At 61.1% G+C, this 56554-nt stretch carries 50 protein-coding genes and 1 pseudogene (1 of these 51 cut by a window edge); 29 read left to right on the top strand and 22 right to left on the bottom strand.

Annotated elements, in window-relative coordinates:
- Positions 1–4543, top strand: partial view of an RHS repeat-associated core domain-containing protein gene (locus Q1V60_RS13140; protein WP_300630972.1) — the 3' portion only. It extends 230 nt beyond the left edge of the window; the window shows 4543 of its 4773 coding nt (coding positions 231–4773); its start codon lies beyond the left edge, outside the window; the stop codon is at positions 4541–4543.
- Between the two features lie 83 nt (positions 4544–4626).
- Here the strand turns inward: Q1V60_RS13140 and rhlB are convergent, their stop codons facing one another.
- Both rhlB and Q1V60_RS13130 read right to left on the bottom strand, forming a co-directional pair.
- The gene (rhlB, locus tag Q1V60_RS13135; RefSeq protein WP_300630970.1) at positions 4627–6093 is read right to left on the bottom strand and encodes an ATP-dependent RNA helicase RhlB; all 1467 of its coding nucleotides are present in this window, start codon (positions 6091–6093) and stop codon (positions 4627–4629) included.
- 95 nt (positions 6094–6188) lie between these two features.
- The gene (locus Q1V60_RS13130; RefSeq protein ID WP_300630968.1) at positions 6189–6845 is read right to left on the bottom strand and encodes an alpha/beta hydrolase; all 657 of its coding nucleotides are present in this window, start codon (positions 6843–6845) and stop codon (positions 6189–6191) included.
- Between the two features lie 345 nt (positions 6846–7190).
- Here Q1V60_RS13130 and Q1V60_RS13125 point away from each other — a divergent pair, with 345 nt between their 5' ends.
- From Q1V60_RS13125 to Q1V60_RS13110, 4 genes are all read left to right on the top strand, one after another.
- Positions 7191–8222: an amino acid ABC transporter substrate-binding protein gene (locus tag Q1V60_RS13125; protein WP_016978213.1), complete on the top strand. Its 1032-nt coding sequence runs from the start codon at positions 7191–7193 to the stop codon at positions 8220–8222.
- 72 nt (positions 8223–8294) lie between these two features.
- Positions 8295–9476 carry an amino acid ABC transporter permease gene (locus tag Q1V60_RS13120; RefSeq protein WP_300630965.1) on the top strand — a complete coding sequence of 394 codons (1182 nt, stop codon included), beginning with the start codon at positions 8295–8297 and terminating at the stop codon, positions 9474–9476.
- 10 nt (positions 9477–9486) lie between these two features.
- Positions 9487–10584, top strand: a complete 1098-nt coding sequence (locus Q1V60_RS13115) for an amino acid ABC transporter permease (RefSeq protein WP_016978216.1) — start codon at positions 9487–9489, stop codon at positions 10582–10584.
- Positions 10585–10595: 11 nt separating this feature from the next.
- Entirely contained in the window at positions 10596–11360 is a 765-nt protein-coding gene (locus Q1V60_RS13110; RefSeq protein ID WP_003171943.1) for an amino acid ABC transporter ATP-binding protein, read from the top strand.
- A 63-nt stretch (positions 11361–11423) separates the two neighbouring features.
- Here Q1V60_RS13110 and Q1V60_RS13105 read toward each other — a convergent pair whose 3' ends face one another.
- Positions 11424–11915: a type II toxin-antitoxin system MqsA family antitoxin gene (locus Q1V60_RS13105; protein ID WP_300630960.1), complete on the bottom strand. Its 492-nt coding sequence runs from the start codon at positions 11913–11915 to the stop codon at positions 11424–11426.
- Complete coding sequence (locus tag Q1V60_RS13100) at positions 11878–12216, bottom strand: type II toxin-antitoxin system MqsR family toxin (RefSeq protein ID WP_300630958.1); 339 nt, start codon at positions 12214–12216, stop codon at positions 11878–11880. Before Q1V60_RS13100 ends, Q1V60_RS13105 begins: the two co-directional genes overlap by 38 nt.
- Positions 12217–12391: 175 nt before the next feature.
- Between Q1V60_RS13100 and Q1V60_RS13095 the strand changes: the two genes are divergently transcribed.
- Complete coding sequence (locus Q1V60_RS13095; protein ID WP_300630956.1) at positions 12392–13645, top strand: CynX/NimT family MFS transporter; 1254 nt, start codon at positions 12392–12394, stop codon at positions 13643–13645.
- Positions 13646–13647: 2 nt separating this feature from the next.
- Here Q1V60_RS13095 and Q1V60_RS13090 read toward each other — a convergent pair whose 3' ends face one another.
- The 6 genes from Q1V60_RS13090 to Q1V60_RS13065 all read right to left on the bottom strand — a co-directional run bounded on the left by Q1V60_RS13090 (position 13648) and on the right by Q1V60_RS13065 (position 19964).
- A complete protein-coding gene (locus Q1V60_RS13090; protein ID WP_300630954.1) occupies positions 13648–14775 on the bottom strand; it encodes a DUF1120 domain-containing protein in 1128 nt (375 codons plus the stop codon).
- Positions 14776–14786: 11 nt separating this feature from the next.
- Entirely contained in the window at positions 14787–17219 is a 2433-nt protein-coding gene (locus Q1V60_RS13085; protein WP_300630952.1) for a fimbria/pilus outer membrane usher protein, read from the bottom strand.
- 54 nt (positions 17220–17273) lie between these two features.
- A complete protein-coding gene (locus Q1V60_RS13080) occupies positions 17274–17972 on the bottom strand; it encodes a fimbria/pilus chaperone family protein (protein ID WP_300630950.1) in 699 nt (232 codons plus the stop codon).
- Between the two features lie 2 nt (positions 17973–17974).
- Positions 17975–18601, bottom strand: a complete 627-nt coding sequence (locus Q1V60_RS13075) for a DUF1120 domain-containing protein (RefSeq protein WP_300630948.1) — start codon at positions 18599–18601, stop codon at positions 17975–17977.
- Between the two features lie 77 nt (positions 18602–18678).
- Positions 18679–19302, bottom strand: coding sequence for a DUF1120 domain-containing protein (locus Q1V60_RS13070; protein ID WP_300630947.1), 624 nt, complete (start codon positions 19300–19302; stop codon positions 18679–18681).
- Between the two features lie 38 nt (positions 19303–19340).
- A complete protein-coding gene (locus tag Q1V60_RS13065; RefSeq protein ID WP_300630945.1) occupies positions 19341–19964 on the bottom strand; it encodes a DUF1120 domain-containing protein in 624 nt (207 codons plus the stop codon).
- Between the two features lie 439 nt (positions 19965–20403).
- Between Q1V60_RS13065 and Q1V60_RS13060 the strand changes: the two genes are divergently transcribed.
- The 6 genes from Q1V60_RS13060 to dacB all read left to right on the top strand — a co-directional run bounded on the left by Q1V60_RS13060 (position 20404) and on the right by dacB (position 27321).
- Positions 20404–21213 carry a response regulator gene (locus Q1V60_RS13060; RefSeq protein WP_300630978.1) on the top strand — a complete coding sequence of 270 codons (810 nt, stop codon included), beginning with the start codon at positions 20404–20406 and terminating at the stop codon, positions 21211–21213.
- Positions 21214–21409: 196 nt separating this feature from the next.
- Complete coding sequence (locus Q1V60_RS13055; RefSeq protein ID WP_300630943.1) at positions 21410–22045, top strand: response regulator transcription factor; 636 nt, start codon at positions 21410–21412, stop codon at positions 22043–22045.
- 414 nt (positions 22046–22459) lie between these two features.
- Positions 22460–22930, top strand: coding sequence for a nuclear transport factor 2 family protein (locus tag Q1V60_RS13050; RefSeq protein WP_300630941.1), 471 nt, complete (start codon positions 22460–22462; stop codon positions 22928–22930).
- Between the two features lie 36 nt (positions 22931–22966).
- The gene (locus Q1V60_RS13045) at positions 22967–23239 is read left to right on the top strand and encodes a GIY-YIG nuclease family protein (protein ID WP_300630939.1); all 273 of its coding nucleotides are present in this window, start codon (positions 22967–22969) and stop codon (positions 23237–23239) included.
- Positions 23240–23362: 123 nt separating this feature from the next.
- Positions 23363–25777, top strand: a complete 2415-nt coding sequence (locus Q1V60_RS13040) for a TonB-dependent receptor (protein WP_300630937.1) — start codon at positions 23363–23365, stop codon at positions 25775–25777.
- A gap of 86 nt (positions 25778–25863) precedes the next feature.
- Entirely contained in the window at positions 25864–27321 is a 1458-nt protein-coding gene (gene dacB, locus Q1V60_RS13035; protein WP_300630935.1) for a D-alanyl-D-alanine carboxypeptidase/D-alanyl-D-alanine-endopeptidase, read from the top strand.
- Here dacB and Q1V60_RS13030 read toward each other — a convergent pair whose 3' ends face one another.
- The gene (locus tag Q1V60_RS13030; RefSeq protein ID WP_300630933.1) at positions 27322–28101 is read right to left on the bottom strand and encodes an IclR family transcriptional regulator; all 780 of its coding nucleotides are present in this window, start codon (positions 28099–28101) and stop codon (positions 27322–27324) included.
- Positions 28102–28219: 118 nt separating this feature from the next.
- Between Q1V60_RS13030 and hmgA the strand changes: the two genes are divergently transcribed.
- The 4 genes from hmgA to Q1V60_RS13010 are packed head-to-tail and all read left to right on the top strand — an operon-like array spanning position 28220 to position 32823.
- Positions 28220–29503 carry a homogentisate 1,2-dioxygenase gene (gene hmgA, locus Q1V60_RS13025; protein WP_300630931.1) on the top strand — a complete coding sequence of 428 codons (1284 nt, stop codon included), beginning with the start codon at positions 28220–28222 and terminating at the stop codon, positions 29501–29503.
- A 3-nt stretch (positions 29504–29506) separates the two neighbouring features.
- Positions 29507–30793, top strand: coding sequence for a fumarylacetoacetase (gene fahA / locus Q1V60_RS13020; protein WP_300630929.1), 1287 nt, complete (start codon positions 29507–29509; stop codon positions 30791–30793).
- Between the two features lie 12 nt (positions 30794–30805).
- On the top strand, positions 30806–31441 hold the full coding sequence (gene maiA / locus Q1V60_RS13015; RefSeq protein ID WP_300630927.1) for a maleylacetoacetate isomerase: 636 nt from the start codon (positions 30806–30808) through the stop codon (positions 31439–31441).
- A gap of 50 nt (positions 31442–31491) precedes the next feature.
- On the top strand, positions 31492–32823 hold the full coding sequence (locus tag Q1V60_RS13010) for an aromatic acid/H+ symport family MFS transporter (protein ID WP_300630925.1): 1332 nt from the start codon (positions 31492–31494) through the stop codon (positions 32821–32823).
- On the opposite strand, the gene Q1V60_RS13005 is transcribed toward Q1V60_RS13010, so the two are convergent.
- The gene (locus Q1V60_RS13005) at positions 32820–33623 is read right to left on the bottom strand and encodes a transglutaminase family protein (protein WP_300630923.1); all 804 of its coding nucleotides are present in this window, start codon (positions 33621–33623) and stop codon (positions 32820–32822) included. The two genes, Q1V60_RS13010 and Q1V60_RS13005, sit on opposite strands and share 4 nt — an antisense overlap.
- Before the next feature lie 187 nt (positions 33624–33810).
- Between Q1V60_RS13005 and Q1V60_RS13000 the strand changes: the two genes are divergently transcribed.
- Entirely contained in the window at positions 33811–34830 is a 1020-nt protein-coding gene (locus tag Q1V60_RS13000) for a Glu/Leu/Phe/Val dehydrogenase dimerization domain-containing protein (protein ID WP_300630921.1), read from the top strand.
- Positions 34831–34884: 54 nt separating this feature from the next.
- On the opposite strand, the gene Q1V60_RS12995 is transcribed toward Q1V60_RS13000, so the two are convergent.
- On the bottom strand, positions 34885–35145 hold the full coding sequence (locus Q1V60_RS12995) for a YebG family protein (RefSeq protein WP_300630919.1): 261 nt from the start codon (positions 35143–35145) through the stop codon (positions 34885–34887).
- Between the two features lie 463 nt (positions 35146–35608).
- Here Q1V60_RS12995 and Q1V60_RS24955 point away from each other — a divergent pair.
- Positions 35609–35710: pseudogene (locus Q1V60_RS24955) on the top strand (hypothetical protein); the annotation flags it as partial.
- Between the two features lie 119 nt (positions 35711–35829).
- The gene (locus tag Q1V60_RS12990) at positions 35830–36318 is read left to right on the top strand and encodes a phosphate-starvation-inducible PsiE family protein (RefSeq protein WP_300630917.1); all 489 of its coding nucleotides are present in this window, start codon (positions 35830–35832) and stop codon (positions 36316–36318) included.
- On the opposite strand, the gene Q1V60_RS12985 is transcribed toward Q1V60_RS12990, so the two are convergent.
- The 3 genes from Q1V60_RS12985 to Q1V60_RS12975 all read right to left on the bottom strand — a co-directional run bounded on the left by Q1V60_RS12985 (position 36315) and on the right by Q1V60_RS12975 (position 39624).
- A complete protein-coding gene (locus tag Q1V60_RS12985) occupies positions 36315–36632 on the bottom strand; it encodes a DUF3509 domain-containing protein (RefSeq protein ID WP_300630915.1) in 318 nt (105 codons plus the stop codon). The two genes, Q1V60_RS12990 and Q1V60_RS12985, sit on opposite strands and share 4 nt — an antisense overlap.
- A gap of 267 nt (positions 36633–36899) precedes the next feature.
- Positions 36900–38186 carry a serine/threonine transporter gene (locus tag Q1V60_RS12980; protein ID WP_300630913.1) on the bottom strand — a complete coding sequence of 429 codons (1287 nt, stop codon included), beginning with the start codon at positions 38184–38186 and terminating at the stop codon, positions 36900–36902.
- 61 nt (positions 38187–38247) lie between these two features.
- Positions 38248–39624 carry an L-serine ammonia-lyase gene (locus tag Q1V60_RS12975; protein ID WP_300630911.1) on the bottom strand — a complete coding sequence of 459 codons (1377 nt, stop codon included), beginning with the start codon at positions 39622–39624 and terminating at the stop codon, positions 38248–38250.
- A 137-nt stretch (positions 39625–39761) separates the two neighbouring features.
- On the opposite strand from Q1V60_RS12975, the gene Q1V60_RS12970 reads away from it, so the two are divergent.
- Positions 39762–40709 carry a LysR substrate-binding domain-containing protein gene (locus Q1V60_RS12970; protein WP_300630909.1) on the top strand — a complete coding sequence of 316 codons (948 nt, stop codon included), beginning with the start codon at positions 39762–39764 and terminating at the stop codon, positions 40707–40709.
- Positions 40710–40922: 213 nt separating this feature from the next.
- Entirely contained in the window at positions 40923–41333 is a 411-nt protein-coding gene (locus tag Q1V60_RS12965) for an HPF/RaiA family ribosome-associated protein (protein ID WP_124403172.1), read from the top strand.
- A gap of 54 nt (positions 41334–41387) precedes the next feature.
- Here the strand turns inward: Q1V60_RS12965 and Q1V60_RS12960 are convergent, their stop codons facing one another.
- Complete coding sequence (locus Q1V60_RS12960; protein ID WP_300630903.1) at positions 41388–42899, bottom strand: MFS transporter; 1512 nt, start codon at positions 42897–42899, stop codon at positions 41388–41390.
- Positions 42900–43003: 104 nt separating this feature from the next.
- Between Q1V60_RS12960 and Q1V60_RS12955 the strand changes: the two genes are divergently transcribed.
- Positions 43004–43876 carry a LysR family transcriptional regulator gene (locus tag Q1V60_RS12955; protein ID WP_300630900.1) on the top strand — a complete coding sequence of 291 codons (873 nt, stop codon included), beginning with the start codon at positions 43004–43006 and terminating at the stop codon, positions 43874–43876.
- 24 nt (positions 43877–43900) lie between these two features.
- Here Q1V60_RS12955 and fecA read toward each other — a convergent pair whose 3' ends face one another.
- From fecA to Q1V60_RS12940, 3 genes are all read right to left on the bottom strand, one after another.
- Complete coding sequence (fecA, locus tag Q1V60_RS12950) at positions 43901–46237, bottom strand: TonB-dependent Fe(3+) dicitrate receptor FecA (protein WP_300630898.1); 2337 nt, start codon at positions 46235–46237, stop codon at positions 43901–43903.
- Positions 46238–46327: 90 nt separating this feature from the next.
- Entirely contained in the window at positions 46328–47269 is a 942-nt protein-coding gene (locus Q1V60_RS12945) for a FecR family protein (RefSeq protein ID WP_300630895.1), read from the bottom strand.
- Complete coding sequence (locus tag Q1V60_RS12940) at positions 47266–47754, bottom strand: sigma-70 family RNA polymerase sigma factor (protein ID WP_300630893.1); 489 nt, start codon at positions 47752–47754, stop codon at positions 47266–47268. Before Q1V60_RS12940 ends, Q1V60_RS12945 begins: the two co-directional genes overlap by 4 nt.
- A gap of 170 nt (positions 47755–47924) precedes the next feature.
- Between Q1V60_RS12940 and Q1V60_RS12935 the strand changes: the two genes are divergently transcribed.
- From Q1V60_RS12935 to Q1V60_RS12910, 6 genes are all read left to right on the top strand, one after another.
- On the top strand, positions 47925–48227 hold the full coding sequence (locus tag Q1V60_RS12935; protein ID WP_300630890.1) for a DUF3649 domain-containing protein: 303 nt from the start codon (positions 47925–47927) through the stop codon (positions 48225–48227).
- Complete coding sequence (locus Q1V60_RS12930; RefSeq protein WP_300630887.1) at positions 48224–49798, top strand: PepSY-associated TM helix domain-containing protein; 1575 nt, start codon at positions 48224–48226, stop codon at positions 49796–49798. Before Q1V60_RS12935 ends, Q1V60_RS12930 begins: the two co-directional genes overlap by 4 nt.
- Positions 49799–50131, top strand: a complete 333-nt coding sequence (locus Q1V60_RS12925) for a DUF3325 domain-containing protein (RefSeq protein ID WP_300630885.1) — start codon at positions 49799–49801, stop codon at positions 50129–50131. It abuts the gene before it with no gap.
- A gap of 2 nt (positions 50132–50133) precedes the next feature.
- Positions 50134–50712 (top strand): RNA polymerase sigma factor, encoded by a 579-nt coding sequence (locus tag Q1V60_RS12920; protein WP_300630883.1) that lies wholly within the window; start codon positions 50134–50136, stop codon positions 50710–50712.
- Positions 50709–51686 carry a FecR family protein gene (locus Q1V60_RS12915; RefSeq protein WP_300630880.1) on the top strand — a complete coding sequence of 326 codons (978 nt, stop codon included), beginning with the start codon at positions 50709–50711 and terminating at the stop codon, positions 51684–51686. The genes Q1V60_RS12920 and Q1V60_RS12915 overlap by 4 nt, the downstream gene beginning before the upstream one ends.
- A 158-nt stretch (positions 51687–51844) precedes the next feature.
- Positions 51845–54085, top strand: a complete 2241-nt coding sequence (locus Q1V60_RS12910; RefSeq protein ID WP_300630877.1) for a TonB-dependent receptor — start codon at positions 51845–51847, stop codon at positions 54083–54085.
- A 248-nt stretch (positions 54086–54333) separates the two neighbouring features.
- Here Q1V60_RS12910 and Q1V60_RS12905 read toward each other — a convergent pair whose 3' ends face one another.
- Together Q1V60_RS12905 and yejK are read right to left on the bottom strand one after the other, a co-directional pair.
- Positions 54334–54684: a glutaredoxin family protein gene (locus Q1V60_RS12905; protein ID WP_300630874.1), complete on the bottom strand. Its 351-nt coding sequence runs from the start codon at positions 54682–54684 to the stop codon at positions 54334–54336.
- Complete coding sequence (gene yejK, locus Q1V60_RS12900) at positions 54684–55688, bottom strand: nucleoid-associated protein YejK (protein ID WP_300630873.1); 1005 nt, start codon at positions 55686–55688, stop codon at positions 54684–54686. Before yejK ends, Q1V60_RS12905 begins: the two co-directional genes overlap by 1 nt.
- Before the next feature lie 395 nt (positions 55689–56083).
- On the opposite strand from yejK, the gene Q1V60_RS12895 reads away from it, so the two are divergent.
- Positions 56084–56365 (top strand): HU family DNA-binding protein, encoded by a 282-nt coding sequence (locus Q1V60_RS12895; RefSeq protein ID WP_005785131.1) that lies wholly within the window; start codon positions 56084–56086, stop codon positions 56363–56365.
- The last annotated feature ends 189 nt before the right edge of the window (positions 56366–56554 follow it).

Raw genomic sequence — 56554 nt, 5'->3', positions numbered from 1 at the left:
AAGGCTGACACTGCTGACCGGCGAACAGTTTCAGACCCAGGGCTTGCCGCCGGTGGGTGGCACGCTGGTGATCAAGGATCGCAAGCTCAAGGATGTCGTGGTCAAGCGCGTGGGGGAATCTACGTTCCATATTATTTACAGTGACGGCACCGTTGAAATACTAGGCCGCTCCCGTACCTCCGGGCCCTATAGAATCACCGCCATCCTATTTGAGAACGGTGAACGGTTGAGTTTTTCATATCTCAGTGGTGGCCCGTTGGAGCGTATTCTGGACAACAACGGGGACGCGTTGCTGTTGTTGGGTTACGTGGATGGCTTACTTGTAACGGCCGATGTGCGCACTGACGGCGGACGTTATGCGCGCACGCGAATCGCCTATGGTAATACCAACAATCAGTTGATCAGCGTCACCGTTCCCTATGACCGCACGCAAACACCGCCAGGCACTGCAGCCTATACCTTCGTGTATGGTCAGCCGTTCAAAAATGGCCTGATCGCCATTACCGAGGTCAAGTCGCCGATGGGGGGCAGCGAGCGGATCAGCTATGAAGAAAATGGCCACGAATATATAAGCGGGCAATTTATTCCACGCGTTGTGGGATGGCGGCAAACGCCAGCCGCTGGTCAACTTACGTTAGCCAAGTCCTATGACTACAGTGCAGGGCTGAATTTTACCGGTTATCCATTTAGCGATGGTTTTAATCAAAATGAAGATAATTTGTACTTGGTGGGTGGGGAGTACAACTATTGGGCCGAGGAAAAAGTCATTGATGTCGCTGCTAATAATGCTGTGTTGAGCGCTGTTCGCACGACTTACAATAAATTTCATCTGTTGACCGAAGAGCAAATCCTGCGTGAGGGCACCCGCACTACCAGGACGGTTGCTTATAACGTGGTGCCCGGGCTCTTTCCTGCACAGCCTGCCAACCTCCATCTCCCCAGGCTCATCACCACATGCTATTCGTTGGTGGCTGGCGGTATGAAGCGCGAAACCACTGTGGCGATCGAGACCGACGATTATGGCAAAGAACTAAGCTGCACCGAACCTTCCGGCGTACGCACCGAATACAGCTACTACCCAATCGCAGGCGAACCCGGAAAATGCCCCGCCGACCCGCATGGGTTGTTCCCGCGCTATCTCAAGCAAGAGCGTCTCATCCCGGCCGGGGGCACGCCGGCAGCCCGACTCACCGAGTACACCCACACGCCTGTACCCGCGTCGGGCGGCAGTTATTTTGTGCTTCAGCAATCGAGTAGCCAGGCCGGCATCGTCAACTTGCAGCAAACGTATTACGAAACGCCTGTCGGACTGGCCGGCCGGTTGAAGAGCACCACCAGCATCATTGACGGGCTGTCGTTGGTGAGCAATTTCAGTTACACCGTCAACGGCGATAGGTTGAGCGAAACCCGACGTTTAGAGGGAAGGGAGGGGCAATGGCTGGAGTCGGTGCGCACCCTCTCTCTGGTCAACCGTCGCCCGTTGTCGATGACGCGAGACGGAGACAGCACCCTGGCGCTGGCATACGACGTCAATGGCAGGTTGATTGCGGAAACGGCGTCGCCCGGCGAACCGCAGCAAGCAGTGCGTCGATATGCATATCACTTTGCAACGCAAGGTCGACGTGCTCATTTGATCACTACCGATGCGCAGGGCAACCGGGCGATTACTTATTATGATGGCTTGGGACGCCGGGTTTCCGAAGCTCAGCTTATGAGCGATGACTCAGAGCGTGCCACGGGAACCTGGCTTTATGATGCACAGGGGCGGACGCTGGAGAAGGTCAATAACGACTACTTGCCCGACGGTATCCGTTCGCTGAAGAGCACCCACACCTACAGTCGTTGGGGCAACGCCAGTCGTGTGACCCGCGCCGATGGCAGTGTGGAGATCGATGAGTATGACCCGCTGCTCAATATGAAAATAGAGGGCGTCGAAGGCGGCGAGCGGCTAATTACCTATTTTAACGATCACAATCATCCGATAAAGATCGAACGTCTCGACACTGCCGGTAACAGCGTTGAAATGGAGTCGCGCACCTACGATGGCTTGGGTCGCTGCCTGTCTGTGCTGGATATCGATAAAAACTTTACCGAATTCACCCATGATTCGCATAGCCGGCTGCTGTCGAGCCTTCAAAAGCCGGCAGACGGCACCCCGCAACGGCTGCGTCAGAACGAATATGCGCCAGGCACTAGCAGTGAAAAGGTCAGCGCGCTTATCGTCGATGGCAAGCGGTTGGGGGCTCGTACCTACGATAGCCTTGGCCGGATGACCAGCCAGATTCGCGGAACGGGACAGGCTACGAGCTGGGAGTATGAGGCGGGCTGGATTGAGCCTGTCACCATGGTTTCCCCGCAGGGCGCGCGTCAGAAGCTGACTTACGATATGGAGTTGGACGCGCCTATGCGTAGTGAAATGGCAGGGCTTCCAGTCAGCACCTATCGACATGATCCAACGTCCGGCGCATTGACCCGCTCCGAGACCGATGGCTTGATTCATGAGGTGTTTCGCGACGCAAACGGCTATCCCGAGAAGGATGTTCAAACAGCGGGTGGTACGTCCGCTACCACAATCTATGGCTATTCACCCGGCGGGCGCTTGTTGCATCAAACCGCTGCCGACGGCCAACGCAGCCTGCTTGACTATGATACCCACGGGCGCTTCCAGCGCATGACCACCGGCGCCATGGTGATCGAGCAGGGCTACGACACGTTTGGCCGGCCCCAGACACTGACCACCGCCTATGAAAATATGCAGATTGTCACCAGGGTTTCCTATGACTCACTGGGGCGAGAAGCCGAGCGTCGCTTCGAGCAAAACGGTGCGTTGTTGCAGGTGATGACCAGCACGTACTACCCCAACAGTATGCTGGCGACGCGGTTTCTTCGTGATGCGAATGCAAGGCTGGTGATCGGCGAGACTTTTACCTACGACGCCTACCGGCGGCTGACGACCTATCGCTGTGAAGGTCTTGAAAACCCCAAGGACCACCAGGGGCGTGGCATTGTCGGGCAGGATTTCAGCTTTGACAGCCTCGATAACATCACCCAGGTGGTGACTTCCTTCGCCGACGGCGCGAAAGACACCAGTTCGCGCTATTTCACCGGTACTGATCCGACTCAGCTCACCCGTGTGACCCACACCCACCCGGTGCAGGATTTCACCCTGGCCTATGATGCGGCGGGTAACGTGCTGACAGGATCTTCAGGCCAGGTCTACAAATTCAACGCTTTGGAGCAGCTGGTTGAGGTGCAGGCCGGTCCCTTCACTTACAGCTACCAATACGATGCGGACGCGAGGCAGGTGCTCGCCTCTCGAGGTAGTGAGCCTCCAGTGATGTTGGTGTATTCCAGCGACCGTCTTGAGACCTTGATTGAAGGGGGCAAGAAAATCCGTTATTTCGATGGCGGCGATCAGGTACTGGCGCGCAATGGGGGAGTGGATGGACCGCAACTGCATGTCAACGATGCCAGCGCCAGTGTGCGCGGTATATCGGCAGCGGGGCAGGCACATGTTCGGCGGCATTACACACCTTACGGCGACACTCACGTTGACCTGGATGACGGCAAGGCTCGAACCATGGCCGACTTGCAACTACCGGCGTTCAACGGTCAGCGACTGGATGCGGCGGTTCACCTCTACTTCCTGGGCAACGGTGAGCGCGCGTACGATGCGGACCTGAAGATTTTTTTGCAGGTCGATCCGCTGTGCCCTTTTGAGGAGGGGGGGCTCAACGGTTATGCCTATTGTGCGGGTAACCCAGTCAATATGCAGGACCCTAGCGGGTTGTTCCCGACCTGGTTCAAATGGGCCTTGTCGGGAACCGCATTGGCGCTGTCAATTGTTTCGCTGGGCAGTAGCTTGGCGGGCGTTGCGGCTATTGGTTTGGCTGCAGCTACCACGCTACAACTAGTGGGAGCCGTCGGTGCCGCATTGGGTGTCATTGGCGGCGCTTTAGGTGTCGCCGGTCTGGGGGTGGAGGCGGTGGACCAGGCAAATGGATGGGACCGCTCCCACCACGTTCGTGATTTGGGGTGGGCGTCTTTCGCCTTTTCATTAGTTTCGTGGGGGCCGAGCGGTTACAGCGCCTGGAATGCGGCAACCAATACGTATAGCGCGGCGAAAGTAGCGTCGAGGGCTGGCACACTTGCCGTACCCCCGATGACTTTCGGGTCTGCCGTCGAGAGTGCGGTCTTCAGAAGTGTACTCAGAGTGGTTATGGGCCGAACCTTTAAATTTGTTAATGCTCCCCCAACTGCTTTCAGCAAAGCAATTGGTACTACTCGAGCTGTTCTCAGGCTGTTTAATTTTGTGCGTTCAGGGGTAGAGCGTGCTAAGGCCGTGGAGGCATATTTCAATGAGCCTGATGACAGCTCATCGCCAAAAGGGCGTCAGGAACAGCCGCAACCAGAGCCGGTGTTGGCAACACTGACCGACATGCCGGGCAGTGTCAGCAATTATTACCAGTCGTCCAGGCAGTGCGGTAAGCGAGTCCGTCAGCCAATTTCGAGTGAGATATACCGAGGGGCATCGCTACGCTAGACCCTTTAAGCACTCGATTGGCCGAACCAAACAGAAATGTGGGAGGGAGCAGGCTTCACTCCACATTTTTACCGCATCCCAGCCTACGGGCGCTTGCGCTCCACCGCTCGCAACAAATGCGTCGATGGCGTCTCGCAACTGATCTTGCGCCCCAGCAGCGCTTCGATCGAAGGCAACTGATACGAGTCATCCTCACCTGCAAAGCTGATCGACACACCTGCAGCCCCGGCACGCCCGGTGCGGCCAATACGGTGCACGTAGTCGTCCGGCACTTCCGGCAAGGTGAAGTTGATCACGTGGCTGATGCCGTCGATGTGAATCCCGCGGCCGGCCACGTCGGTGGCCACCAGCACGCGGATCTTGCCTTCGCGAAAGCCTTCCAGGGTCTTGATGCGCTTGTGTTGCGGCACGTCGCCCGACAGTTGCGCGGCGTTGACGCCATCGCGCACCAGGCGTTCTTCGATGCGGCGCACTTCGTCCTTGCGGTTGGCGAACACCATCACACGCTCCCAACCGTTGTCGTTGATCAGGTTGTAGAGCAGCTTGTACTTGTCGGCACCGGCCACGGCGTAGATGTGCTGCTCAACGTTTTCGCTGGCGACGTTGAGTGCTTCGATCTCGACGATGGACGGGTCGGTGGTCCACTGCTTGGCGAGGTTCATTACGTCTTCGGTGAAGGTCGCGGAAAACAGCAGGGTCTGGCGCTCGGCTTTTGGTGGAGTCTGGCGAATGATCTGGCGCACTTGCGGGATAAAACCCATGTCGAGCATGCGGTCGGCTTCGTCCAGCACCATCACTTCGACCATGTCCAGGTGCACGTCGCCGCGCTGGTTGAAGTCGAGCAGGCGACCTGGGGTGGCCACCAGGATGTCGCAGTGACGGGCTTCGAGGTGTTTGAGCTGCTTGTCGAAATCCATGCCGCCGACGAACGTCATGACGTTGAGGCCGGTGTACTTGGTCAGGTCGGCGGCGTCCTTGGCGATCTGCACCACCAATTCACGGGTAGGCGCGATGATCAGCGCACGCGGCTCGCCCATATAGCGCTCTTTGGGCGGTGGGGTTTGCAGCAGCTGGGTGATGATCGAGATCAGGAACGCGGCGGTCTTGCCGGTGCCGGTCTGGGCACGACCAATGGCATCTTTGCCGGCCAGGGTGAAGCCCAGCACCTGCGCCTGGATCGGCGTGCAGTACGGGAAGCCCAGGTCCTGGATGGCATGCATCAGTTCCGGAGCCAGCTTGAAATCGTGGAAGCGGGTTTTGCCTTCCTGGGGTTCGACGACAAAGTCGTCGAGTGTCCACGGCGTCACGGGCGGCTTGGGCGCGCGTTCGCGGCGCGGTTTTGGAACAGACGGGGCGACGGTTGTCGCCGGCGCTGCCTGTTCAGGCGCTGTCACCGGCAGTGTTTTCGGTGAGGCGGCAGGTAGGGTCCGGTCGGGCTCAATACCGTCATTGCGGTTGCCGGGCTTGAGAGCGGGAGCACTGCGAACAGGCGCGAGCGGCTCAGCCTCGCTTTTGCCGAACATTTTCTTGAGTGCTTTGAGCACGGTCATCTCATTAATTGGTTAAGGAATGTACGCCGGCCAGTGTAATGCAAGAATCGGGCGCGGCGTAGTGCGTCTGTCATACAACTACATAAACACGCGGTTCAGCGCAGGCGTTCAGCCAGCCAAGTGCCGATATCGCGTATCTCTTGGGGTAACACTTCGTGGCCCATTGGGTATTCCTGCCATGTCACGGTGACACTACGGGTCTTCAAACGCTCATAGGCGCTGCGGCCCATGGCGTTTTGAACCACCTCGTCGTACTGACCATGCAGGCACAGGGCAGGGATGCGTTGCTGGCTGGCGGATAATTCCAGCTCGTCGTCGAAGGTCGGCGCGTAAGTGGAGAGGGCGATTACGCCACCCAGCGGGCCTTGCCATTTTTTAAACGCTGTGTGGAAAACCACCGCGCCACCCTGGGAAAAGCCCGCAAGAAAAACTCGCGAAGCGTCTATTCCGGTTCTCTTCTGCGCCTCGATCAAGTCCGTGACCATTTTGGCCGACGCTTCCAACTCTTCCAGGCTGATCGAACGGGCCGGGCTCATGGCCCTGATGTCGTACCAGCTCGGCATCTCGTAGCCACCATTGATCGTCACCGGACGGCTGGGCGCCTGGGGCAAAACGAAGCGGGTCGTCAGTAGCGCTTCCTGCAGCGCTTCGGCCACCGGCAAGAAGTCGTAGCGATCGGCGCCCAGGCCGTGCAGCCAGATAACGCAGGCGTCTGCGGGCTTGGCGGGCTCTAGAATCAGGGGTTCGGTCATGTCTGCTCCATAGATGTGCGTGCGCTCCGATTGGGTGCGTCGGAACGGTGCGCGACAGGTTGATCTGTTAAGAGAATGTCGCAAGGTTGAATCTTTTGCCATTGAACATGGCGGTCATCGACTCAGCCGGCACTCTGGTACGGGCCTTGCTATGTGTAGGTCGATGTCAGAACTCTCCTAGAACGGTAACACTATCAGTGACTGCCGCTCGTGGGAAAGCGCCTGGAATTACCGCAAAAATCTCATGCTGCTTGACCCCAAAAAAAGCCAACACGGGTCGATATCGCCTCATAAGGGTGCGCTGAGGTTGGAGCTCCGACACAACAAGAGCAACTGGAGGTTTGAATGAAGGTATTGAAATCCACCCTGGCCATCGTGACCGCGGCCGCTGTATTGGGTGTCAGTGGTTTTGCCCAGGCCGGTGCCACCCTGGACGCCGTGCAGAAGAAAGGTTTTGTGCAATGCGGCGTGAGTGACGGCCTGCCGGGTTTCTCGGTGCCGGATGCCAGCGGCAAGATCCTCGGGATCGACGCTGACGTATGCCGCGCCGTGGCCGCTGCCGTTTTCGGTGACGCGACCAAGGTCAAATTCAGCCAATTGAACGCCAAGGAGCGTTTCACCGCGCTGCAGTCCGGCGAAGTCGACATCCTGTCGCGCAACACCACCATGACCAGCTCCCGCGATGCGGGCATGGGCCTGAAATTCCCGGGCTTCATTACCTACTACGACGGCATCGGCTTCCTGGTTAACAACAAGCTGGGCGTCAAGAGCGCCAAGGAACTGGACGGTGCAACCATCTGCATCCAGGCCGGTACCACCACCGAGCTGAACGTTTCCGACTACTTCCGCGGCAACAACCTTAAATACACCCCGATCACCTTCGACACTTCCGACGAAAGCGCCAAGTCGCTGGAATCCGGGCGTTGCGACGTGCTGACCTCCGACAAGTCCCAACTGTTCGCCCAGCGCAGCAAGCTGGCCGCGCCGAAGGACTACGTGGTTCTGCCGGAAACCATTTCCAAGGAGCCCCTGGGCCCGGTCGTACGTAATGGCGACGACGAGTGGCTGGCCATCGTGCGCTGGGTAGGCTACGCCATGCTCAACGCTGAAGAAGCCGGTATCACCTCCAAGAACGTTGAAGCTGAAGCCAAGTCCACCAAGAACCCGGACGTCGCCCGTCTGCTCGGTGCTGACGGCGAATACGGCAAAGACCTGAAAGTGAAGAAAGATTGGGTGGTACAGATCGTCAAGCAGGTCGGTAACTACGGCGAAGTGTTCGAGCGCAACCTCGGCAAGAGCACCCCGCTGGAAATCGACCGTGGCCTGAACGCGCTGTGGAACAACGGCGGCATTCAATACGCACCGCCTGTGCGCTGATAACTGATGGTTCTGTCACCCGGTGGGCCAACCGCCGGGTGATGTTCTGTTCCATTCTTTGCGGGGCACTTCATGCAAAATCAAATCGGCGCACCCAAGCAGAAGCTCAGCTTCAGCGATCCCAAAGTGCGTGCGTGGCTCTTTCAGATCATCACGATTGTGGCGGTGGTCTCGCTGGGCTGGTACCTCTTCAACAATACCCAGACCAACCTGCAACACCGGGGCATTACCTCGGGTTTCGACTTTCTTGAGCGCAGTGCCGGTTTCGGCATCGCGCAGCATTTGATTGATTACACCGAATCGGACAGCTATGCCCGAGTGTTTGTGATCGGTCTGCTCAACACCTTGCTGGTGACCTTTATCGGCGTGATCCTGGCAACACTGCTCGGGTTCGTGATTGGCGTGGCGCGGTTGTCGCCGAACTGGATGATCAACAAGCTGGCGACCGTGTATGTGGAAGTGTTCCGCAACATTCCGCCGCTGCTGCAAATCCTGTTCTGGTACTTCGCGGTGTTCCTGACGATGCCGGGGCCGCGTAACAGTCACAACTTCGGCGATACGTTCTTTGTCAGCAGCCGTGGCCTGAACATGCCGGCGGCGCTGGCCGCCGATGGGTTCTGGCCGTTCGTGGGCAGCGTCGTGGTGGCGACTGTCGCCATTGTGCTGATGACCCGCTGGGCCAATAAGCGCTTTGAAGCCACCGGCGTACCGTTCCATAAATTCTGGGCGGGCCTTGGCTTGCTCGTGGTGATCCCGACGTTGTGCGCATTGATCTTCGGCGCGCCGTTGCATTGGGAAATGCCCGAGCTCAAAGGTTTCAACTTTGTCGGCGGCTGGGTATTGATCCCTGAACTGCTGGCACTGACCCTGGCACTGACCGTCTACACGGCAGCGTTTATCGCCGAGATCGTGCGTTCGGGCATCAAGTCGGTCAGCCACGGCCAGACCGAAGCCGCGCGTTCCCTGGGCCTTCGCCCTGGGCCGACGCTGCGCAAGGTCATCATCCCGCAGGCCTTGCGAGTGATCATTCCACCGCTGACCAGCCAATACCTGAACCTGGCGAAAAACTCGTCGCTGGCCGCCGGTATCGGTTATCCGGAGATGGTTTCGCTGTTTGCCGGCACGGTGCTGAACCAGACCGGCCAGGCCATCGAGGTCATTGCCATCACCATGAGCGTGTACCTGGCGATCAGCATCAGCATTTCGTTGCTGATGAACTGGTACAACAAGCGCATTGCGCTGATCGAGCGGTGAGGAAACGCCCATGAGTTCACATACGTTCAAACCTGATATGCCGCCGCCGAACAAAGTCTTCGGGCCGATGGCATGGATGCGCGCCAACCTGTTTTCCAGCTGGCTCAACACGCTGCTGACGTTGCTGGCGTTCTACCTGATCTACCTGGTGGTGCCGCCGATCCTCAGCTGGGCGATCATCGACGCCAACTGGGTCGGCACCACGCGCGCCGATTGCACCAAAGAGGGCGCCTGCTGGGTATTTATCCAACAGCGCTTCGGACAGTTCATGTACGGCTATTACCCCGGCGACCTGCGCTGGCGTGTGGACCTGACCGTGTGGCTGGCGATTGTCGGCGTGGCACCGTTGTTCATCTCGCGCTTTCAACGCAAGGCGGTCTACGGCCTGAGCTTTCTGGTGCTGTACCCGATCATCGCGTTCTTCCTGCTGCACGGCGGCGCGTTCGGGCTGACCAACGTGGCCACCAGCCAATGGGGCGGCCTGATGCTGACCCTGGTCATCGCCACCGTCGGCATTGCCGGCGCGTTGCCGCTGGGCATCATGCTGGCATTGGGGCGGCGTTCGAACATGCCGGCGATTCGAGTGGTCTGCGTGACCTTCATCGAATTCTGGCGTGGCGTGCCGTTGATCACTGTGCTGTTCATGTCTTCGGTGATGCTGCCGCTGTTTCTGCCTGAAGGCATGGGCATCGACAAGCTGCTGCGCGCATTGATCGGCGTGATCCTGTTCCAGTCGGCCTATGTGGCCGAAGTGGTGCGCGGCGGTTTGCAGGCGATTCCCAAGGGCCAGTACGAAGCGGCCGCAGCGATGGGCCTGGGTTACTGGCGCAGCATGGGCCTGGTGATCTTGCCGCAAGCCCTGAAGATGGTGATCCCCGGCATCGTCAACACGTTTATCGCGTTGTTCAAGGATACGAGCCTTGTGATCATCATCGGCCTGTTCGACCTGCTCAACAGCGTCAAACAAGCCGCCGCCGACCCCAAATGGTTGGGCATGGCAACTGAAGGCTACGTGTTCGCCGCCCTGGTGTTCTGGATTTTCTGTTTTGGTATGTCGCGCTATTCCATTCATTTGGAACACAAGCTCGACACAGGCCACAAGCGTTAGGAGTTGATGTGATGAGCGAAGCGATCAAACAGCCTGTGAGCCCTGAAGGCATTATCCAGATGCAGGGCGTGAACAAGTGGTATGGCCAGTTCCACGTGTTGAAGGACATCAACCTAAACGTCAAACAGGGCGAGCGAATCGTGCTGTGCGGCCCGTCGGGTTCGGGCAAGTCCACCACTATCCGCTGCCTCAACCGTCTGGAAGAGCACCAGCAGGGCCGCATCGTGGTCGATGGGGTGGAACTGACCAACGACCTCAAGCAGATCGAAGCGATCCGCCGTGAAGTCGGCATGGTGTTCCAGCACTTCAACCTGTTCCCGCACCTGACCATCCTGCAGAACTGCACGCTGGCGCCGATGTGGGTGCGCAAGATGCCCAAGCGCAAGGCCGAGGAAATTGCCATGCATTACCTGGAGCGTGTGCGCATTCCGGAGCAGGCCCACAAGTTTCCGGGGCAACTGTCCGGCGGCCAGCAACAGCGCGTGGCGATTGCCCGCGCGCTGTGCATGAAGCCGAAAATCATGCTGTTCGACGAACCGACCTCGGCCCTCGACCCGGAAATGGTCAAGGAGGTGCTGGACACCATGATCGGCCTGGCCGAAGACGGCATGACCATGTTGTGCGTGACCCACGAGATGGGTTTTGCGCGCACCGTGGCCAACCGCGTGATCTTCATGGACAAGGGCGAAATCGTCGAGCAGGCGGCGCCGAATGACTTTTTCGATAATCCGCAGAATGACCGGACCAAGCTGTTCTTGAGCCAGATTTTGCATTGATCGATGAGTGACGCTTGAAGAATAAACCCGGCCCTGGTGCCGGGTTTTTTTTGCCTGTCGGTTCTACGCGCAGGGTTGAGCCGCATGTTGTTGTGAGTCTTTGGCCATGAGCAGCCGATTCAGGTCCTCTCCCGCATTGAGGGTGTGTATCTCGGCCACTAAATGCGGGTGTTTATCAAGCAGGCGCATCAGTGTGAATAGCGGCTGCGGTGGGAAAGTTTCCGCCCGTTCGTACCGAGAGAATGCGTTATGACCACGGCCCGTCAGTATTTTTACCGCGTCCTTCTGAGCCAGGTGCAGTTTGCGACGGATTCTCTTCATTTCTGCGGCGATGATCGCCTTGGCATCAACCAGCAATTGATCGCAGGTATTGGAGTAACGTTCTGCGCTGTCGTCGTCGTAATCAAACTCCACCTCCATGCATAGCTGGCATTCCCAGCCTGCAATATCAGGGACTTTGCGGATCATTGCGCAGGCGTCGATGGTGAAAGTGCGTCCCTTGAAATGCTGCATTCCATCATGGGCTCCGCAGCTCATACATGGTTGGGTTCTCATGAGGCTTGAAGGAGATTACGGGCGGCCCACCGTTTGGGCGGCAGGTCACTTTGATGTAAATCTCCGCGTTATAAATCGCGATTAAATACACGTCGTGCCATACCCGATGGCTTGGGCAGGTCGTCATTGACTTGTACAACATGTGTTTCTCAAGGGCGCAGACCACGCTTTGCATTTGACTCGTGCTCAGCTTGAGTCGCCGAGCACCCTCCCTTGCGCTTGCAGTGAATGCCCTGTAACCCAGCCTGATGACATCTGCCTTTATCACCTGTAGATCGTAATCAGGTGTGTACTTTTCCATAAGACACCTGAGTCCACTAATTAGCCTCTGAGGCTAATTTTACCAATCGAAAATACTGCTCCTTTTGCCGCTTAAAAAACCTGGTGCGTTGCTGTTGTAGGCGCGTCCGAATAGGCTGTGGGACTTTTCATCCATCGATTAGGGCAAACGCCCGTCCTTCTGCCGGCAGTGAGCAATGACTCCCGAAACCAAACTTGAAGAACTGTTAATTGACGCCGAAGCCGACGAAGAAGGGGTGCAACACAGCCACCCGCAGGTGCTTCGCCCGTGGTTGTTGCTGCTGGGCCTGGTGTTGGTGGCGCTGAACCTGCGCCCGGCGCTGTCGAGCTTGTCGCCGCTGCTTGGCGAGGTGTCCACCAGCCTCGGACTGTCGGCCGCCAAGGCCGGTTTGCTGACCACCCTGCCGGTGTTATGCCTGGGCCTGTTCGCGCCCACCGCGCCGCTCCTGGCGCGGCGCTTTGGTGCCGAGCGCGTGGTACTCGGCATCCTGCTGACGTTGGCCGCCGGGATCATCCTGCGCAGTTCGTTCGGTGAAGCCGGACTGTTTGCCGGCAGCCTGATCGCCGGCGCCAGCATTGGCATTATCGGCGTGTTGTTGCCGGGGATCGTCAAGCGTGACTTCGCCCGGCAGGCCGGCGCCATGACCGGTGTGTACACCATGGCGCTGTGCCTGGGCGCGGCATTGGCGGCCGGGGCTACGGTGCCGCTCAGCCATTACTTTGGCGACAGCTGGGCCTTGGGCCTGGGCTTCTGGATTCTGCCGGCCTTGTTGGCTGCGTTGTTCTGGTTGCCGCAAGTGGGGCACAAGCATGGGGCTCATCGGGCCGCCTACCGAGTGAAGGGCTTGCTGCGCGATCCGTTGGCTTGGCAGGTCACCTTGTACATGGGCCTGCAATCTTCCCTGGCGTATATCGTGTTCGGCTGGTTGCCGTCGATCCTGATCGGCCGTGGCCTGAGCGCCACCGAAGCCGGGTTGGCGCTGTCGGGTTCGATCATTGTGCAATTGCTCAGTTCTCTCGCCGCGCCGTGGCTTGCCACCCGAGGCAAGGACCAGCGCCTGGCCATTGTGGTGGTGATGCTGATGACCCTCGGTGGCCTGTTCGGTTGCCTTTACGCACCGTTGGATGGCCTGTGGGGCTGGGCGATTCTGTTGGGCCTGGGCCAGGGTGGCACGTTCAGCCTGGCGTTGACCCTGATAGTATTGCGCTCACGGGATTCCCACGTGGCGGCCAATCTGTCGAGCATGGCCCAGGGCATCGGTTACACCCTGGCCTCGGCGGGGCCGTTCGCGGTCGGCCTGGTGCATGACTGGACCGGAGGCTGGAACGCGGTCGGCTGGATTTTCGCGGTACTCGGCGCGGGTGCAATCCTCGCCGGACTCGGTGCCGGGCGTGCTCTCTATGTGAACGTGCGCAGCGAACAAACCTGAGCCTACAGGTACACCACCTCCAGGGTGGCAGACCCGTCCATGTGCACCTCGTTTGCCACTTCCAGCGTATCGAGCGGGGCGATGACCACCTCAAGGCTGGCGGTGGCACTGAGGTTTTGCATGGGGGCGGGGCCGTGAGTGCTGCCGGCGCTGGCGTTGAAGCCGAGGTAGCGCTGGGCGTCGATGGCGATCCGGCCGGTGGTTGCGCTGCTCCATGGCCCGGCGCTGGTGGCTGAGTCGGTGCGGTACACCTGGGTCAATGCATCGGCGGTGGTGCGCGCGGGGTCGAACGTCAACTGATAGCGGCCGATTTTCTGCCCTCGTGCATCCAGGCCAACGCCAAAGTGGGTGCTGTCGGCAGGCCCTGTGGCCGAGCCCTGGCGGTTGTCCAGCAGGCGCAGGGCAAAGGCGGTGGGGGCATCGCAACTGACGTTGACCACCAATGGGCGGGCGGGCAGATGGGTTTCCTGGCGATGATGCACATCCATCGCCGACAACTTGCCGAACGCAACGGTGCCACCGTTGGACAGGCTTGGCGTACAGGCGGCCGGAGCGAAGCGCGCTTGCAGGCGCAGCTCGCGGGAACGGCCGCTGGCAGGGGCGTCGAACACACCGCTGGCGTCCCAGGTGACTGCATCGGTTACCCGCACTGCGGCCTCACGCGCCCAGGCACTGGCCAGCAGTTGCAATGACAGGCTGCGCCCGGTCATGGGCACTCCGTTGCGCATTGGCGTCACGAGGTGTCCAGGGCGCCAGTCCAGAACAGTGCTGACCGTCACGGGAGGTTGGCCGCTGCCGGCCAGCAAGCCCAGTTCGACGGCCTGGCCGTCCACCGTCGCATCGCTCGCCTGCAGGCGATAACTGCCGCGCTCGGTCAGTTGAAAGCGCTGCGCGTTTGCCGCCAAGGCGCGGTAAAACAGGCTCAGGTCGGAGGGCTGCGCGCAATTGAACGTCAGGCTCAAACGTCGCTCGCCCAGCAGCCTTTCCGGCATGGGCAATCGGGCGACGGTGCGGTTCATCTGGCCAAAATCGAGCAGCGACTCACTCAGGTTGAGTTGGCATTCCTCGGTGCCCCAGGCGTCGGCGCCCAGCAGCAGGGTCAGGCACAGCATTGCGGGTGTGTAACCCATGGCGATCGTCCTCATGGCAGGCACCGGGCGGGTGCGGTTTCGTAATACACCTCGGGGTCGCCCCGTTCCGGCAGCGAATACTCCAGGCGGCATGCTGCATCGCCGGGGGCTTTGATCCACAGGCCGCGCTGCTCGAGGACATCAGGCAGGAACACCTGGCTGCCTTCCTGTACCAGGGTCACGAATTCACCGTCGGCGGTGCTGACGGTCGCCCCGCGTGGCAGTGGCCGGCCGTTGTCGGCGGTTACAGTCAGCAGTGCGCGGCGGGTGAGGACTACGCCGAATTGCACCTTGTCCACCGCGCCCCGACCGGCCGAGACCACGGCCAGGCCGTTGCTGATATCGGCATTGCGCGGCAACGAACGGGTGTGCACTTGCACCGGGCTGCGTCCGTACGCACTGAGCTGCGGCACCACGGCCTGGCCTTGCCAGTCGGTCCATACCGGGCCGCTCGGGGTGTTGACTTTGATACCGGCCATGCCGCCCACCGACATCAGCGCAAAGGTGTCGCGCACCGTGTACGGCGAGAAGGTAACGCCGTCGCCATGCACCACCACGCCGCCGCGTGCGCCGCCTTGGTAACTGCTGCGATGGCTGTCGGAGCGTGTGTAGTTGAGGTCCAGCTGGGTGTAGTAGGGCAGGGCCGAAACGCCGATGGTCGATTCCGTGACGCGGTCGCGGCCGTCGCGCTCCACGTCGACGCGGTAACTGAGCTGGTCGTTGAGCGGCTCGCTCACGCCGACCCCCATGCGGTAGTCACTGCCGGAGCGTCGCGCCCAGGCTCGGCCGCGCCGGCTCTCGCCCAAGGGCAGGCTGAGGTTCAGGTACAGGCTGTTGTCGCCCTGGTCACGCCCGCCCATCTGCCATTGGGCACTGGCGGAAATCGACACACCGCCGACGCTCTTGCCCCAGGACGCCAATGCGCGGCTACCGCTGTAGCCGTCATACGAAGACGAACGCGAGAACCCGGCACTGAACGCTCCGAGCCAGGGGTGTGCCCAAGAGGTGCTCACGCTTTGCTGGTCGCGATAATGCGAGCGCTGCTGTTCGCTGGTTCGAGGGGGGTAGGTCGACTCCTCCAGGTTGCGGTAGCCCAGCGAGCGCCAGGAGCCCGCGGTGGTGATCGACCAACGCTCGGTCAGGCGCTGGGACCATGACAGGTCGGTCTGCACACCCTGCTCGGCGCCGTCTCGGTTGGCCTGGGCGGCCTGTACGCCGAACTGCAGTTGGCTGTCTTGCCTGGGCAGCCAGCTCAGGTTCAGGCCCGTCGAGCGGTAATCCTCGGCCATCAGCGCGCCCACGGCCACGCTTACCTGAGGGTGCAGGGCGCCGCTCCAGCCGCCGCTGACCACCCAGGGTTCGGCGCCTTCGCTGGCGCCGACCTGGCGCAGGCGCCCGGCGGCCAGCGAATAACCCGGTGCGGGCAAGCCCAGGCCGAGCATGGCGGCCGGCACGCTGAAGCGGCGCTCTTCGCCGTTGGTTTCGCGCACCGTGACGTCGACGTCCGAGCGGCTGTTCAGGCGGCGCACATCGGTCAGCGAAAACGGCCCGGCCGGCACCACGGTGGAGTGGATCAGCGTGCCGTTCTGGCGCACCTCCACCTGGGCAGGGCTATTGGCGATACCGCTGATGGTCGCGCCCTGGCGCTGGTCCTGCAGGGCAGTTTCGGTCAGCACTTGGGCACCGGTGATTTGCGATCCCGCCAGCACCGGGTTGTAGAGGTTGATTTGCCCGGCTTGCAGCACCGCCTGTTGGGCTGCAAAGGTGCGCTGAGCGTAGGCGTCCAGGTGGGTGGTGCTGGAGCGCCCGCCCTGCCAGGTTTTCACCTGGCGGCTGCGCACGATCCAATCACCGGCATTGAAGCCGACTTCGGTATTGGCCGAGCCGAAGCGATTGCTGCTGCCTTCGTACTGGTTGTGCAAACCGGTCAGGTCGTAGTTGAGCAGGCCGGCCACGCCTCCGGTCTGGTAGCCGGACATGTCCTTGGCCGTCGGCCGCAACGCGTCGGTCGGCACCACCAGTGCCAGGCTCAGGCTGGCGGGGTCTTGCTCGATCACGGTTTGCGGGTACGCCTCGACAAAGGGCTGGCAGTCAGCGCTTGCGGCGGACATCACCAGGTTGCCCGCGTCCAGCAGCGTGCGGTCGAAGCACAGCTCGCCGCGCTGATCGAACAGCACCTGCACCCGACCGCGCCGCTGGCCGTTGACGCTCAGGCTGACCGCATGCCGGCCGGCCGTAAAACGCGGGGCTTGCAGCAACAGGAGGGCCAGCTCCGGGTCGATACCGCGACGTGACAGGGTCTGCGGGTCAAAGGTGCCGCCCGGCAAGCCGTCGTCCGCGATGGCCGGCAAGGTATTCCCCAAGGTCAATGCCAGCCCGGCCAGGAATGTGCGGGAACGGTGAGATGAAATGCCGGGCAGGGCGGCGCCGTCGCGATCAGTCATTGCTGTGCTCACAGGATCGAACTCAGTGCCCGGACGCGTGCGCGCCCCGGCTTCTTACAGGGTGATGGGCGCGTCGTAGGGCGCCACGGCAAAGCCGTAGACTGTGGCGGGCTGCAGGCGCACGGTGGTGCCTGTTGCAGTGGTGGCGGTGACCGTCAGGGTTTCACCCGGCAACACATAGGTGCGCGGCAGTAAGGCCGAGCCCGTGCCAGGTAACAGCTGCAGCTCCTGCGCCAGGCGCACCACATACGGCGTGGGGTTATGCACACTTAGCTGGTTGTTCTTCAGGCGCCAGGCCAGCCCGGTCCAGGGCGTGCGGTTCATCGCCAGGCCCTTGGGATGCACAATCACCGGCAGGTTCTGGCGCACCGTGACGCCCACCTGGGCGTGCCCGGCCTGGCTGCTCGGGCGGCGTTGGGGCAGGCCTTCGAAGACCACGCGTTTCAAGCGCTGGGTGACCAGGGGCTTGGGCGATTGCAGGATAAAGCGGATCAACTGGCTTTTGGACGGCTCGACCCTGGCCAAGGGCGGAGTGACGAACAGCAGAGGCTCGGTGTCTTCAGGGATGTCCTGGAGAGTGACATGCAGCAGCGCCAGTTTGCCGTCGGTGTTGGTGACGGACACCGAGGCTTCGCCTTCGGCCTCGTGGACGATCACCACCGACGTGTCCGGCACCATGCCATCGGCCACGGCCTGTGCGCCGAGCAACCAAGCCAGTGCGCCGATGGCAAGGGGGGTGGGAAACGTCGGCATGGTTACAGGTACCTCAGGTCGATCACGATGGAGCCGTCCAACGGCACGTTCTGGTTGAGGGTCAGGTAAGTGGCGGCGTTGATCGACGTATTGATTTGCAAGGATGCTTTCAATTCACTGTGGGCCTCGGGCACCAGCGTGCCGGGTTTGGCGAAGCCCATGTAAGTGTCGGGGTACGCATTGGTTTCCGGGAACCAGGTCTGGCCCTGGTTGCTGGAGGCCAGGACCAGCATGCGCTCACCGTCGGACGTAACGTTGCGGTAGGCCAGGGCCACCGTGCCCAGGCGTTCGGTGGGGTTATGCACGTTATGGCCCAGGCCGTAATAAAAGCCGGGGCCCAGGGAAGAGTCCGCGCGGTTATCGATCCCCACCAGCACAAACAGCACCGCTTCGTTGCAGTCCACGTTCAGCTCCAGGGTTTGGCTGGGCAGCGCGGTGTATTCGTATTGGTTGAGGGTTCGCGCCGGGATCTCGCCGTGGTTGACGATGCCACTTTCGGACAGTGTCAGCGTGCAGGCGCTGGGGGTAATGGTGCCGGTTACCGTGACGTCAGCCGTGGACGCGCAAAGGGCGGGGGTTGCCGTCAAGCAGAGACCGAATGTCATCAAGCGGCGTGTGAGCATGTTCATGGGAGGGCGGGGGGACCGTAGTGGACAGGTTGAGGGCAACGCACGAGCCGATGGGCCGTGCGCTGCCTGGCTGGGCGTTACAGGTACTTGACGGTGAGCGTGACGGAGCCGTCGATGCTGACTTCGTTGGTCAGGGTCAGCTGGTTGGCGGGGGCTATCTGCGGTTCGACATAGAGGTCCGCGCTGAACGCTTGCACGGGGATCGGCGCGATCGTGCTGGCGTTGGCCACCGAGAGAATGTTGTCGCGCATCAGGAAGCGCTCCAGAAACCAGGTCGAGCCGCCATCGTAAGAGCCGATTGTCCTGGCTTGCACGGTGTCGGCTATCGGTGCGAGCAGCCGCAGCGTCATGTTGCCCAGCTTTTCGCTGCCGTTGATCAGGCCCAGGCCGAATTCCATGGTGTCGTTGTTGTTGTCCGAACCTTCGCGATTGTCCTTGGCTTCAATCGCCATCAGGGTCGCCGCGTCGCAGGTGACGGTGAGTTGCAACGTCTTGGCGGGCAGTGAAGTAGGGGTGTCGACATTCAGATCCTTGGCGGAGATCTTTTCGTAATCGACCTTGCCGCCACTGGACAGTTGCGGCGTGCAGGAACTGGGCGTGATCACACCTGTCACGGTCAAGGTGGTGCTGGACGCGGCGAAAGCCTGGCCGGCAGTGGCCAGCAAGGTAGTGGCGAGCAGGGTGTTGAGGGTCTTGTTCATGGGGGCTCCGGAAGTGGAATGGCTAGGAAAAAGGCGGTTTACCAGTACTTGATCTGCAAGGTGGCTTGCCCGTCGATAGGCACCTCGTCCATCAGCGGCAGTTGGTCGGTCGGCACGATGACGGTGACGGCGAGCAAGATGGCGTTCAGGTGCTTCAGGACGATCGGGATATTGGGCATGCCCGGCGCCGCAAAGGCTGTCAGCGCGGCGTGCCCCAGGTAGTCGGAGGTCTCCCAACTGGCGCCGCCGTCGCGGGACACAATGGTGGTCACGGCCACCTCGTCTGCCACGGGTTCGAACACACCGAAGGCCACGCTGCCGAGCATCTGCTCGTCGTCGATCGTGCCCAGGCCGTGCAATGCCGGATCGATCGCTGAGCTGCCGGCGCGGTTATCCAGCGCAATCAGGGTGAATAAAGTCGGTGCCTCGCAATGCACTTCCAGAGTCATCTGTGCCAATTGCAGGGTAGTGGGCGTGTCCTTGGAGAGTTCGTTGGCCGACAACCGGCCGTGGTCTACCACACCGCCCTTGGACAGCTCTGCGCTGCAGGCGCCAGGCGTGATAACCCCGGTGACACTCAGGTCGGTCGTGCTGGCGGCGAACACGCTGGGTGCACCAGCGGCCAGCACGAGCGCCAGGATGGCCGAGGAGAGTCTCTGCATGGTCACAAATCCTTGTGGGCCGTGTGAATAAAAGTTGCTGCCCTGACAAGTCCAATTGCACTTGCAAGTCAGGATTAATCCGCAGGGCAGGGCACGCGTGGTCCTGGAACCAGACATTGACGTGAGTTCAAAACGGGGTGGGGGTTTGCGCATCTGTCTGGAGCGATAACAAGGCTATCGGCGAGGCTGAACAGGCGGAATGCAACAATTACGATTATGGGAAGCTTCCAGAAACTTCCATGCCGGCCGATAAGAAAGAGCCTGGCCAGTAGGGAAAGAGCGAATGTCGTAGTTGTTGTATCGCCGGATATCACTCATTCGGATATTTTTTCAGCTCAATATTTATATCTTCTTTGTCAAAAGAGTGGGTATTAAGTCAGGAAGCCCAGGCGCGCGGGTGTATTTCTGGCGAGTCGATTGCTCTGCACGAGGTCACTGTGTGCCGGATTTCCCCTCAGACCGTGGGCATTCATCCCTGCCACGCGGCAAGGCCGTTTCCGCAAGTTGGCAACAAGCAAAGGTGCTGGTGGTTGATGACCACAATGCTTATCGACTATTGATGAGCGCGTTATTGGATAAGCTGGGCGTGGCCAGTGAGGCCGTGGGTAATGGTCAGTTAGCCCTTGAGGCATTGGCGGCGCAGCACTTTGATCTGGTAATCAGTGACTGCCGAATGCCGGTGCTGGACGGGTACGCCTTGACGCGCGAGTTGCGCCGCCGCAAAGCCGATATACCGGTGATTGCCCTGACCACGGGCCTGGGGCCCGAACAGATAACTCAATGCCTGGAAGCCGGCATGGATGGCTGGCTGCTCAAGCCCGTCGGCCTTGAACAGTTGCGCGACGTGCTGTCGCACTGGTTAGCGGGCCCGCAGGGGCGTCCACTTCAGCCCTGGTCATCGGCGAGGGGTGCTTTGCACCGCTCCCGGGGGCCGACTCGGGCGGATCTGATCACTCTCTTCGGTTCCTGGGAAGCTCTGGCACCGCTGCTGCACACCTTGCAGAGCGAGGCGCGGGAAGATCTGCAATGGCTGGAGCAGGCGCAAATCAGCCAGGACGTTCTCTTGGCGACCCAGCGTTTGCATCGCCTGGTGGGCAGCCTGGTGTTCCTGGGCGCTGGCGACCTGGAGCGCCAGGGCATGGCGCTGATCGAGAACATTCATAAGGCAGGCGTGGCACAAAACAGGCGGGCGCTGCTACGTTTTCGGCGAAGGATCGACAGTTACCTGATGCACCTCGCCAGCCTTTGATGGGCGTTTGAAGTGTTGGGATTGGTCATTTCCAAGTAATGAATTTCTGTAGGATTTTTCTGTTTATTTTGTAGGTGGTTGCCGTGTGCCGGTAAACACGGGCGATGCCTCCAAAGTGCATGTTAGTGGGCGGTTGTTACGAACTACTACCCGATGTATTTTGATTTGACTCAAATTGCCATCATGGAAGTAATCAATGCTTCGCATAATTATTGCTGACGACCACCCTATTGTCCGTGTAGGACAAAAAGTGGTGGTTGAGGCGAGTGGACGATGCAAGGTCGTGGGGGAGGCGAACGGTCCGGATGAGTTGCTGGCCCTGCTCAACGACCTCCCCTGTGATGTGATCGTCACCGACTTTGCCATGCCCGGCGATCAACAGGCCGATGGGTATGGGCTGTTGGGTTTATTGCAGCGTCAGTACCCCCATATACCGGTGATTCTGGTCACCATGTTTGCGAGTATCACCACCCTGCGTGAGGCGTTCGCTCACGGCGCGCGGGCGGTGGTGGCCAAGAGTGCCTCGGCGCGGGAGCTGCCGCAGGCGCTCACGACCGTCAGCGCCGGTCGCCAGTTCGTCAGTGAGGCCTTGCGTGCCCAATTGGACCTGGTCGGCCCGACGCAACTGACTCAGGTGCCGCAACTTTCCGGCAAGGAGCGCGAAGTGGTGCGCATGCTCGCAAGTGGCATGACCGTCAGCCAGATTGCCGCCCGGGTCAATCGCAGTATTTCCACCATCAGCAAACAGAAAAGTACGGCGATGAACCGGTTATGTATTTCCACCGATGTGGACCTGTTTGCGTATGCAAGGGAAAGCGGCATGGTGCCCTGACGTTACAGACTATTAGTTGGTTATATGCACTGTTGTGACGGCGCCTGCTTTTGTATTAGTTGCAGGGGCGGCAGTGCGCAGTGAAGTTAATCTTTGCACTTGCTTTCGGTGCCTGTAATAAGCCGAGTTGCGTAATAACTTCTGCTCACTGGTGCGTCGAATTGCTGCGTGTATTCAATACACAGATGAATCGCGTGCAGCCTACGAATTTAAACTAGCGAACTATTCACTCCCTGTGCGCACGCGTATTTCGCCGATTGACGAAGAGATCCTCATGCACGGCAACGCCAGCCTGGACGTCGTCTACCTATAACCTGAACGGGTATCGCCTGATTCCCTGGCCCGATAGCCATGGATTTCCCGCGTGGCGGGGACTATCGTTCAGCCTCTTTGACTATCGTGCGAAATCTGCCCATGCGTGACGCCCATAACGCCCTGATCACCGAGTTCTACAGCGCTTTCCAACGCCTGGACGCCGACGCCATGGCCGCGTGCTACACCGATGACGTGGTGTTCAGCGACCCGGCCTTCGGCGAACTGCGTGGCCGGGACGCCGGCGACATGTGGCGCATGCTTACCACCCGCGCCAAGGACTTCTCCCTGACCTTCGACAGCGTGCGCAGCGATGACACCCGCGGCAGTGCCCATTGGGTGGCAACCTACCTGTTCAGCGCGACCGGCAATACGGTGGTCAATGATATCCAGGCACGTTTTGTGTTCCGCGACGGCAAGATCTGCGAGCATCACGACAGCTTCGACCTGTGGCGCTGGTCGCGGCAGGCGTTGGGCACCAAGGGCCTGTTGCTGGGCTGGACGCCGCTGGTAAAAAACGCCGTGCGTGCCCAGGCGCGCAAAGGTTTGAAGGCATTCCAGGCCAGTCGTTGATAAGCTTGGCGTTTCTTTGCAGCGCTGAATCCGTCCGTGAACACGCCTGAACCCAAACCCTGGTTCGTCTACCTGGTACGCGCCGCCAATGGTTCGCTTTATTGCGGCATCAGCAATGACCCGGTGCGCCGGTTTGCCTCGCACCAAAGTGGCAAGGGCGCGCGGTTCTTCCTGTCGAGCCCGGCCGTTGCACTGGTCTACACCGAACAATGCGCGAGCAAAGGCGAGGCGCTGCGCCAGGAGCGCTTGATCAAGAAGCTGAAGAAGAGCGCCAAGGAATGCCTGGCGGCCAGTGGTTCATCGAGCTGACGGGCGTCACCCTAAACAAAATATTTGCATCGGCAGGTGAGGTAAACCCCCCGGCCATCCGTGTAGTGCATGAAACTGCGATCAGTTCGCATTAACAGCGTTTTCTACACGGGTGCTCACAGCATGAAATCGACGGCGGGCGGTTGGGTCAAACAGTGGCTGGGAGCCTCGGTATTAGCGGTGTCTGGGCTGGCGTTGCCGCCCCTTGCCGTGGCGCAGGCACAGGAGCAACCAAGCGCCCGGTTCAACTTTGCCCTGGCAGCCAAGTCGCTGCCCCAGGCCCTGAGCGATTTCAGCCGCGTTACCGGGATCAGCGTGATCTACACCGATGAAGCGCCCTACGGCTTCAATGCCCCGGCGGTCAGCGGCCAGATGAGCGCGACCCAGGCGCTGCAACGCCTGCTGGGGAATTCCGGGTTCACCTTTCGCCAGATCGATGCGCATACCCTGGCCCTGGAGCCCGTGCCCGGCGACGGCGCGCTCAACCTCGGCGCCACCACCATCAGCGCCGCGAACCTGATCCAGGACAACGCCAGCTACCAGCCGCCGCCGACCAGCTCGGTGATGCGCTCCCATGGCTTGCTGCTGGAAACCCCGCAGACCGTCAACGTGGTGCCAGCCCAAGTCATGCGCGATCAACAGCCGCGTAACCTGGACGACGCCCTGGGCAACGTCAGCGGCATTACCCAGGCCAACACCCTCGGCAGCACCCAGGACGCTGTGATGCTGCGCGGCTTCGGCGACAACCGTAACGGTTCGATCATGCGCGACGGCATGCCGGTGGTGCAGGGCCGTTCGCTGAACGCTACCGCCGAGCGTGTGGAAGTACTCAAGGGGCCGGCTTCGTTGTTGTACGGCATTCAGGACCCGGGCGGCGTGGTGAATATCGTCAGCAAAAAGCCTGAACTGGCCCAGTCAACCGCGCTGACCGCGCGGGCCTCGACCTTCGGCAGCGGCAAGAACGGCAGCGGCGGCAACCTCGACACCACCGGGCCCCTGGGTGATTCGGGCCTGGCCTATCGCTTGATTGTCGATCATGAGGACGAGGATTACTGGCGCAACTTCGGCACTCACCGCGAGACTCTGGTGGCGCCGTCCCTGGCCTGGTACGGCGACACCACCCAAGTGGTGGCCGCCTATGAACACCGCGAATTTCTCGCGCCGTTCGACCGAGGCACCGCCATCGACCCCAAAACCAACCACCCGTTGAATATCCCGGCCACCCGGCGCCTGGATGAACCGTTCAACAACATGCAAGGCCGCTCCGACCTCTACCGTCTGACCGTCGACCACGACCTGAGCGACGATTGGAAAGCGCACTTCGGCTATAGCTGGAACCGCGAAACCTACGATGCCAGCCAAGTGCGCGTGGTCAAGGTCAACACCAACGGCACCCTGACCCGCAGCATGGATGGCACCCAGGGCGCGCTGACTACCGACCGCTTCGCCACCGCCAGCCTTGAAGGCAAGGTCGATGTGGCGGGTATGCAGCACGACCTGGTGTTCGGCCTGGACGATGAGTACCGCAAGATCTATCGCGCCGACCTGATTCGCCAGGCGCCCCGTGGCACCTTCGACTACAACAACCCGGTGTACGGCAATGAAGTGGCGGGCTCCAAGGTGAGTGCGCCGGACAGCAACCAGACCGACCTGCTGCGCAGCGATTCGCTGTTCTTCCAGGACGCGATTCACCTTAACGATCAATGGATCCTGGTGGGCGGGGCGCGCTACCAAATGTACGACCAGTTCGCCGGCAAGGGTGTGCCATTCACGGCCAATACCGACGGCAATGGCCAGAAGTGGGTGCCGCGTGCCGGGCTGGTGTACCGCTACACCGATGAACTGTCGTTCTACGGCAGCTACACCGAGTCGTTCAAACCCAACTCCACCATCGCACCGCTGGCCAACAAGAGCGTACTCGAGGGCAGCCTGGACCCTGAAGAATCCAAGGCGTGGGAGCTGGGCACCAAGTTCGACATGCCGGGGCGCATCACTGCGAGCGCGGCGCTGTTCAACATCGATAAACGCAATGTGCTGGTGCAGGTCGGCGACGGTTTGACCTCGGTCTACAGCGTGGCGGGCAAAGTGCGTTCCCGTGGCCTGGAAGTCGACGCCACCGGCCAGTTGACCGATAAGTGGAGCCTGATCGGCAGCTACGCCTACACCGATGCCGAGGTCACCGAAGACCCGAGCCTCAAAGGCAACCGCCTGCAAAACGTGGCAAAAAATACCGGCTCATTGTCGGCGGTGTATGACTTTGGCAGCCTGCTCGGCGGCGACCAGTTGCGTGTCGGCGCCGGGGCACGCTATGTGGGCGAGCGGGCAGGGGATGCGGCCAACAGCTTTGAGCTGCCGAGCTACACCGTGGCGGATGTGTTCGCCACTTATGACACCAGGCTGGAGGGGCAGAAGGTTAAGTTTCAGCTTAATGTGAAGAACCTGTTTGACCGCACCTACTACACCTCTTCGGTGAACACACAGTTCGTGTCCATCGGCGATGCGCGGCAAGTGTCGGTGTCCAGTACGCTTGCGTTCTGATCTGCCATTGCCTATCGGAGCGAGCAAGCTCGCTCCCACAGTGGTAGCGTTGCGGCCATTGATGGCTTTGCAGGAACGGGACACCGATGCACTTAGGAAGATGGCTACACACCAGCACTCTGCTGGTCGGCTTGAGCTTTTTACTGGGCGGCTGCGCCAGCGTTTCGCAGACCTCCACCCCCGCGACCCTCGACACGCTGTTGGCCGACCCGGCGCTGCACGGTGCCACCGTCTCGCTGATGGTGCGCGACGCCCGCAGCGGCAGCACGCTTTACCAGCACAACCCGCGAACGCGGTTGGTGCCGGCTTCCAATCTCAAGCTGCTGACCACTGCGGCGGCGATGGATGTGCTGGGCCCGCAATACCGCTTCGCCACGCAACTGTTGAGCAATGGCATCCGCCAGGGCGATCGCCTTACCGGCAATCTCTACCTGCGCGGCCTGGGCGATCCCACCATTCAGTACGCCGACTATCAGGCGCTGGCGGCGCAACTGGCCAGCCAGGGCGTACGCCAGGTGCAGGGTGACCTGGTGTTTGACGACACCTGGTTTGACGCCGAACGCTTGGGCGTCGATTGGTCCCACGACGACGAAACCACCTACTACGGTGCGCAGATTTCGGCATTGACCGTGTCGCCCAATACCGATTTCGATGCGGGCAGTGTGCTGGTCACGGCCAAGGCCCCGGCGCGGGTCGGCCAGGCGGTGAGCGTCGATATCTATCCGCCCACCGACTACCTGCAACTGAGCAACCGCGCCGTCAGCGGGCCAGGCAACAGCTATGGAATCAACCGCCGCCATGGCACCAACCTGTTGCAGCTCAGCGGCGCCGTTGCGCCGGGCCGGCAAAGCCGGCAATTGGTCAGCGTGTGGGAGCCGACGCAACTGGTGGCCAACCTGTTTGAACAAGCCCTGGCGCAACAGGGCATCACGGTACTGGGCCGTCGGGTGATAGGCGGGGCGAGCCCGGCGGCGGTAACGGTGCTGGCCGAACACCAATCTGCACCGTTGCAAGCGTTGATCGTGCCGCTGCTCAAACTCTCCAACAACAACATGTCCGAAGCCTTGCTCAAGGCCATGGGCCGCCAGACCGCCAATAGCGGCACGGCGGCGGCGGGCGTGCTGGCCGTGGACGGTTTTCTCAAGCGCCAGGGGTTGGATACCGCAGCGTTGAGCCAGGTGGACGGCTCCGGGCTGTCGCGACGTAACCTGGTCTCGGCGCAAACCTTTACCGACCTGCTGCTGGCTGCGGGCAAGCAACCGTGGTTCGACGCCTGGTACAACGCGTTGCCGATTGCAGGCAACAGCGACCGCATGAGCGGTGGCAGCCTGCGCTACCGCCTGCGCGACACACCGGCGCAGAACAACCTGCACGCCAAGACCGGCTCGATGGGCGGCGTGTCGTCCCTGAGTGGTTATGTCACCGATGCCCACGGGCGCCGGCTGGCATTTTCCATGCTGACCAACAACTACGTAGTTGCCGGCGCGCAGGTCAAGGCGCTGGAAAACCGCGTGGCGGTGGCGCTGTCCGGCTGGGACGATTGATCAGGCCTGATAGCCCATGCGCCAACTCACCGCCTGGGTCGCCGCCAGCAAGCGCTTCGCCGCCGGGCCGTCTTCATCGGCGTGGAACAGCGAGGTGGGGCCTACCACGGTCATCACTGCGGCCACTTGCCCGGTGGCGTTGAACACCGGCGCTGATAAAGCGTCCACGCCGGGCATCAGCAAGCCATGCACAAAGTGCAGACCACGGCTGCGGATCTGTTCGCAGAGGGTGGCGTAGGCTGAGTCGTCCGCCAACGCGTGGGCGATGCCGGCCTGGATCTCACGCTCACGCAACTCCACGGTTTCCCGCGCCGGCAGGAAGGCGCTGAATACCAGCCCGGTGGACGAGCTCAATAACGGCAATACTGACCCCAGCTGTGTCACCACCGTGACGGCGCGCACCGCCGGCTCGATCTGCACGACGGTTGCGCCCTGGTTGCCCCACACCGCCAGAAAGCAGGTTTCATTCAGCTCATCGCGCAACTCCGCCAGCGGCATCGCGCCGACCTTCAATACATCCATGCTGCCCAGCGCCGCCAAGCCTACGCGCAATGCTTCGCGCCCCAGGCCGTAATGGTTGGTGGCGGTGTTCTGTTCGGCGAAGCCCGACGCGATCAGCGCCTGCAAATAGCGATGTACCTTGCTCGCGGGCATCTGCACATGTTCGGCCAGGCGCGACAGCGACGTGGAGGGGGACAGTTGCGCCAGGGCCTTGAGGATATCGGTGCCCACCTCGGCCGAGCGGACTTTCTGTTTACCGGTGTCGCGGGGCTTTTCCATGGGGGAGCGAGAATCCGAAAGATGAATGGGCGTCTTTATAGCTTGACGCTCGATAGTGATCAAATTACGTTGTGCGTAACTGGATTACGATAAAAACAACTGACCCAGAGGATGCTCCATGAACCTCGAATACTTGTCGGGCTTTGGCAACGAATTTGCCAGCGAAGCCTTGCCTGGCGCGCTGCCCGTTGGCCAGAACTCGCCGCAAAAAGCGCCTTACGGGCTGTACACCGAACTGTTCTCCGGCACCGCGTTCACCATGGCGCGCAGCGAAGCTCGGCGTACCTGGCTGTACCGCATCCAGCCATCGGCCAATCACCCGGCCTTTATCAAGCTGGAGCGGCAATTGGCCGGCGGGCCACTGGGCGCGGTGACGCCGAACCGCTTGCGTTGGAACCCGCTGGACGTTCCAAGTGAGCCGACTGACTTTATCGACGGGCTCGTAGGGATGGTGGCCAACTCCGGGTCGCAAACCCCGTCGGGTATCAGCATTTACCACTACCGCACCAATCGGTCGATGGAGCGGGTGTTTTTCAATGCCGACGGCGAACTGTTGATCGTGCCCGAACAGGGCCGTTTGCGTATCGCCACCGAACTGGGCGTGCTGGACGTCGAGCCGCTGGAGATTGTGGTACTGCCACGCGGGCTCAAATTCCGCGTCGAACTGCTTGACGCCCAGGCACGCGGTTACGTCGCCGAAAACCACGGCGCGCCGCTGCGCCTGCCGGATCTGGGCCCTATCGGCAGCAATGGCCTGGCCAACCCGCGTGATTTCCTCACGCCGGTCGCCCATTACGAAGACCTCAAGCGACCGACCACACTGGTGCAGAAATTTCTCGGCGAACTGTGGGCCTGCGAGCTCGACCATTCGCCGCTGAACGTGGTGGCCTGGCACGGCAACAACGTGCCGTACAAATACGACCTGCGCCGCTTCAACACCCTCGGCACGGTGAGCTTCGATCACCCGGACCCGTCGATCTTCACCGTCCTGACCTCGCCCACCAGCGTGCATGGCCTGGCCAACCTCGACTTCGTAATCTTCCCGCCACGCTGGATGGTGGCCGAGAACACCTTCCGGCCGCCGTGGTTCCACCGCAACCTGATGAACGAATACATGGGCCTGATTCAGGGCGCCTACGATGCCAAGGCCGAAGGCTTCCTGCCCGGCGGCGCTTCGCTGCACAGCTGCATGAGTGCCCATGGCCCGGATGGCGAAACCTGTACCAAGGCAATCAACGCCGAGCTGGCGCCGCACAAGATCGACAACACCATGGCCTTCATGTTCGAGACCAGCCAAGTGCTGCGCCCCACACAATTCGCCTTGCAATGCCCGCAATTGCAACCTGCTTACGACGCGTGCTGGGCCGCGCTGCCCGCCACCTTCAACCCGAATCGGAGATAACCCATGACTCAACCAACGCATACCCGCAGCTGGGTGGCTTCGGCCAACGGTCACGCGGACTTCCCCCTGCAAAACCTGCCGCTGGGGGTGTTCAGCATCAATGGCTCGGCGCCGCGCAGCGGCGTGGCGATTGGCGACGCGATCCTCGACCTGCACGCCGCGCTGGATGAATTTGACGGTGAAGCCCGGCGCGCGGTGGAAGCCACCGCCGGCGGCCAATTGAATGCCTTTTTCGAACTCGGCCGCGGCCCCCGCGTGGCCCTGCGCGAACGCCTGCTGGAGCTGCTTGCCGAAGGCAGCAAGCTGCAAACCCGTGAGGCGCAGGTGTTGCACCGAGCCGTCGATTGCCAGATGCACCTGCCTGCCAGGATCAACGACTACACCGACTTCTATGTGGGTATCGAGCACGCGCAGAACGTCGGAAAATTGTTCCGTCCCGACAACCCACTGTTGCCCAACTACAAGTACGTGCCGATTGGCTACCACGGCCGCGCCTCGACCATTCGTCCATCAGGCACCGAAGTGCGTCGTCCTAAAGGGCAGACCTTGCCCGCCGGCAAGACCGAGCCAACGTTCGGCCCCTGCGCACGCCTGGACTATGAGTTGGAACTGGGTATCTGGATCGGCCAGGGCAATGCCATGGGCGACGCGATTGCCATTGACGACGCGGCCGACCATATCGCCGGCTTCTGCCTGCTCAACGATTGGTCGGCGCGGGATATCCAGGCCTGGGAATACCAGCCGCTCGGGCCATTCCTGTCCAAGAGCTTCATCACCAGCATCTCGCCATGGGTGGTCACGGCCGAAGCGCTGGAGCCGTTCCGCAAGGCGCAGCCAGCGCGGCCTGAAGGCGATCCGCAGCCGTTGCCGTACCTGCTGGACCCTCGCGATCAGAAGGCCGGCGCCTTCGACATCGAGCTTGAAGTGCTGCTGACCACCGCATCGATGCGTGAACAGAACTTGCCGGCCCATCGCCTGACCCTGAGCAACACCCAACATATGTATTGGACCGTGGCGCAAATGGTGGCGCACCACAGCGTCAACGGCTGCCAGTTGCAGGCCGGCGACCTGTTTGGTTCGGGCACGTTGTCGGGGCCGCAGCCGGGGCAATTCGGCAGCCTGCTGGAGATCACCGAAGGCGGCAAACACCCGATCGAACTGGCCTCCGGCGAGGTGCGTAAATTCCTCGAAGACGGCGATGAAATCATCCTGCGTGCCCGTTGCAACCGCGAAGGCTTCGCCTCCATCGGTTTCGGTGAATGCCGCGGCACCGTGGTCGCCGCACGCTGAGAGGGCAGGCTCATGGAACTCTACACCTACTACCGTTCTACCGCGTCGTATCGGGTGCGCATCGCCCTGGCGCTCAAGGGCCTGGATTTCGCGGCGGTGCCGGTCAATCTGCTGGTGCCGGCGGGTGGCGCCAACCGCCAACCCGAGTACCTGGCGATCAACCCGCAAGGGCGCGTGCCCGCCTTGCGGACGGATCAAGGTGAACTGCTGATCCAGTCACAGGCGATCGTCGAGTACCTGGAGGAACGTTATCCACAGGTGCCGCTGCTTTCCAAAGACCTGACGGCGCGTGCCCGTGAACGCGCCGTGGCCTCGATCATTGCCTGTGATATTCACCCGTTGCATAACTCCAGCACGCAGAACTTGTTGCGTAAGTGGGGGCACGATGAGGCGCAGTTGCTTGACTGGATCGCCCATTGGATCAGCCAGGGCCTGGGCGCGGTGGAGCAGTTGATTGGCGATGACGGCTATTGCTTCGGCGAGCAACCGGGCATGGCCGATGCGTTTCTGATTCCGCAGTTATATGCGGCCGAGCGTTTCAAGGTGCCGTTGGCGGCGTACCCGCGCATCGGCCGAGTAGCGGCGTTGGCGGCGCAGCATCCGGCGTTTGTGCAGGCCCATCCTGCCAATCAGCCTGACACGCCCTAAGGCTCCACCTTGATCTGTGCCACGACAATAAAAATTAAAGGTACCTTGCGATGCACAATCAGATTGCCAGCTTTCGCGCGGCACTCGACGCCCGTCCGGTGTCGCGCTACCAGTGGTTGATTCTTCTGTTGCTGGCGTTGCTGCTGGTGACCGACGGCTACGACGCCCAGGTGCTGGGCTATGTGGTGCCGGCACTGGCCAAGGACTGGGGGCTGGAAAAAGCGGCGTTCGGGCCGGTGTTCAGCGCCAACCTGCTCGGCCTGACATTGGGCTCGCTGTTGGTGACGCCGCTGGCGGACCGGTTCGGTGTGCGGCGCATCCTGCTGGGCTGTGTGTTGATTTACGCGAGCCTCACGGTGCTGATGGTATTTGCCAATTCATTGACCACCTTGATGGCCGCACGCTTTATCTGCGGCATCGGCATGGGCGGGGCGATGCCCAGCGCCATGGCCTTGATGTCGGAATATTCGCCGCCACGCATGCGCACCTTTATGGTGACCCTGGCTGCCTGCGGCTTCTCGTTCGGCGGCGCGGCGGGTGGTTTTGTGGCCGCCGGGTTCATCGACGGCTTTGGCTGGCAGGCAGTGTTTCTGGCGGGGGGCGTTACGCCGTTGCTGCTGTTCCCGTTCCTGCTTTGGTTGCTGCCCGAATCGCTGCCACGTCTGCTGCGCGATGCGCCGCCTTATCTGCGGTTGCGCAGCGTCACGGCGCGCATGTTGCCCGATTGGCAACCGCCGCCTGCGAGCGAAGACGAAAACCGCCACGAGCAGGGCAGCCCGCTGACGGTGCTGGAGCTGTTCCGTAATGGCTATGCCCGCCCGACGTTGCTGATCTGGGCGACCTTTTTTGTCAGCCTGATCCTGTTGTATTTCATGATCAGTTGGCTGCCTTCGCTATTGCTTGAAAGCGGGCTGGCGCTGAACCAAGCCAACCTGGTGACCTCGATGTTCCTGTTCGCCGGCACCTTGGGCGCAATTGGCATGGCCTGGTTTGCCGACCGGCTTAAAAGCAAGGTGCGCCTGCTGTCCGGTGTGCTGGCAGCGGCTGCGGTGTGCACTGTGCTGCTGGGCCTGAATCATGACAATCCGCGTTATCTGGTGGCCTGCGTATTCGCCGCCGGGTTCTGCATCATCGGCGGGCAACTGACCCTAAACGCCTTTGCCAGTAATTTCTACCCGGCGCAGGTGCGCGCTACCGGTACGGGGTGGGCGCTGGGTGTCGGGCGCTTCGGGTCAATCCTGGGGCCGTTGTTCGGCAGCATGCTGCTGGCGATGCATATCCCGGTGCAGCAGATTTTCTTTTTCTGTGCGATTCCCGCAGTGATTGCAGCGTTGTTGATTATTCAAGTGCGCTCGCCGTTGGCCCTTCTGAAGGTGCCTTAATGCACGACGCAGTTGGGCGGCAGATGGCCGAGTCGCTCGGTCAGGCGCAGGCGCTGGATCGGGTCTTCGCTGAGCATCAACGCATGTTCCAGGTCAAAGCGCTCGGCGCTCGGGCAGTCAAGGCGCTGATACAGGCTGGCACGTGCCAGGTAATCGGCGGCGCTGGCATTGCCCAACTCCAGCACGCGCTCGGCGTCCACCAGGGCGGCCAGCGGTTCGTCGTTGGCCAGGTACAGCTGGCGCAGGTTGCGCGACAAGCGCTGCAGGATTGAACGTGGCTCGGCGGTATGCAGGTGCTCGGCCTGCAATTTCAGATTCGGCCCGTATTGGCGGTGCAACAGCTCGCGACAGTCGTTGGGGTACAGGCGTCGTCCGCCGCACGGGTCCAACAGGTGATCGGCACCGGGCACCCGCAACAGGAAGTGGCCGGGGAAATTTACCCCCACCAAGGGAATATCCAGGCGCCGCGCCATTTCCAGCGCGACCAGGCCCAAGGCCAAGGGTTGCCCGCGCTTGCGCTGCAGCACCTTGTCCAGCAACGCGGCGGCGGGGCGTAACGGAGTGAAATCATCCTGGGCAAACCCCAGGCCGTTCATGCCGCGCAGCAGCGGCTGGCCAAGTTCAACGGCTGGAAGCACAGGCATGCCCAGGCTGAGCTGTTGTTGCAACAGGCTCAGGTCCTGCAGGATCAGCAACGGCTGCACAGCGGCGTCGTGTTCGGCGGCAATCCACAGCGCGGCTTCGAACAGCGCAGGGGGTGAACGGTCCAGGCAGGCGAAAAAGGCTTTGCGGGGATTCATTGCATTCTCCGGCGGATGTCCTCGTTTTAGCCCTGCTATGGATTTTCGTCCAGTGCCTTAAGACATATCCCACTCGCTTATGTCATATAGCCCACAAAACCGGGCGGTTTATTCCAGTGCAGTTCAGCACTTTTCTGACGCATGCCTATACTTGGGCCACTACCAGAAGTGATTCGGGAGCACGACGATGTTTGCGCTCATGCACGGCACCCGCCTGGAATCGCTGCACCTGAGCGTCGACCCGGCGACTGGGTTGAAGGCGATCATCGCCATCCATAACAGTCGCCTGGGCTCCGCCTTGGGCGGCTGCCGCTACCTTGCCTATCCCGACGATGAAACGGCCATGGCCGACGCGGCGCGCCTGGCCCAGGGCATGAGCTATAAAGCCGCCCTGGCCGGCCTGCCGGTGGGGGGCGGCGCGGCGGTGATCTTGCGCCCAGCCCATGTGGAGAGCCGTGCGGCACTGTTTGAAGCCTTTGGTCGTTGCGTCGAGCAACTCGGTGGGCGCTACATCACCGCCATCGACAGCGGCACCTCGGTCGCCGACATGGATTGCATCGCCCAACATTCCCGCTTCGTCACCAGCACCAGCGCCGCCGGCGACCCGGCGCCCCACGCCGCCATGGGGGTATTCACCGGCATCCGCAGCACCGCCATGGCCCGCCTGGGCAGTGACAACCTCGAAGGCCTGCGCGTGGCGGTGCAGGGCTTGGGCAACGTCGGTTATGCCCTGGCCGAACAGCTGCACGCGGCGGGCGCCGAACTGCTGGTCAGCGACATCGACCACGGCAAGGTGCAACTGGCCATGGAACAACTGGGCGCGCACCCCATCGCCAACGACGCCTTGCTCAGCACGCCCTGCGACATCCTTGCGCCGTGCGGCCTGGGCGCGGTATTCAACCGCCAGAGCGTGGGCCAACTGCGCTGCGCCGCCGTGGCCGGTTCCGCCAGTGCCCAGCTGACCCACCTGGACATCGCCGACCAACTGGAAGGGCGCGGCATTCTCTATGCGCCGGACTACGTGATCAATTCCGGCGGGCTGATCTACGTGGCGCTCAAACACAGCGGCGCCGAGCTGCCAAGCATCACCGCGCATCTGTCCAACATCGGCAAGCGCCTGACCGAAATCTACGCCCACGCCCAAGCGGAAAAACGCTCCCCGGCGCGGGTCGCGGACGAACTCGCCGAGCGCTTGCTCTACCAATAATCGGGCATTAAAAAGGCCCTGAATCCATGATTCAGGGCCTGTTCAATTCGGGCTTTATTCCGCCGCCACGTTCAGCAACTCGGACAGCGCGTCCGGTTGGCTCTTGAACGCCTTGGCAAATACATCGCGGTTCTTCGCCATGTAAATCCCCGCTTCTTCCACCTGCTGCTCGCTCAGGGATGGCACGGCTTTTTGCAACACTTCTGCCAGCAACTCAGCGAGTTCAAGCATTTTGTCATGAGCGTCAGCTTCGGCTTTATTCATGAATAAACGATCCAGATCTCGGCTGCTGCGGTATACCACTTCGACGGCCATTCACCACCTCACATGCCTTCACGATAGTTGTCTTTTGCGACTACTGTATTTATATACAGCTAAAAGCATAAGCCAAACGCCGGGGTTTGGATAGTAGGTTTTTAATGTAGTTGGGAAATGGGGGTTTGCTACACCGGAAATGCGTATAGCACGCCGAGGTTGCTGAGTTGATCCTACGGTGACTTGCCTTTCATGCTTGAGGCCCCAAGACACCTTTGCCGAATGCGTCGGATGTGGCGAGCGAGCGAGCTTGCTCGCGCTGGGCTGCGCGGCAGCCCCAATTCAGGCAAAGGAGTGCTACCAGAAAAAAACACCGTGACAGGCTCTCGGGGCGCTTCGCACCCCAGCGGGAGCAAGCTCCCTCGCCACACAGGCGGCGTTCATATGAAAAGTGAGGGTCTGAAACTCTTCAAAGCATGGAGGACCCTTCGTCTACGACCAATGGTTTAGAGCCAAGGCGCAAGTAGCCCTGGATGACCGTCGCCCAGGCACCCCCCATGAAAAAAGTCATGAGCGAGATGAAAGCGCTCATCGAGTTGAAACTTTTACTCATCAGGCCGATTAAGTGCCTAATGTCAGTCCGCCACCCTCTCACTACCTGCCGCTGGCCTTTTTCCTGCAAGCAGAACAACCGTCACCTTCACCCCGCATTATCCGGTCGAGTCGACCTAAGGAAGCAACATCGTGAAAATCAACTGGGCCGAAAGGCTGCGCCAGCAAGTGCATGGGCTGGCCGAGTCGCTGGGCAATCTGTTTGTGGAGTCGTTCCATTACCTGGCGCTGTTCGCCATTGGTGCAGTGACCGCCTGGGCGGCGGTGATGGAGTTTCTGGGGATGCTGGAGAACGGGCACATCAAGATCGATGACATCTTGCTGCTGTTCATCTACCTGGAATTGGGCGCGATGGTCGGGATTTACTTCAAGACTAACCACATGCCGGTGCGCTTTCTGATCTACGTCGCGATCACCGCGTTGACGCGGCTGCTGATCTCCAACGTGTCCCATCACAACCCGCCAGACGTGGGCATTATCTACCTGTGCGGTGGGATTTTGCTGTTGGCCTTTGCGATTCTGGTGGTGCGCTATGCGTCGTCGACATTTCCGTCGGTGAAGGTCGAAGGCCCGCGTCGCAAGGGCGAGGCGAGCCTGGAGACCGAGAAGGGCGAGCTTTAAAGCCCGACGCTGAACGGTAGAGTACGGGCGGGCGGTCGCTGCAACAGCGTGTGATTGTCCCCATCCGTCATCACCGCCAGGATTTCCATGGCGCTATGACCCTTTTCAATAGCGATGCCGAACTGGATGCTTTGCACCAGGCGCTTGAGTCGTTGCGGGTCGTTGCGTTGTTCGGCGCTGATCATGCGTTTGGCCACTACGCCGGTGTCATCCGAGAGGGTGAGCATAATGCTGCCGTCCAGCCGCTGGATGCTCAGGTTGACGCGGTATTGCGGGCTGAAGGTGTCGGTGATGATCTGAAAAGGGTTGTCCATGGTGCGTTACCGCCTGATAAGAACATGCAGTCATTGACGACCGGTGTCGGGAATAGTTCGCGTTGCCTGACCACCGGCCAAATTCCGTTTTCCTCATAACCTCTACAGCAAAGGCCGTGCCGTACAGGCTTTGAGATTTTAATGTGGGAGGGGGCTTGCTCCCGATATAGGTGTAACGGCCAATAAATACATGGCTGAACCACTGCTATCGGGAGCAAGCCCCCTCCCACATTTGACCTGTGTGGCTCTTGAAGGCGGTGACCTGTTTCAGGGCAGTACGGAAAAAACGATCGCAGACAGCGCAATCAGCCCGATCACCACCACGAACACATTCGACACCTGGCCCGAATACTGGCGCAGGGACGGCACGCGGCGGATGGCGTACATCGGCATCAGGAACAGCAGGCACGCGATGATCGGGCCGCCCAGGGTTTCGATCATGCCCAGTATGCTTGGGTTGAAGGTGGCCACGGCCCAGCAGGTCAGCACCATGAACAGCGCGGTGCAGCGGTCCAGCCATTTCGATGACATTGAGCGATTACGCCCGCGCAGGGATTTGACGATCAGGCCCTGGAAGCCTTCGCTGGCGCCGATGTAGTGGCCGAGGAAGGATTTGGTAATCGCCACCAGCGCGATCAACGGCGCGGCGTACGCGATCACCGGGGTCTGGAAGTGGTTGGCCAGGTACGACAGGATCGAGATGTTCTGTGCCTTGGCCGCAGCCAGGTCAGCCGGCGACAGGGCCAGCACGCAACTGAAGCAGAAGAACATCACGGTCACCACCATCATGCCGTGGGCGGTGGCGAGGATGCCGCTGCTTTTGCGTTCGGCCTGGGCGCCATAAACGCGTTTCTGGTCAACGGCGAACGCGGAGATGATCGGCGAATGGTTGAACGAGAACACCATCACCGGGATTGCCAGCCAGAGGGTCTTGAAGAACAGCGGCAGCGGCATGCCTTCGCTGGCGGAGGCGAAGAACGCGCCGTTCCAGTTGGGGATCAGGCTGACGGCCAGCAGCAACAAGGCGGCGACGAATGGGTACACCAGCACGCTCATGGCCTTGACGATCATGCCTTGGCCGCAGCGTACGATGGCCATCAGGCCGAGGATCAGCACCAACGACAGGATCGCCCGGGGCGGCGGGGCCATGTGCAGCTGGTGTTCCATGAAACTGCCCAGGGTGTTGGTCAGCGCCACGCTGTATACCAGCAGAATCGGGAAGATCGCAAAGAAGTACAGCAGGGTGATCAGCTTGCCCGCGCCGACGCCGAAGTGTTCTTCGACCACGTCGGTGATGTCGCCGGATTTGCCCGACAGCACGAACCGCGTCAGCCCACGGTGGGCGAAGAAGGTCATGGGGAAGGCCAGCAGCGCCAGCACGATCAAGGGCCAGAAGCCGCCGACGCCGGCATTGATCGGCAGGAACAAGGTGCCCGCGCCAATGGCGGTGCCGTAGAGGCCGAGCATCCAGGTGGTGTCGTGTTTGGTCCAGCCGGTGCTCACGGTTGCTGCTGACACAGGATTGTCGGCAGCAGGTGTACGTACATCAGTCATCGATATTGCCTCGTTATTATTTTTGCGCGGGCTCACGTTGGGGCGGGTGAAAGTGCTCCGATCAGCACTCCACCCAGCTGACCGCCAGGCCGCCCCGTGAAGTTTCTTTGTATTTGTCATGCATATCGGCGCCGGTATCGCGCATGGTGCGGATTACCCGGTCGAGGGAAATGAAGTGTTTGCCGTCGCCGCGCAGGGCCATCTGCGTGGCGTTGATCGCTTTGACGGCCGCGATGGCGTTGCGCTCGATGCACGGTACCTGCACCAGGCCGCCGACCGGGTCGCAGGTCAGGCCGAGGTTGTGTTCCAGGCCGATTTCGGCGGCGTTTTCCAATTGCTCGGGGGTGGCGCCCAGAATATCCGCCAGCCCGGCGGCAGCCATGGCGCAGGCTGAGCCGACTTCGCCCTGGCAGCCGACTTCGGCGCCGGAGATCGAGGCGTTCTTCTTGCAGAGGATGCCGACGGCGGCGGCAGCCAGCAAGAAATTGACCACATCATCGTCGGACGCGTCGGCGTTGAACTTCATGTAGTAGTGCAGCACCGCCGGGATGATCCCCGCCGCGCCATTGGTCGGCGCGGTGACCATGCGCCCGCCGGCGGCGTTTTCTTCGTTGACGGCGAGGGCGAACAGGTTGACCCATTCCATGGCCGACAAGGTGGATGTGATCACGTTGGGCTTGCCGATTTCCAACAGGCTGCGGTGCAATTTCGCCGCGCGACGCGGGACGTCCAGGCCACCGGGCAGAATGCCTTCATCGCGCAGGCCTTGTTCCACGCATTCGCGCATCACCGACCAGATATGCAGCAGGCCACTGCGGATGTCTTCGTCGCTGCGCCAGGCCCGTTCGTTGGCCATCATCAACTCCGAAACCCGCAGGCCGTGCTTGTTGCACAAGGCCAGCAGTTCAACGGCGCTGGAAAAGTCGTAGGGCAATTGCACGTCGCTGGTCGGCGCAATGCCCGACGCGGCTTCGGCGGCTTCGATGATGAAACCGCCGCCTACCGAATAGTAGGTTTGCTCGCTTAGCAGCCCATCGTCGCCATAAGCGTGCAGGGACATGGCGTTGGGGTGGTAGGGCAGGCTTTCATCGAGCAGCAGCAGGTCGGTGTGCCAGTTGAAGGCAATGGCCTGTTGGCCTGCCAGCAACAGCTGGCCGGACTTGCGCAGTTGCTGGATACGCGCGTTGATCGAGGTGGGGTCGATTCGATCCGGCCATTCGCCCATCAAGCCCATCACACAAGCGCGGTCGGTGGCGTGGCCGACACCGGTGGCGGACAGCGAACCGTATAAACGCACTTCGACGCGGCGAGTTTGGCTGACCAACTGCTGGTCGGTCAGCGCCTGGGCAAAGGTCGCCGCAGCGCGCATCGGGCCGACGGTATGGGAGCTGGAGGGGCCGATGCCCACTTTGAATAGATCGAAAACACTGATAGCCATGCTAAAGCCTTACAAGCAATGGAGTAGGAATCGCTGCCATGTTTTGTAGAGCAGGCGGAATTGGCGCGATACTGAGCCTCTGGATCGGCACTGACCAACGAATTATTCTAAGACACCCTTTAGCAGGACTAAACGCTATGACCCGCCCCCTTCATGGCCAGACCTACGTCTGGCTGCATGTTTTTTCCTGTGCAGCGCGACACCTTTCGTTCACCCGTTGCGCCGAAGAACTGCACATCACGCCGGGGGCGGTGAGCCAACAGATTCGTCAGTTGGAGGAGCGCTTGGGCTTTCGGCTGTTTCACCGACGAGCCAGGGGAGTAGAACTCAGCGCCGAAGGGCAGCGCCTGGCGGCGGTGGTGGGGGAGGCTTATGGCAGCATTGACGCCGAATTACAGCGTCTGGACGCTGGGATGATCAGCGGCACCTTGCGCCTGCGTTCGATCCCGTCGTTTCTCGGCAAATGGCTGACTCCGCGTCTGCCACGTTTGCAGCAGCGCTTTCCGGATATCCAGTTGCGCATGGTCGCCGAAGACAGCAGCATCGCCCTGCACGAGGGCGACTTCGACCTGGCCGTCGACCTTAACGACGGCAGCTACCCAGGCCTGTTATCCACAGCGCTGCTGGACGAACAGATCTTTCCGGTCTGCGCCCCCAGCCTGCTGCGCGGGCGTCCACCGTTGCATGGGCCGGCGGACCTGGTGCATTTTCCGCTGCTGCACGACATCACTGCCTGGCGTGGGAGTTATGAGTATGCCGAGTGGGAGTTCTACCTGAATGCCATCGGTTACCCCGATGCCGATGTACGCCGCGGGCACACCTTCAACCGCAACCACCTGACCATCGAAGCCGCCATCGCCGGTATGGGCGTGGCCATTGCGCGGCGCACCTTGCTCAACGATGAACTGGAGCGCGGCACCCTGATCGTGCCGTTCGGCCTGGCCGTGCCCAATCACAAACGCTACGTGCTGCTGTATGCGCCAGGCGCATTGAGCCATCCGGGCGTGCGTGCGGTGCATGACTGGCTGGTGGAGGAGGCTGGGATTTTTCGTGCATTGCACCCTTTGGGAGAGGGGCAATTGTGAGGAAGACTGGAAGTAAGAAGATGTAACTAACTCCCCACCCTACCAGCGTTTTTGCTTGTCGTCAGGGTTAATTTGTAATGTAGGATTTATCTTTGCAAAGGGGTTGAAATGTTTCAGCAGGTGCTCAATTGTGTAAACAAGAGGTCATGGTTTCACCACCCCGGTGTTGCAGTTTGTGATCTCTGGCGAGCTAGCTGAAATAAGGGAAGAACTATGCAAATCCAAGTCAATAGCGATAACCATATTGAAAGCAGCATCCGACTGGAGGAGTGGGTACGTACTACCATTGAGAGCACGCTCGAACGTTATGAAGAAGACCTGACCCGTGTGGAGGTCTACCTGCGGGACGAGAACGGTGACAAGCCCGGTCCCCACGATTTAAGTTGCCGTCTGGAGGCACGTCCAAAAGGCCATCAAGCGATTTCCGTCTGCCATAAAGCCGATACGCTGGAACAAGCGATCGATGGCGCGGCCACCAAGCTCGACCACGCGCTGGAACATCTGTTCGGCAAACTGCAAGGCAAGCCCCGCGCTGCCGGCAAAAACCAGCCGACTACCAAAGTTAATGAAGATGAGCTTGAACAGGAGTTTCTGGAAAAAGAACGGGCCGTATTTAACGGTTGATAGTTTTTTGACTCCCCATTGAAAACGGGCCTGCGCATGCAGGCCCGTTTTCGTTTAACGGCGCAGGTTGAAGAAATACCGGCTGAGCAGCGCCAGCCCGCACGCCCCCAGGCCGGCAAAGAGCATCGTCCAACCGGCGCCATTGCGCAGTGCCGCCTGAGCATCTTCGAATGCCAAACCCGCAGACTCCAGCTTGCCTGCTGCAATATTCTGGCTCAGCGCCGGCCAATCCGATGCCGTGTTGGCGGGTAGCACGTTGGCCAATTCATGACCGATTCCCAGCAACAGCACCAGGCCCATTAACGCGATGTTGAGCGCCAGGGTGATCAGCCGCGCGCTGAAGTCGATGCCCGAGACCATGCCCGTGCGATCCGCCGAGACGGCGCCGGTGGTGGTGTTGGTGGTGGGTGAGTTGGTCAGCGCCAGGCCAACGCCTGCAATCACGCAACTGAGCAGCACCAGCAGCGCGCTTGGCCGTGCGGCGACATTGGCGACGGCCATCGCCAGAAACCCCGCGCCCATTGTCGCCAGGCCTGCGGGAATGATGCGTTCGGCGCCGTAGCGCAGGGCCAGGCGTTCGGCCAGCGGTGGCACCAGCAAGGTGGGCAAGGTGTAGGCGAGCAGGGCGCCGCCGGTGGTCAGGGTGTCATAGCCCAGGCCCGCCTGAAAATACAGCGGTAGGTAGATCATGAATGGCCAGAAGCTGAAGTTCATGCCGATCGAGCCCATCAGCGCACCGTTGAAGCGCTGGATGCGGAATACCGAAAAATCGAACATCGGATGAGCGCTGCGCTTTTCAACCACGATGAACAGCAGCAAGGCCATCAGCGCCAAGCTTGCCCAGCCGAGCATGCCCGGTGTGGCGAAGCCCTGCTCGGTACCCTGGGTGATGAAGTACACCAGGGCGAACACCGACAGTGTCAAGGTCAGCATGCCGGCGATGTCGAGGCGATGGCCGACCGGGTCGCGGGATTCTTGCACGCTGATCCGCAGCAGCACCAACGTGAGGAGCGTGAGCGGCACGTGGGCGAGAAATACCCAGCGCCAATCCGCGACCGCCAGCGTCAGTGCACCGACCATCGGCCCAAATCCCAGGCCCACGCCGGCAATCACCCCCCAGATCGCGAAAGCTCGAGCGCGTGCCGCCGGTTCACGAAACAAATGCGAAAGAATCGCGAACTGGCAGATCATCATCGCACCGGCGCCGATGCCTTGGGCGAAACGCGCCACGATCAGCGTCGGCGCATCGTCGGCCAAGCCACAGGCCAGTGAGGCCAGGCCGAAAACCCACAGGCACAGCACCAGCACACGTCGACGGCCAAAGCGATCGGCCAGGGTACCCGCCGCCATCATCACGCTGGTGCAGGCCAGGGTATAAGCATTCATGACCCATTGGGCATCTTGAAACCCGGTGCCCAGTTCGCGCTCAAGGGTGGGCAGAATGACCGGGACGCTGGAGATTTCCAGGCCGAACATCAGCGCCACAAGGCACACGGCGGTGAGCGCCAGGCCGTTTCTGGCCGCGTGCGGTGGGCTTAAGGCCGATAGGGTGGCGGCGGATGGCATGTGCAGTACCTTTCGAGAGAGGGAGGGATTATTCTCTCGGGAATCTGATTCTTAATTCGCGATAACTTTTCCTTAAACAAGGGAATCAAAGGCGACAATCTTCTATGGCAACCCCACGTTTCGATGGCGTCGAACTGTTTCTGCAAATTGTCGAGAGCGGCAACCTGAGCGCCGCGGCCGACCGGCTGAATCTCACGCGTTCGGCGGTGGGCAAGGGCCTGGCGCGGCTCGAAGCGCGCCTGGGCACTTGCCTGTTGCAACGCTCCACGCGCCGCCAGCGTCTGACCGAGGACGGGCAGGCGTACTACGAGCATTGTTTGCGCGCGCTCGGGGAGCTGGAGGCGGCCGAGTCCGTGCTGGAAAGCGGCCGTCAGCAGCCACGCGGGCGTTTGAGAGTGAGTTTGCCGCTGGCGTTTGGTCACCACTATGCGGCACCTGCGCTGTGGAGCTTGATGGACCGCTACCCGCAGTTGGAGATCGATATCGGCTTTTCCGATCGCATGATTGATCTGGCGCAGGAGGGCTTCGATATTGCCGTGCGCATCGGCGCGCTGCCGGATACCGACCGCCTGAGTGCGCGACGCCTGGGGCAGCAGGTCATGGGGCTGACGGCGTCCCCGGCGTATTTGCAGCGGATGGGGCGAATTGAACGTATCGAAGATTTGTCGGGACATCGCGGCATTGCCTACCGCAGCAACGCCGCCCATCGCTCGGGCCTGGTCACGCCCCTGGTGCTGGACGATCTCCAGGCCGTGGCCGATGCGGCCATCGCGGGCGTGGGCCTGGCCTGGTTGCCGAGTTGGTTGATTGCCCACTACGCGTTGCGCGGGCAACTGGAAGCGGTGCTGCCCGATGACCGCGAACAGCCGTCCCCCATCCACGTGATCTGGCCGACGGCAACGCACATGCCGGCCAAGACGCGCTGCGCCATTGATGCGCTGGTTGCGGCGACCCCCAGTTGCCTGGCAGGCAGTTAGCATCCAACTGGATAAGGTTGGCCGTTAGAACGCGATAGACGTCTGCACATACACCGTGCGCGGCTCACCCACGTACTTGCCCTTGTTGTTATCGTCAAACGAGCGCGTGTAGTACTGCTTGTTGAAGAGGTTTTTCACACCGACCGCCACGTTCAAATCCGACAGTTTGGGGCCAAAGTCATACGCCGCGCGGCTGCTGAACAGCATGTAACCGGGAATGCGCCCGTTCGCGCCGTCGGCGCTTTCGGCCTGGGTGTTGGCATTGTCGGCGAACTGGCTGCTTTGGTAGCTGCTGTCCAGGTTGAGCTTCCACGGGCCATCGGTGTACCCCACGCCGAGGGTGCCTTTGTGCTTGGACGAGAAGGGCACGCGGTTGCCTTTGTTCGGGCCGTCTTCGCGGATGGTCGCATCGACGTAAGCATAGGTGGCGTACACATCGAAGCCGGCCAGCGCCGGGCTCAGGCCGTCGAGGGCATAGTTGATGCTCGACTCGATGCCCTGGTGCCGCGTTTCACCGCGTGCGATCACCGTATCGTTGGTCTGGTTGCTGTCGTACTGGTTGTCGAAGTTGATCAGAAACGCACCGATTTCGGCGCGCAGACTGCCGTTGTCGTAGCGCGTACCGAGTTCCCAAGTGCGGGCTTTTTCCGGTTTCACTTCGCCGCTGTTTACGCGGTTGGGCATCTGGCTGTACTGCACGCTGCCGAACGAGCCTTCGGTGTTGGCGTAGAGGTTCCAATCGTCGGTGAGGTGGTAGAGCACGTTCAAGGCCGGCAGCGCGGTGTTGTAGTCGCCTTTGTAGTTGACGTTGCTCAGGTTGTTGGTCTGTTGGGACTTGATCATTTCGTAGCGGATGCCTGGCGTGATGGTCCATTTGCCGATATCGATACGGTCGTCGATGAAGAACGCATTGGCTTCGGTGCCGCCGCGCGTGTCGCGGTCGTTACGGCTGTCGGTGGTCGGAAGTTGCTGATTGGCGGCAATCGGCGTGCGGTAGCGCAACTCGTGGCCGGCTTCATTGACGTAGCGGTAGCCGACGCCTACTTCGTGGGCGGTGGCGCCGAGGTCGAAGCCTTGGGCGAAGCGGGTTTGCAGGCCGCGTACCCAGTACTCGCGTGGTGACAGCGAGAGGAAGTTGCCTTGATCGAGGTAGCCGCTGCGCAGGGTCTTGGTGAAGAAGCTATTGACCGTGAATTCACGGCGATCCTGCTCGTAGCGGTAGCCGACGTTGAACATCGTCCGGCGGCCCCAGAACTTGTCGTAGGGGCGGGTCGACTGGTATGGGTCGGCCTTGTAGTCCTTGACGTTCAAGCCGCCGGGCATATCGGCCTGGCCGTCGTAGTACTGCGCCATGGCGTTGAAGCTGTTGGCGTCGTCCAGTTGGTAGTTGCCTTTGAGGATCAGGTCGTCGATGCGCGTGTTGCTGTTTTCCCGCCAGTCGCCACCTCGGGTGCCGGAGTACAGCAGCGCGCCGCCCAGGCCGTTGTCGGCGGTGCCGCCGGCCAGCAGGTTGCCGGTGGTCTTGAAGCCATCGTGGCTGGAGGACGGGCTGGTTTCGGTCTGCACGCCGCCTTTGACGGTTGGCGCATCCGGGATCGCGCGGGTCACGAAGTTGACGATGCCGCCGACGTTTTGCGGGCCGTAGCGCACCGCGCCGCCGCCACGTACCACGTCCACCGCGTCCATGTTGCCCATGCTGATCGGTGCGAACGAAAGTTGCGGCTGGCCGTACGGTGCGAAGGGTACGGGGATGCCGTCCATCAACACCGTGGAGCGCGACGCCAGGCGCGGGTTGAGCCCGCGAATACCGAAGTTCAGCGCCATGTCATGGCTGCCGGTGCCGTTGTTGTCCGGAGCATTGACGCCGGGGATGCGGTTGAGCACGTCGCGGGCCTGGGTCGCGCCTTGGCGTTCGAATTCGTCGCGGCGGATGACATCACGGGCGCCGGGGTGTTCGAACACGTTGGTCTGCGTCGCATCGCCGAGCCAGTCACCGACCACGTTGGAGGTTTGCAGTTCGAAGGTGGCCGGGGCGTCGGCTGGTTGCAGGCTGTAGGCGTTGTCGCCCTCGGCACGGGCTTGCAGGCCACTGCCTTCCAAGAGTTTTTGCAGGCCTTGGGCGGCGCTGTAGTTGCCCGACAAACCAGGGCTTTGCAGACCGGCGGTGACGTCGGAGCCGAAGGACACCAGCACGCCGGCTTCGCGGCCGAATTGGTTCAGGGCCGCTTCCAGGGTGGTCGGTGCGATGTGATAGGCCTTGGCTTCGGCGGCCATCAGCGGCGGCAGCACGGTCAGGCTGAGGCTGGCGCCCAGTACGAGTTGGCGCAGGGAGCGGGCAAGAAGCGTGGGTTGCAGGGGCATGAAGGGCGGTCCTGAGAAGGAAGGATCAAGGTGGCTTTCCTTCTCTGTCACGCGAGGGGTGGAAAACGGCTCATTGTTATTTAAATAATTTCAGGCGCGTGCCTGCACCGTCACCCAGTAGCGGGTAAAACGCCGCACCTTGACCGGCAGGCTGACTTCCAGCAGGTCGAGAATGCGTTCACTGTCATCCAGTGGATAACTGCCGGACAGCAGCAGGTTTGCCACCTGCGGGTCGCAATTGAGCTGGCCGCGGCGGTAACGCCCGAGTTCGCCGAGGAAGTCCTCCAGGCGCATGTGCGCCGCCACCAGCATGCCGTCAGCCCAGGCGCCGCTGTTGGCGTCGACAGGGCGAGGGCTGTCCCAGCCTTTGCGGGTGTAATTGACCTGATGCGCGGCCTCGACGATCAGCGGCAGGCCGCTGTAGCTGTTGGGCGCCACGTCGACACGGCCGTCGAGCACCGCCAGCTGGGTACGGTCACTGAACTGACGTACATTCAGCCGCGCCGCCTGGCTGCTGAGCACACCCTGGCCGGTCAGTACGCGCAGCGGCGTGGCACCTGCGCGGGCGGTCAGCAGGATTTCACCTTCGAGCAGGCGGATCAGTCGCTGCCGGCTATCGAAATGCACATCCACCGCGCTGCCGGTGTTGAGCTGCAACCGGCTGCCGTCGGCCAACTGCACGCTGCGGCGCTGGCCGATGGGGCTGCGGTATTCGGCCGTCAACGGCGGCAGAATATGTTGCTGGCGCAGGCTCCAGGCTGCCGCCGAGCCGGCCCCAAGGATTAACAGCAGCTTCAGCGCCTGGCGCCGGCTGTTGGACGTCGGTGCATTCAACGCCGCGTGTGCCAGCGGCGAAGGCATGCCGCGCAGCCGCTGGTTGACGCGCTGGATGTGGTCCCACGCGCGCTGGTGTTCGCTATGCGCATCCAGCCACTGCTGCCAGGCTGCCTGTCGGCGCGGGTTGAGCGCGCCTTGTTGCATTTCCAGCAACCAGTGCACGGCTTGTTCGGCAACTTGGGTCGAGACGTTCATAGGGCGAAATAGCAGCGCAGGGCGGCTTTGTGCAGGTGGCGTTTGACCGTGGCGACGGAAATGCCCAGTTGCACACCGATTTGCGCATAGGTAAGGCCATCGAGCTGGGCCAACAGGAAGGCGCGTTTGACCTGGGCCGGCAGGCCGTCGAGCAGTTGGTCCAGTTCCAGCAGGGTTTGCAGGATGATTGCGCGGTCTTCTTCCGACGGCGCTACATGCTCCGGCATCTGTGCCAGGGCATCGAGGTAGGCGCGCTCCAGGTCCTGGCGACGGTAGAAGTTGAACAGCACGCGCTTGGCGACGGTGGTGAGAAAAGCGCGGGGTTCGATCAGCGTTGGCGCTTCCCGTGCGCTGAGTACCTTGATGAAGGTGTCGTGCGCCAGGTCAGCCGCGTTTTGCGGGCAGCCGAGTTTGCGTCGCAACCAGCCTGTGAGCCAGTGGTGATGGTCGGTGTACAGAACTTCGACGGTGTCGGACGACGGCAACGGGATTACTCCATCAGCATCGGCATGCTTTAGAGAACAAGAATTGTTCGCATTGTAGGGGCGCAAGCGAAGTTCGGCAATCCGCCAGCGCCGGTGATTCATCCGTTCTCTTTTGCTTATGAGAATATTTATCATTAATATTGCGCGCTGATGAACTTGGCGCCTGCCGCATGAAAAGCAAAACCTCACTGCCTGCCTCTTATCGCCTCGCCGTCACCTCGCGCGTGCTGGCGGCTGTGTTCGGCGGTTATCTGATGGCCTCCCTGGCCGCTATCTGCCTCGCGCTGTGGCTGCCCAACTCCCGTGCGGACGCGGTGATCGTCGGCATGATGAGTTCGTTCGTGTTCTACCTGCTGGCGGTGCTCTGGTGTTTCGCCTGCCGCACGGCGTGGCGCGCGTGGGTCGGGGTGATGCTGCCCAGCGCACTGTTCGCCACCCTGGCGGGCATAGGATTCTGGGTGGTACGCACATGAAAGAGGGTTTTCGCCAAGCCATGGCGTGGCTGCACACCTGGGCGGGGTTGATCTTCGGCTGGTTGCTGTTCGCGATTTTCCTGACGGGCACACTGGCCTACTTCAAGGACGAAATAACCCACTGGATGCAGCCCGAAGTACAGGCCCACCCGCTGGACGACGCCCGCAGCCTGGCCGTGGCGCAACACTATCTGCAGCAACAGGCGCCCACGGCCGCGCGTTGGTTCATTACCTTGCCCAACAGCCGCGACCCCGGCCTGTCGGTGATGTGGCAACACCAGGTCGACCCCGGCAAGCGTGGCAACTTCATTCAGAAAGTCCTCGACCCGGTCAGCGGCCAAACGGTCCAAGCCCGTGAAAGCATGGGCGGCGAATTCTTCTACCGTTTCCACTTCCAGCTGCAGATGCCTTACCCCTGGGGCCGCTGGCTGTCGACCCTCGCCGCGATGGTGATGTTTGTCGCGCTGATCACCGGCATCATCACCCACAAGAAAATCTTCAAGGACTTCTTCACCTTTCGCCCGCGCAAAGGCCAGCGTTCCTGGCTGGACGGGCATAACGCGGTGGGTGTGCTGGTGCTGCCGTTTCACCTGATGATCACCTACAGCAGCTTGGTGATTTTCATGAGCATGGTGATGCCGGCGCCCATCGTGGCCTCGTATGGCGACGACAGCCGGGCGTTCTTCAATGAAGTGTTCCCCAGTTCCGATAACGCGCCGGCGCTCGGCCAGCCGGGCACGTTGCAGCCGCTGTGGCCGATGTACCAGCAGGCGCGGCAACAGTGGGCGGGTGGGCATGTCGGACGCTTGGCGGTAAATAATCCGAGTGACGTCAATGCCTCGGTAAATGTGTTTCGCGCCGGGTCCGATAGCGTGGTGCATGGTTTCGGCAACACCGTCTCGTTCAACGGCACCACGGGCCAGTTGTTGCGGGTCGGCGGTGAGCCGTCCTTGCCGTCGGTCATCGGCGGCAGTTTCTATGGCTTGCACATGGGCCATTTCGCCGGCCCGGTTTTGCGCTGGCTGTATTTTATCTGCGGCCTGGCGGGCACGGCGATGATCGGCACCGGGCTGGTGATGTGGCTTGGCAAGCGCCAGCTCAAGCATGCCAAGACCGGCGTGATGCCTTTTGAACTGCGGCTGGTGGAGGTGTTGAACATCGCCAGCATGTCGGGGCTGATGATCGCCATCGCGGCGTTTTTCTGGGCCAACCGATTGTTGCCGGTGAGCGTGGCCGAGCGTTCCGGCTGGGAAGTGCAAAGCTTCTTTATCGCCTGGGGGCTGAGCCTGGTGCATGCCATGCTGCGTCGCGGTCGTCAGGGCTGGGTCGAGCAGTTGAGCCTGGGTGCGCTGCTGTTTGCCGCCATCCCACTGCTTAACGCCCTGACCACGCCGTATCACTTGGGTGCTTCGCTGATGAGCGGTGACTGGGCCATGGCTGGTTTCGACCTGACGTGCCTGGCCAGCGGGTTGTTTCTCGGCTGGGCGGCGTGGAAGATGCATCACCACACGGCGCCGCAACCCAAGGCCGAACGCGCAAGCGCATTGACGTTCAAGCAGGAGGCGAACTGAATGCTGCTTGCTCTGCTGATGTGCTACGCCGGGTTTACTGCGCTGTGCCTGGCCACTGACCGCCATCACGGCGAGCTGCTGCGCAGCAAACCTTCGCCTGCACGGCGTCTGGGGTTACGTGCGGCGGGCGGGTCGCTGCTGACGTTGGCGATCTGGCCGGCGGTGACCGTCGCGGGGTGGGGCCAGGGCTTGGTGGAGTGGTGCGCGGTGTTGATGCTCAGCGCCTTGCTGCTGGTGTTGCTGTTGCCGTACCGGCCAAGGCTGGCCTTGATGCTGGCGGGCGTCGGTCTGCTGGCCAGCCCTGTAGCGGCGTTCGGCCTGTTCTTAAGTTGAGCATGATCGTCATCCCCCCGCCGACACCTCAAGACAGTCCGCACCCGGACGCGGCCGGTGGGCGCGCGCACTTCCTGCAGGTGTTCCTGTCCCAGCGTTCGCAGATGGAGGCGCTGGTCAGCCGCCGTGTCGGTTGTCGCGCAACAGCGGCTGATCTGGTGCAAGACCTGTTCCTGCGCTTTTGGCGCCGCCCGCTGGTACAGGTCGAAGAACTCAGCACCTACCTGCTGCGCTGCGCCGGCAATATCGCCATCGACCATTTGCGCAGCGAAGGCGCCCGCGTGCGCAGCAATGAGGGCTGGTTGCCCGAGCAACAGGACAACCAGAGCTGCGAACCCCAGGCGGCCCTTGAAGCGGGCAATGACCTGCGCCATGTCGAAGCCGCATTGCGCAGTTTGCCCGAGCGCACCCGGCAGATTTTCCTGCTCAACCGCATCCACGGTCGTAAATATGCCGAGATTGCCAAGGCGATGGGCTTGTCCCAAAGCGCCGTGGAAAAACACATGATGCGTGCCCTCCAAGCCTGCAAAGCGAGCCTGCGCGAACCGTCGCCGCCACGTACGCCAGGGAAAGCTTCGTGAACGTCACGCCCACGCCCGCCCAGGAACAGGCCGCGCTCGCCTGGCTGAGCCTGCTGCACGACCACCCCAGCGGTGGCGAGCAAGCCGCCTTCAGCCAATGGCTGCGGGCCGACCCCGCCCATGTCCAGGCCTACTCCCAGGCCCAGGTGCTGTGGGAGTTGAGTGAAGTGCCGGCACGCACCTTGGCCCACGAAGACGCGCAGGCCTTGCAGGGCTATCTCGATGCGATGAGTCGGTCCAGGCGCCCGCGCAGGGTGCATTGGCGCGGCGCGTTGGCCATGGCGGCCTGTTTGTTGGTGATGGTCTCGATGGGCGCCGGTTGGCAGCCGTCGCGCTGGCTCGATGACCTGGGCGCCGATTACGTGACGGCGCCAGGGGAGGTGAGGACCGTCATCCTGGCCGATCAGTCCCATGTCACCCTCGACGCCGACAGCGCCATCGCGGTGGACTTCAGCCACGGCGAGCGACATATCCAGTTGCGTCGAGGCGCCGGTTTTTTCCGCGTTGTCCACACCGTCCAACCCTTTGTGGTCGAAGCGGGCAGCGGAGAAGCGCAGGTGCTGGGCACACAGTTCGAAGTGCGACTGCAACCGGCGGGGGCACAGGTGACCGTATTGTCCGGCCGGGTCGGAGTGACGCCATCCAAACAGGGGCCTCAGCAAATTCTGACGGCAGGCCAGCAAGTGGCCTACGCCGACGGTGTGGCCGAGCCGCTGCATTCGGTAGACAGCGAATCACGCCTGGCCTGGCGCGATGGGTGGCTCAATTACTACAAGGCGCCGTTGGCCGAGGTGATTGAGGATTTGGCCCGCTACTACCCCGGCCGCATTCTCTTGCTCAATGACGAAATGGGCGCCAAACGCGTCAGCGGCAGCTTTCCCAGCAAGGACCCTGTGGCCGTGTTGAGTGCCCTGCAAGCGGTGCTTGGTTTTGAACAGTACAGGCTGCCGGGCCGGATGATTGTGTTGCGCTAAGCCCGCATCGCCGTTCACCGAACCTTCATCTCATTTGCCAAAACCTGTCACTAAACGGTTACACGTGCCGTGGATCATCCTTGGGTTCCTGAGCAAGCGGTCAGGAAGCTACCTACATCTGCCCGTTCAACAGAGCAATGTCAGTAAGGGATCTACACGTGAACTACAACAAACTTTATGCCCTGCTCCTGGCCTCGGGCCTGGGCGGTTTTGCGCCGCTGATTCTGGCGGACGATTCCCAGGATGTCGGTTCTGTGAATGTCGCCGGCAAGCAAACCCTGGGCAACGGCCACATGATCCGCGAGGAAAGCGCCAAGGCACGGTCGACGGTGACCAAGGAAGCCATGGACGAGATGTCGGCGACCGCCAACGCCATCGACAAGCTCAAATACACGCCGGGTATCAACGTCTCCAGCGACGACGCCAGCGGCACCAGCGGTACCACCTTCACCATGCGCGGCATGAGCTCTGATCAGGTGGGTGTGTCTGTCGACGGCGTACCGATCAACGATTCGGGCAACTACAGCGTTTACTCCAATCAGATGGGCGATCCGGAAAACCTCGCTGAAGTGTTTGCCACTCAAGGTTCCTCCGAGGCGGATGGCCCGCACATCGGCTCCAGCGGCGGCAACATCGGCATGATCACGATTCGGCCGGCCAGGGACGCCGGGGTGTTCGCCAAACAGATCGTCGGTTCCAATGCCTTGCGCAAGACCTTCGTGCGCGTCAATACCGGTGATTTCGGTGGCTTCAAGACCTGGGTCTCGGCGTCTCACCTGGAAGGCGACAAGTGGCGCGGCAAGGGCACCCTGCGCAGCGATAAAGTTGAGTGGAGCAGCCTGTACGAAGATGGCAACGGCAACTCCACCCTGGCCACCGTCAAGTACAACCAACAGGAAAACTACAACTACAACAGCCTGAGCAAAGCACAGTTCGACACCGAAGGACGACGCAAGGACTACGCGCAAACGCCGATATACAAGGCAGGATTACTGTCGGCGTCCTACAAGCTCAACCGCAACCCGTTCGAAAGCGTCAACGCCACGCTGACCCAGCGCTGGCAGTTGCAAGACAATTTGTCGCTGACGCTCACGCCGTATTATTACTGGGCCAACGGTGGCAGCTTCAGCGGCCAGACCGCCTCGAACCTGGGGCCGGGTTCCGACAAGGCCGGTAATTACGACCTGGGCAACCTGCAATCGGCCAATTATTACCGCCCCTCATGGACCGAAACCTGGCGCCCTGGCTTCACGGCCAAGATGAAGTGGGACATCAACGAGGAACACAGCCTGGACTACGGCTACTGGTATGAACGCGCACGCCAGCGCCAGACCCAGCCATTTATCGGGATCAACGGTGAAGGCGCGCCCGATGATGTGTGGGGCGACTACAACGACGGTGCTCAGGTGGTCGATAAAAACGGCAAGACCGTACAAGGTCGCCACTACTACACCGTGACCCCGGCACAGAAACTCTGGGTTCAGGACAACTGGCAAGCCACGCCGGACCTGAGTTTTGTCGGCGGTGTGGCGTACCAGTATGTCGAGCGTGACGGTAATAACCTCGGCAGCCTGTACGACCAGCCGGAGCAACGTAACACCCGCTATCACCAGTTCCTGCCGAACTTCAGCGCCAAATACCAGGTGGACGAGAGCAACCAGGCGTTCTACAACGTCACCCGCAACATGCGCACGCCGCCGAACTACGTGCTGTACAACAAAGGCGATTCCGTCAGCCTCAAGTCCGAGCTGAGCTGGAACCAGGAACTGGGCTGGCGCTACACCGAAGACGACATGGCGTTGAGCGCGACGCTGTTCTACATCAGCTTCAAGGATCGCCAAGTGTCGACCACCGACGCCAGCGGTGACTACATGGTGCTCAACGTCGGCGGTGTGGATAACAAAGGCCTGGAACTTGAGTGGAGTGGTTTGTTGCCCAACAACTTCAATTACTACGCGTCCTATACCTACACCCAGTCCGAACAGAAAGACGATTTGCTCAACAGGAATGTGTTGTTGCCGACGGCGGGCAAGCAATTGGCCAATGTGCCGGAAAACATGTTCAACCTGGTGTTCGGGTATGACGACTCGCGGTTCTACGGAAATATCGCGGGCAAGTATGTTGGCAGCTTCTATGGCGATTTGACCAACAAGGAAAAGATCGAGGGCCGCACGGTGTTCGACCTGAACGCGGGTATTTATTTGCCGGTGGACAAAAAGGTCATCAAGTCGGCCGCGTTGCGGTTTTCGATGCTTAACGTGTTCGACAAGGAGTACTTGAGCTCGGCGCGTACCGTGGCGTTCAACTCGGCCCCGGTCAACGGGCTGGCACCGAGTACGGCGTATTACAACGTGGGGGAAGAGCGCACGGCGATGGTGTCGCTGGAAGCCAACTTCTAAGGCCCCCGCAACCTGGTTGGGAGGGAGCTTGATCAGTCAAGAATAAGCGCTTTACTGTGGCGAGGGAGCTTGCTCCCGTTGGACTGCGTAGCAGTCCCATTCTTTAAACGAAGCCCAGGGCCGCTTCGCGCCCCAGCGGGAGCAAGCTCCCTCGCCACAGGTTTACGCAGTACCTGCATCTTCCATTGACTAGGCCGCAGCAGGGCTAGCCCGCCCCACATTTGACCCGCTGCATGCAGGAGATCGGGTTATTTCAAGGCCGCCATGATCGCATCCGGGTTGTAGTCGCGAATCAACGTGCCATTGACGTCCACAAACGGAATCCCGCCCCCGCCCAACCCTTCATACGCCTTGCGCGCCTGGGCATCCTTCTCGATGTCGAAGGCTTGGTAAGGAATACCCTTCTGATCCAGAAAGCGTCGCGTCTGCTTGCAGTAGCCGCACCACTCGGTGGCGTAGAGCACCACGCGCGCTGAGGCGCGGACCTGCTCCGACACTACCTGCGAGGGGTTGAACAGCCGTTCGATCTTGCCCCAGTTCTGAATTACCACCACCACCAGCAACACCAGCAGGACTTTCTTGAAGACCCCGCCGAGCATCAGTTACGGCGCTTGAGCTGGTCGGTCAGTTGGGTCGGCAGGCCCTTGATGATCAAGGTGCCGGCAGCTTCGTCATATTCGATCTTGTCGCCCAGCAGGTGCGCCTCAAAGCTGATGGACAAGCCTTCGGCGCGGCCAGTGAAGCGGCGGAACTGGTTGAGGGTGCGTTTGTCGGCGGGAATCTCCGGCGACAGGCCGTAGTCCTTGTTGCGAATGTGGTCGTAGAACGCTTTAGGCCGGTCTTCATCAATCAAACCGGACAGTTCTTCAAGGCCCATCGGTTCGCCGAGCTTGGCCTGGCTGCTGGCGTAGTCCACCAGGGTCTTGGTTTTCTCGCGGGCCGATTCGTCCGGCAGGTCTTCGCTTTCAACGAAGTCGCTGAACGCCTTGAGCAGCGTGCGGGTTTCGCCCGGGCCGTCGATGCCTTCCTGGCAGCCGATAAAGTCGCGGAAGTATTCCGAGACCTTCTTGCCGTTCTTGCCCTTGATAAACGAGATGTACTGTTTGGACTGCTTGTTGTTCTGCCACTCGGAAACGTTGATCCGCGCTGCCAGGTGCAGTTGGCCCAGATCCAGATGGCGCGATGGGGTCACGTCCAGCTCATCGGTCACCGCCACGCCTTCGCTGTGGTGCAGCAGCGCGATAGCCAGGTAGTCGGTCATGCCCTGCTGGTAGTGGGCGAACAGCACGTGGCCGCCGGTCGACAGGTTGGACTCTTCCATCAGCTTCTGCAGATGCTCCACGGCCGTACGGCTGAAAGCAGTGAAATCCTGGCCACCTTCAACGTATTCCTTCAACCAGCCGCTGAACGGGTGCGCGCCGGACTCGGCATGGAAGAAACCCCAGGCCTTGCCTTGTTTGGCGTTGTAGCTCTCGTTGAGGTCGGCAAGCATGTTCTCGATGGCGGCGGATTCGGACAGCTCCGAATCACGGGCATGCAGAACTGCGGGTGTGCCGTCGGGTTTTTTGTCGATCAGGTGGACGATGCAATGACGGATCGGCATAGGCTTCTCGGCTGGTTGAAGGGGAGCGATGAGCCTCCCCAAAAAGTTGCCCAGTGTACCGCACCCGTTGGTCAAGACGCGCCCGGAAGGGCGTTTTGGACGTGCTCCGACCGGGCATATGCCTTTTTTTCACGGTTTAGAGCGATAAAGCTGACCAAATGGGTATGTTGAGGCGGATATTTCCCCGTCGCTGTGCTAGTTTTGCCCGGTCTTACGCCAAGTCTCGGCGTTAAGCGTGCATTCAGCATTTGTCAGGTCGAACCAATCCCTGTTTCAAGCATCTATAACCCCGTCCTCCGAGGTTATAGCCGGGGCGCCAGGCCAAGACGGTCGGGCTCGACGGCTGACACTGCACTCTGCAATCCATATGAATTTGATAGGGAAGGAACACCACAATGGCTTTGACTAAAGACCAACTGATCGCTGATATCGCTGAAGCTATCGACGCGCCAAAAACCACCGCGCGCGCAGCTCTGGACCAACTGGGCCAGATCGTTGCCGATCAGCTGGAAAACGGCGGCGAAATCACTCTGCCAGGTATCGGCAAACTGAAAGTGACCGAGCGTCCTGCCCGTACCGGCCGTAACCCTTCGACTGGCGCTGCCATCGAAATCGCTGCCAAGAAAGTTATCAAGCTGGTTGTGGCCAAAGGCCTGACCGACGCTGTTAATAAGTAAGACGCGTTAAAAAAACCGTGCTCCGGAGCGATCCGGGCACGGTTTTTTGTTGCCTGCGTTTTTTGTTATCAAACACCGCTACCGTGGCGAGGGAGCTTGCTCCCGCTGGGCTACGCAGCGGCTCCAGAATACAGGGGAGCGCTACGCCCTCCAGCGGGAGCAAGCTCCCACGCCCCCGTAGCGGTGTTT

The sequence above is a fragment of the Pseudomonas sp. genome (assembly GCF_030147005.1).
Taxonomy (GTDB): Bacteria; Pseudomonadota; Gammaproteobacteria; order Pseudomonadales; family Pseudomonadaceae; genus Aquipseudomonas.
This window is presented reverse-complemented; position numbering and strand designations above follow the sequence as displayed.

What these genes read in the sequence shown, in the direction of transcription:
- Q1V60_RS13075 (WP_300630948.1), bottom strand. Translation starts at nt 18,601, where the DNA reads ATGAACATGCTCACACGCCGCTTGATGACATTCGGTCTCTGCTTGACG.
- Q1V60_RS13005 (WP_300630923.1), bottom strand. Translation starts at nt 33,623, where the DNA reads ATGAATCCCCGCAAAGCCTTTTTCGCCTGCCTGGACCGTTCACCCCCT.
- Q1V60_RS13130 (WP_300630968.1), bottom strand. Translation starts at nt 6,845, where the DNA reads ATGACCGAACCCCTGATTCTAGAGCCCGCCAAGCCCGCAGACGCCTGC.
- yejK (WP_300630873.1), bottom strand. Translation starts at nt 55,688, where the DNA reads ATGCCGATCCGTCATTGCATCGTCCACCTGATCGACAAAAAACCCGAC.
- Q1V60_RS13100 (WP_300630958.1), bottom strand. Translation starts at nt 12,216, where the DNA reads ATGGAAAAGTACACACCTGATTACGATCTACAGGTGATAAAGGCAGAT.
- Q1V60_RS12920 (WP_300630883.1), top strand. Translation starts at nt 50,134, where the DNA reads ATGATCGTCATCCCCCCGCCGACACCTCAAGACAGTCCGCACCCGGAC.
- rhlB (WP_300630970.1), bottom strand. Translation starts at nt 6,093, where the DNA reads ATGACCGTGCTCAAAGCACTCAAGAAAATGTTCGGCAAAAGCGAGGCT.
- Q1V60_RS13055 (WP_300630943.1), top strand. Translation starts at nt 21,410, where the DNA reads ATGCTTCGCATAATTATTGCTGACGACCACCCTATTGTCCGTGTAGGA.
- Q1V60_RS13080 (WP_300630950.1), bottom strand. Translation starts at nt 17,972, where the DNA reads ATGCCGACGTTTCCCACCCCCCTTGCCATCGGCGCACTGGCTTGGTTG.
- Q1V60_RS13085 (WP_300630952.1), bottom strand. Translation starts at nt 17,219, where the DNA reads ATGACTGATCGCGACGGCGCCGCCCTGCCCGGCATTTCATCTCACCGT.
- Q1V60_RS13090 (WP_300630954.1), bottom strand. Translation starts at nt 14,775, where the DNA reads ATGGGTTACACACCCGCAATGCTGTGCCTGACCCTGCTGCTGGGCGCC.
- Q1V60_RS12980 (WP_300630913.1), bottom strand. Translation starts at nt 38,186, where the DNA reads ATGACTGATGTACGTACACCTGCTGCCGACAATCCTGTGTCAGCAGCA.
- maiA (WP_300630927.1), top strand. Translation starts at nt 30,806, where the DNA reads ATGGAACTCTACACCTACTACCGTTCTACCGCGTCGTATCGGGTGCGC.
- Q1V60_RS12985 (WP_300630915.1), bottom strand. Translation starts at nt 36,632, where the DNA reads ATGGACAACCCTTTTCAGATCATCACCGACACCTTCAGCCCGCAATAC.
- Q1V60_RS13095 (WP_300630956.1), top strand. Translation starts at nt 12,392, where the DNA reads ATGACTCCCGAAACCAAACTTGAAGAACTGTTAATTGACGCCGAAGCC.
- Q1V60_RS13065 (WP_300630945.1), bottom strand. Translation starts at nt 19,964, where the DNA reads ATGCAGAGACTCTCCTCGGCCATCCTGGCGCTCGTGCTGGCCGCTGGT.
- hmgA (WP_300630931.1), top strand. Translation starts at nt 28,220, where the DNA reads ATGAACCTCGAATACTTGTCGGGCTTTGGCAACGAATTTGCCAGCGAA.
- Q1V60_RS13070 (WP_300630947.1), bottom strand. Translation starts at nt 19,302, where the DNA reads ATGAACAAGACCCTCAACACCCTGCTCGCCACTACCTTGCTGGCCACT.
- Q1V60_RS12925 (WP_300630885.1), top strand. Translation starts at nt 49,799, where the DNA reads ATGCTGCTTGCTCTGCTGATGTGCTACGCCGGGTTTACTGCGCTGTGC.
- Q1V60_RS12965 (WP_124403172.1), top strand. Translation starts at nt 40,923, where the DNA reads ATGCAAATCCAAGTCAATAGCGATAACCATATTGAAAGCAGCATCCGA.
- Q1V60_RS12970 (WP_300630909.1), top strand. Translation starts at nt 39,762, where the DNA reads ATGACCCGCCCCCTTCATGGCCAGACCTACGTCTGGCTGCATGTTTTT.
- Q1V60_RS12945 (WP_300630895.1), bottom strand. Translation starts at nt 47,269, where the DNA reads ATGAACGTCTCGACCCAAGTTGCCGAACAAGCCGTGCACTGGTTGCTG.
- Q1V60_RS13030 (WP_300630933.1), bottom strand. Translation starts at nt 28,101, where the DNA reads ATGGAAAAGCCCCGCGACACCGGTAAACAGAAAGTCCGCTCGGCCGAG.
- Q1V60_RS12975 (WP_300630911.1), bottom strand. Translation starts at nt 39,624, where the DNA reads ATGGCTATCAGTGTTTTCGATCTATTCAAAGTGGGCATCGGCCCCTCC.
- dacB (WP_300630935.1), top strand. Translation starts at nt 25,864, where the DNA reads ATGCACTTAGGAAGATGGCTACACACCAGCACTCTGCTGGTCGGCTTG.
- Q1V60_RS12895 (WP_005785131.1), top strand. Translation starts at nt 56,084, where the DNA reads ATGGCTTTGACTAAAGACCAACTGATCGCTGATATCGCTGAAGCTATC.
- Q1V60_RS13010 (WP_300630925.1), top strand. Translation starts at nt 31,492, where the DNA reads ATGCACAATCAGATTGCCAGCTTTCGCGCGGCACTCGACGCCCGTCCG.
- fahA (WP_300630929.1), top strand. Translation starts at nt 29,507, where the DNA reads ATGACTCAACCAACGCATACCCGCAGCTGGGTGGCTTCGGCCAACGGT.
- Q1V60_RS13115 (WP_016978216.1), top strand. Translation starts at nt 9,487, where the DNA reads ATGAGTTCACATACGTTCAAACCTGATATGCCGCCGCCGAACAAAGTC.
- Q1V60_RS12935 (WP_300630890.1), top strand. Translation starts at nt 47,925, where the DNA reads ATGAAAAGCAAAACCTCACTGCCTGCCTCTTATCGCCTCGCCGTCACC.
- Q1V60_RS13050 (WP_300630941.1), top strand. Translation starts at nt 22,460, where the DNA reads ATGCGTGACGCCCATAACGCCCTGATCACCGAGTTCTACAGCGCTTTC.
- Q1V60_RS13105 (WP_300630960.1), bottom strand. Translation starts at nt 11,915, where the DNA reads ATGAGAACCCAACCATGTATGAGCTGCGGAGCCCATGATGGAATGCAG.
- Q1V60_RS13000 (WP_300630921.1), top strand. Translation starts at nt 33,811, where the DNA reads ATGTTTGCGCTCATGCACGGCACCCGCCTGGAATCGCTGCACCTGAGC.
- Q1V60_RS13040 (WP_300630937.1), top strand. Translation starts at nt 23,363, where the DNA reads ATGAAATCGACGGCGGGCGGTTGGGTCAAACAGTGGCTGGGAGCCTCG.
- Q1V60_RS12960 (WP_300630903.1), bottom strand. Translation starts at nt 42,899, where the DNA reads ATGCCATCCGCCGCCACCCTATCGGCCTTAAGCCCACCGCACGCGGCC.
- Q1V60_RS12995 (WP_300630919.1), bottom strand. Translation starts at nt 35,145, where the DNA reads ATGGCCGTCGAAGTGGTATACCGCAGCAGCCGAGATCTGGATCGTTTA.
- Q1V60_RS12930 (WP_300630887.1), top strand. Translation starts at nt 48,224, where the DNA reads ATGAAAGAGGGTTTTCGCCAAGCCATGGCGTGGCTGCACACCTGGGCG.
- Q1V60_RS12955 (WP_300630900.1), top strand. Translation starts at nt 43,004, where the DNA reads ATGGCAACCCCACGTTTCGATGGCGTCGAACTGTTTCTGCAAATTGTC.
- Q1V60_RS13110 (WP_003171943.1), top strand. Translation starts at nt 10,596, where the DNA reads ATGAGCGAAGCGATCAAACAGCCTGTGAGCCCTGAAGGCATTATCCAG.
- Q1V60_RS13120 (WP_300630965.1), top strand. Translation starts at nt 8,295, where the DNA reads ATGCAAAATCAAATCGGCGCACCCAAGCAGAAGCTCAGCTTCAGCGAT.
- Q1V60_RS12905 (WP_300630874.1), bottom strand. Translation starts at nt 54,684, where the DNA reads ATGCTCGGCGGGGTCTTCAAGAAAGTCCTGCTGGTGTTGCTGGTGGTG.
- Q1V60_RS13125 (WP_016978213.1), top strand. Translation starts at nt 7,191, where the DNA reads ATGAAGGTATTGAAATCCACCCTGGCCATCGTGACCGCGGCCGCTGTA.
- fecA (WP_300630898.1), bottom strand. Translation starts at nt 46,237, where the DNA reads ATGCCCCTGCAACCCACGCTTCTTGCCCGCTCCCTGCGCCAACTCGTA.